This window comes from Acinetobacter sp. ANC 4636, assembly GCF_054454555.1.
In genome coordinates, this window is the sequence record NZ_JBTKVD010000006.1 from 173015 (window position 1) to 230316 (window position 57302).

General features: G+C 41.8%; 48 protein-coding genes, 5 tRNA genes and 1 riboswitch (1 of these 54 cut by a window edge). Of the genes, 33 read left to right on the top strand and 20 right to left on the bottom strand.

Annotated features, from left to right (window positions below):
- Both ACX1N5_RS08675 and queA read right to left on the bottom strand, forming a co-directional pair.
- A protein-coding gene (locus ACX1N5_RS08675) for a hypothetical protein (RefSeq protein ID WP_458801399.1) crosses the window boundary here: on the bottom strand, window positions 1–744 show its 5' portion. 282 nt of this gene lie to the left of the window's left edge; the window shows 744 of its 1026 coding nt (coding positions 1–744); the start codon lies at window positions 742–744; the stop codon falls past the left edge of the window.
- 106 nt (window positions 745–850) lie between these two features.
- Window positions 851–1882 (bottom strand): tRNA preQ1(34) S-adenosylmethionine ribosyltransferase-isomerase QueA, encoded by a 1032-nt coding sequence (gene queA, locus ACX1N5_RS08680; protein WP_458801397.1) that lies wholly within the window; start codon window positions 1880–1882, stop codon window positions 851–853.
- 181 nt (window positions 1883–2063) lie between these two features.
- Between queA and ACX1N5_RS08685 the strand changes: the two genes are divergently transcribed.
- From ACX1N5_RS08685 to ACX1N5_RS08760, 16 genes are all read left to right on the top strand, one after another.
- A tRNA-Leu gene (locus ACX1N5_RS08685) sits at window positions 2064–2150 on the top strand.
- Window positions 2151–2918: 768 nt separating this feature from the next.
- Window positions 2919–4190, top strand: coding sequence for a sensor histidine kinase (locus ACX1N5_RS08690; RefSeq protein ID WP_131381269.1), 1272 nt, complete (start codon window positions 2919–2921; stop codon window positions 4188–4190).
- Window positions 4191–4266: 76 nt separating this feature from the next.
- Entirely contained in the window at window positions 4267–7011 is a 2745-nt protein-coding gene (glnE, locus tag ACX1N5_RS08695) for a bifunctional [glutamate--ammonia ligase]-adenylyl-L-tyrosine phosphorylase/[glutamate--ammonia-ligase] adenylyltransferase (RefSeq protein WP_131381268.1), read from the top strand.
- Window positions 7012–7037: 26 nt separating this feature from the next.
- The gene (locus ACX1N5_RS08700) at window positions 7038–7964 is read left to right on the top strand and encodes a branched-chain amino acid transaminase (protein WP_004749729.1); all 927 of its coding nucleotides are present in this window, start codon (window positions 7038–7040) and stop codon (window positions 7962–7964) included.
- Between the two features lie 66 nt (window positions 7965–8030).
- Entirely contained in the window at window positions 8031–8921 is an 891-nt protein-coding gene (locus tag ACX1N5_RS08705) for an ELM1/GtrOC1 family putative glycosyltransferase (protein WP_458801395.1), read from the top strand.
- Window positions 8922–8966: 45 nt separating this feature from the next.
- Window positions 8967–9740, top strand: coding sequence for a polysaccharide deacetylase family protein (locus ACX1N5_RS08710; protein WP_458801585.1), 774 nt, complete (start codon window positions 8967–8969; stop codon window positions 9738–9740).
- 12 nt (window positions 9741–9752) lie between these two features.
- On the top strand, window positions 9753–10748 hold the full coding sequence (locus ACX1N5_RS08715; protein WP_458801393.1) for a glycosyltransferase: 996 nt from the start codon (window positions 9753–9755) through the stop codon (window positions 10746–10748).
- Entirely contained in the window at window positions 10741–11772 is a 1032-nt protein-coding gene (locus tag ACX1N5_RS08720) for an ELM1/GtrOC1 family putative glycosyltransferase (RefSeq protein WP_458801391.1), read from the top strand. Before ACX1N5_RS08715 ends, ACX1N5_RS08720 begins: the two co-directional genes overlap by 8 nt.
- Window positions 11773–11855: 83 nt before the next feature.
- Window positions 11856–12935, top strand: coding sequence for a dTDP-glucose 4,6-dehydratase (gene rfbB / locus ACX1N5_RS08725; RefSeq protein WP_458801389.1), 1080 nt, complete (start codon window positions 11856–11858; stop codon window positions 12933–12935).
- 10 nt (window positions 12936–12945) lie between these two features.
- Window positions 12946–13854 (top strand): dTDP-4-dehydrorhamnose reductase, encoded by a 909-nt coding sequence (gene rfbD, locus ACX1N5_RS08730; RefSeq protein ID WP_458801387.1) that lies wholly within the window; start codon window positions 12946–12948, stop codon window positions 13852–13854.
- Window positions 13851–14750 (top strand): glucose-1-phosphate thymidylyltransferase RfbA, encoded by a 900-nt coding sequence (rfbA, locus tag ACX1N5_RS08735; protein ID WP_458801385.1) that lies wholly within the window; start codon window positions 13851–13853, stop codon window positions 14748–14750. Before rfbD ends, rfbA begins: the two co-directional genes overlap by 4 nt.
- 24 nt (window positions 14751–14774) lie before the next feature.
- Complete coding sequence (gene rfbC / locus ACX1N5_RS08740; RefSeq protein WP_458801384.1) at window positions 14775–15350, top strand: dTDP-4-dehydrorhamnose 3,5-epimerase; 576 nt, start codon at window positions 14775–14777, stop codon at window positions 15348–15350.
- A 16-nt stretch (window positions 15351–15366) separates the two neighbouring features.
- A complete protein-coding gene (locus tag ACX1N5_RS08745) occupies window positions 15367–16431 on the top strand; it encodes a glycosyltransferase family 4 protein (protein WP_458801382.1) in 1065 nt (354 codons plus the stop codon).
- A 178-nt stretch (window positions 16432–16609) separates the two neighbouring features.
- Complete coding sequence (locus ACX1N5_RS08750; protein WP_458801380.1) at window positions 16610–17347, top strand: hypothetical protein; 738 nt, start codon at window positions 16610–16612, stop codon at window positions 17345–17347.
- A gap of 55 nt (window positions 17348–17402) precedes the next feature.
- Window positions 17403–18251 carry a glycosyltransferase family 2 protein gene (locus ACX1N5_RS08755; RefSeq protein ID WP_458801378.1) on the top strand — a complete coding sequence of 283 codons (849 nt, stop codon included), beginning with the start codon at window positions 17403–17405 and terminating at the stop codon, window positions 18249–18251.
- A 20-nt stretch (window positions 18252–18271) separates the two neighbouring features.
- Window positions 18272–19306, top strand: a complete 1035-nt coding sequence (locus tag ACX1N5_RS08760) for a glycosyltransferase family 2 protein (protein WP_458801376.1) — start codon at window positions 18272–18274, stop codon at window positions 19304–19306.
- 3 nt (window positions 19307–19309) lie between these two features.
- On the opposite strand, the gene ACX1N5_RS08765 is transcribed toward ACX1N5_RS08760, so the two are convergent.
- The 6 genes from ACX1N5_RS08765 to ACX1N5_RS08790 form a co-directional block, all read right to left on the bottom strand.
- Window positions 19310–20152 carry a glycosyltransferase family 25 protein gene (locus ACX1N5_RS08765; protein ID WP_458801374.1) on the bottom strand — a complete coding sequence of 281 codons (843 nt, stop codon included), beginning with the start codon at window positions 20150–20152 and terminating at the stop codon, window positions 19310–19312.
- Window positions 20145–21197, bottom strand: coding sequence for a glycosyltransferase family protein (locus ACX1N5_RS08770; protein WP_458801372.1), 1053 nt, complete (start codon window positions 21195–21197; stop codon window positions 20145–20147). The genes ACX1N5_RS08765 and ACX1N5_RS08770 overlap by 8 nt, the downstream gene beginning before the upstream one ends.
- A gap of 42 nt (window positions 21198–21239) precedes the next feature.
- Window positions 21240–21458, bottom strand: coding sequence for a hypothetical protein (locus ACX1N5_RS08775; protein WP_004749707.1), 219 nt, complete (start codon window positions 21456–21458; stop codon window positions 21240–21242).
- Between the two features lie 147 nt (window positions 21459–21605).
- On the bottom strand, window positions 21606–22490 hold the full coding sequence (locus ACX1N5_RS08780; protein WP_131381240.1) for a lysophospholipid acyltransferase family protein: 885 nt from the start codon (window positions 22488–22490) through the stop codon (window positions 21606–21608).
- 313 nt (window positions 22491–22803) lie between these two features.
- Complete coding sequence (aspS, locus tag ACX1N5_RS08785; RefSeq protein ID WP_458801370.1) at window positions 22804–24591, bottom strand: aspartate--tRNA ligase; 1788 nt, start codon at window positions 24589–24591, stop codon at window positions 22804–22806.
- A 132-nt stretch (window positions 24592–24723) separates the two neighbouring features.
- On the bottom strand, window positions 24724–25485 hold the full coding sequence (locus ACX1N5_RS08790; protein ID WP_458801368.1) for a DUF4184 family protein: 762 nt from the start codon (window positions 25483–25485) through the stop codon (window positions 24724–24726).
- A gap of 133 nt (window positions 25486–25618) precedes the next feature.
- On the opposite strand from ACX1N5_RS08790, the gene znuD reads away from it, so the two are divergent.
- Together znuD and ACX1N5_RS08800 are read left to right on the top strand one after the other, a co-directional pair.
- Window positions 25619–27634: a zinc piracy TonB-dependent receptor ZnuD gene (gene znuD / locus ACX1N5_RS08795; RefSeq protein WP_458801366.1), complete on the top strand. Its 2016-nt coding sequence runs from the start codon at window positions 25619–25621 to the stop codon at window positions 27632–27634.
- Between the two features lie 103 nt (window positions 27635–27737).
- Entirely contained in the window at window positions 27738–29201 is a 1464-nt protein-coding gene (locus ACX1N5_RS08800) for a phospholipase D family protein (protein WP_458801364.1), read from the top strand.
- A 145-nt stretch (window positions 29202–29346) separates the two neighbouring features.
- On the opposite strand, the gene ACX1N5_RS08805 is transcribed toward ACX1N5_RS08800, so the two are convergent.
- The 5 genes from ACX1N5_RS08805 to ACX1N5_RS08825 all read right to left on the bottom strand — a co-directional run bounded on the left by ACX1N5_RS08805 (window position 29347) and on the right by ACX1N5_RS08825 (window position 34837).
- Window positions 29347–29793 (bottom strand): hypothetical protein, encoded by a 447-nt coding sequence (locus ACX1N5_RS08805; RefSeq protein WP_004749700.1) that lies wholly within the window; start codon window positions 29791–29793, stop codon window positions 29347–29349.
- 46 nt (window positions 29794–29839) lie between these two features.
- Window positions 29840–30325 (bottom strand): phosphate-starvation-inducible protein PsiE, encoded by a 486-nt coding sequence (locus ACX1N5_RS08810; RefSeq protein ID WP_004749699.1) that lies wholly within the window; start codon window positions 30323–30325, stop codon window positions 29840–29842.
- Between the two features lie 119 nt (window positions 30326–30444).
- On the bottom strand, window positions 30445–32223 hold the full coding sequence (locus tag ACX1N5_RS08815) for an acyl-CoA dehydrogenase C-terminal domain-containing protein (RefSeq protein WP_458801361.1): 1779 nt from the start codon (window positions 32221–32223) through the stop codon (window positions 30445–30447).
- A gap of 134 nt (window positions 32224–32357) precedes the next feature.
- Window positions 32358–34160: an acyl-CoA dehydrogenase C-terminal domain-containing protein gene (locus ACX1N5_RS08820; RefSeq protein ID WP_458801360.1), complete on the bottom strand. Its 1803-nt coding sequence runs from the start codon at window positions 34158–34160 to the stop codon at window positions 32358–32360.
- 281 nt (window positions 34161–34441) lie between these two features.
- Window positions 34442–34837: a hypothetical protein gene (locus tag ACX1N5_RS08825; protein ID WP_131381228.1), complete on the bottom strand. Its 396-nt coding sequence runs from the start codon at window positions 34835–34837 to the stop codon at window positions 34442–34444.
- 143 nt (window positions 34838–34980) lie between these two features.
- On the opposite strand from ACX1N5_RS08825, the gene baeS reads away from it, so the two are divergent.
- Together baeS and ACX1N5_RS08835 are read left to right on the top strand one after the other, a co-directional pair.
- On the top strand, window positions 34981–36660 hold the full coding sequence (gene baeS, locus ACX1N5_RS08830) for a sensor histidine kinase efflux regulator BaeS (RefSeq protein ID WP_458801358.1): 1680 nt from the start codon (window positions 34981–34983) through the stop codon (window positions 36658–36660).
- Between the two features lie 4 nt (window positions 36661–36664).
- A complete protein-coding gene (locus ACX1N5_RS08835) occupies window positions 36665–37351 on the top strand; it encodes a response regulator (protein WP_004749694.1) in 687 nt (228 codons plus the stop codon).
- A gap of 32 nt (window positions 37352–37383) precedes the next feature.
- Here the strand turns inward: ACX1N5_RS08835 and ACX1N5_RS08840 are convergent, their stop codons facing one another.
- The 5 genes from ACX1N5_RS08840 to ACX1N5_RS08860 form a co-directional block, all read right to left on the bottom strand.
- Window positions 37384–38826 (bottom strand): protein adenylyltransferase SelO, encoded by a 1443-nt coding sequence (locus ACX1N5_RS08840; protein WP_458801356.1) that lies wholly within the window; start codon window positions 38824–38826, stop codon window positions 37384–37386.
- A 112-nt stretch (window positions 38827–38938) separates the two neighbouring features.
- Window positions 38939–40102, bottom strand: coding sequence for an acyl-CoA desaturase (locus ACX1N5_RS08845; protein WP_458801354.1), 1164 nt, complete (start codon window positions 40100–40102; stop codon window positions 38939–38941).
- A 160-nt stretch (window positions 40103–40262) separates the two neighbouring features.
- On the bottom strand, window positions 40263–40988 hold the full coding sequence (locus tag ACX1N5_RS08850; protein ID WP_458801352.1) for a glycerophosphodiester phosphodiesterase: 726 nt from the start codon (window positions 40986–40988) through the stop codon (window positions 40263–40265).
- Between the two features lie 48 nt (window positions 40989–41036).
- A complete protein-coding gene (locus ACX1N5_RS08855) occupies window positions 41037–41609 on the bottom strand; it encodes a cob(I)yrinic acid a,c-diamide adenosyltransferase (protein ID WP_131381218.1) in 573 nt (190 codons plus the stop codon).
- Window positions 41610–41696: 87 nt separating this feature from the next.
- A complete protein-coding gene (locus ACX1N5_RS08860) occupies window positions 41697–43553 on the bottom strand; it encodes a TonB-dependent receptor plug domain-containing protein (protein ID WP_458801350.1) in 1857 nt (618 codons plus the stop codon).
- A gap of 35 nt (window positions 43554–43588) precedes the next feature.
- Window positions 43589–43781: riboswitch (cobalamin riboswitch) on the bottom strand.
- A gap of 134 nt (window positions 43782–43915) precedes the next feature.
- On the opposite strand from ACX1N5_RS08860, the gene ACX1N5_RS08865 reads away from it, so the two are divergent.
- The 6 genes from ACX1N5_RS08865 to ACX1N5_RS08890 all read left to right on the top strand — a co-directional run bounded on the left by ACX1N5_RS08865 (window position 43916) and on the right by ACX1N5_RS08890 (window position 50348).
- Window positions 43916–44566: a phosphoribosylanthranilate isomerase gene (locus ACX1N5_RS08865; protein WP_458801348.1), complete on the top strand. Its 651-nt coding sequence runs from the start codon at window positions 43916–43918 to the stop codon at window positions 44564–44566.
- Window positions 44541–45770, top strand: coding sequence for a tryptophan synthase subunit beta (trpB, locus tag ACX1N5_RS08870; protein WP_458801346.1), 1230 nt, complete (start codon window positions 44541–44543; stop codon window positions 45768–45770). Before ACX1N5_RS08865 ends, trpB begins: the two co-directional genes overlap by 26 nt.
- A 421-nt stretch (window positions 45771–46191) precedes the next feature.
- Window positions 46192–46989 carry a tryptophan synthase subunit alpha gene (gene trpA / locus ACX1N5_RS08875; RefSeq protein ID WP_131381213.1) on the top strand — a complete coding sequence of 266 codons (798 nt, stop codon included), beginning with the start codon at window positions 46192–46194 and terminating at the stop codon, window positions 46987–46989.
- A gap of 2 nt (window positions 46990–46991) precedes the next feature.
- Window positions 46992–47885 (top strand): acetyl-CoA carboxylase, carboxyltransferase subunit beta, encoded by an 894-nt coding sequence (gene accD / locus ACX1N5_RS08880; protein WP_004749682.1) that lies wholly within the window; start codon window positions 46992–46994, stop codon window positions 47883–47885.
- A gap of 1 nt (window position 47886) precedes the next feature.
- The gene (folC, locus tag ACX1N5_RS08885; protein ID WP_458801344.1) at window positions 47887–49161 is read left to right on the top strand and encodes a bifunctional tetrahydrofolate synthase/dihydrofolate synthase; all 1275 of its coding nucleotides are present in this window, start codon (window positions 47887–47889) and stop codon (window positions 49159–49161) included.
- The gene (locus ACX1N5_RS08890; RefSeq protein ID WP_458801342.1) at window positions 49161–50348 is read left to right on the top strand and encodes an SPOR domain-containing protein; all 1188 of its coding nucleotides are present in this window, start codon (window positions 49161–49163) and stop codon (window positions 50346–50348) included. Before folC ends, ACX1N5_RS08890 begins: the two co-directional genes overlap by 1 nt.
- 2 nt (window positions 50349–50350) lie before the next feature.
- Here ACX1N5_RS08890 and ACX1N5_RS08895 read toward each other — a convergent pair whose 3' ends face one another.
- Together ACX1N5_RS08895 and ACX1N5_RS08900 are read right to left on the bottom strand one after the other, a co-directional pair.
- Window positions 50351–50950, bottom strand: coding sequence for a dual specificity protein phosphatase family protein (locus ACX1N5_RS08895; protein WP_458801340.1), 600 nt, complete (start codon window positions 50948–50950; stop codon window positions 50351–50353).
- 122 nt (window positions 50951–51072) lie between these two features.
- On the bottom strand, window positions 51073–51714 hold the full coding sequence (locus ACX1N5_RS08900; RefSeq protein WP_458801338.1) for a peroxiredoxin: 642 nt from the start codon (window positions 51712–51714) through the stop codon (window positions 51073–51075).
- A gap of 282 nt (window positions 51715–51996) precedes the next feature.
- Between ACX1N5_RS08900 and secA the strand changes: the two genes are divergently transcribed.
- The 7 genes from secA to ACX1N5_RS08935 all read left to right on the top strand — a co-directional run bounded on the left by secA (window position 51997) and on the right by ACX1N5_RS08935 (window position 57173).
- Window positions 51997–54726 carry a preprotein translocase subunit SecA gene (secA, locus tag ACX1N5_RS08905; RefSeq protein WP_458801336.1) on the top strand — a complete coding sequence of 910 codons (2730 nt, stop codon included), beginning with the start codon at window positions 51997–51999 and terminating at the stop codon, window positions 54724–54726.
- Window positions 54727–54860: 134 nt separating this feature from the next.
- Window positions 54861–55178: a hypothetical protein gene (locus tag ACX1N5_RS08910; RefSeq protein ID WP_131381201.1), complete on the top strand. Its 318-nt coding sequence runs from the start codon at window positions 54861–54863 to the stop codon at window positions 55176–55178.
- Window positions 55179–55316: 138 nt separating this feature from the next.
- On the top strand, window positions 55317–56537 hold the full coding sequence (gene argJ, locus ACX1N5_RS08915; protein WP_131381199.1) for a bifunctional glutamate N-acetyltransferase/amino-acid acetyltransferase ArgJ: 1221 nt from the start codon (window positions 55317–55319) through the stop codon (window positions 56535–56537).
- 246 nt (window positions 56538–56783) lie between these two features.
- A tRNA-Pro gene (locus ACX1N5_RS08920) sits at window positions 56784–56860 on the top strand.
- Between the two features lie 43 nt (window positions 56861–56903).
- Window positions 56904–56980, top strand: a tRNA-Arg gene (locus tag ACX1N5_RS08925).
- A gap of 37 nt (window positions 56981–57017) precedes the next feature.
- Window positions 57018–57093, top strand: a tRNA-His gene (locus ACX1N5_RS08930).
- A 3-nt stretch (window positions 57094–57096) separates the two neighbouring features.
- Window positions 57097–57173: transfer RNA gene (locus ACX1N5_RS08935), tRNA-Pro, on the top strand.
- The last annotated feature ends 129 nt before the right edge of the window (window positions 57174–57302 follow it).

A 57302-nucleotide genomic window follows, 5' to 3' on the forward strand; every position in this document is an offset into this window, starting at 1 on the left:
GTTGGTCTGAATATCGCTAGTTTCCCATTCCTGGATATAAGGCGGGAAAAAATCATTGCCCGTATTGCTAATCGCTAACCCCAGCACAGGTGCATCAAAGATAAACGTACCCCATTGGCGTTTGTTAATTTTCCGAATCACATTGCGCTCGCCGCGTTGGTTGGTGGTTGCAACCTCAACGATATAATCATACTGAAAAATAATCACAGGGTAGCATTGCCCGTCATGTAACCATGTAGTTGACGCAAAGTAATCTACTCGATTGACTTCGGTTCCTTTGGAAAATAGTGGAAACAGGGCTTTGAGCTGCGCCAGTACTGAAAAGGTTCTGCTCGGGTCAGTAAAGTTGTCAGGGAGTTTTTGAAAGTTTAAATCGTACCGCAGACTGAGCATGCGTTCACGTAAAAACTGAATCACTTCATCAATCGGTTTTTGACTTTCATGAATGAGATAGGCCCAGAAACCTAAGCCAGCACTTGTCAGTAATGTAAAAAAGAATGGAAAATAGTGATGCAGCAAACCGCCTAAAATCAGTACCAGAACACTAGCAATCACCAAAAACATGGGCAATACATTATAAAAGCGTAAATCGCGATCTTCACCCCAAGGGTGTAACGCATCCAGCAGTTCATCAGGCGTTTGAGCTTTCTGTCCAATATCCCACAGGCGCGCCACATTACGCATGACTTGCTGATTTTTCTTGCGCTGAATATGCAGGATTTGCTGGAGGGCATCCATCGGCATGGTGATACAACTCAAATTGAACAGCGCTATTTTAACCATTCTTTATGTTTTTGTAATCTATAAAAAAAGGCTACTTGAAGTAGCCTTTTAGTCTCGTTTAATAGCGTTATGCACGGTCAATCAGCATGGCATCACCATAACTAAAGAATCGGTATTGCTGTTTCACTGCATGTCGGTAGGCATTTAAAATATTCTCTTGATTCGAGAGTGCTGAAACCAACATCAACAATGTTGACTCAGGTAAGTGGAAGTTGGTAATTAAACGATCCACTACACAGAACTGATATCCAGGATAAATAAAGATTTGTGTATCACCTGTCCAGGCGTCAATTTTTCCACCATAGGCTTGAGCTGCACTTTCAAGGGCACGGGTTGCAGTGGTTCCCACCGCAATGACTTTGTTGCCACGAGCTTGCGTTTCACGAATCAGATCGACGGTGTGCTGAGGTACATCGCACCATTCGCTGTGCATAATATGGTTTTCAATATTGTCAGTACGTACAGGCAGGAACGTACCTGCACCCACATGTAGAGTCACGAAACTTTTCTGTATGCCTTTTTGTTCTAGCTCAGCCAAAAGCTGCTGATCAAAGTGCAGGCTTGCAGTGGGTGCAGCAACACTGGCGAGTTTATTGGGGTCATGAAACACGGTTTGATAACGCTCAGTATCAATTGCCTCGGCTTCACGGTTAAAGTACGGTGGAATCGGTAACTGACCATAACGATCGAGTACGGTGAGGATCGGCTGCGAAAATTCCACAATAAATAAGTTTTCATGACGTCCTTGAACCGTCACTTTGACTTCATCTTCACCGATAAACAGCTCTGCACCAGCTTTAGGGGAGTTGCTGGCTTTAATGTGGCAGTGCGCAACAAATTGATCTTGCATGCGCTCAACCAACACCTCAACCGCTCCGCCAGTAGCGCGTTTGCCTTTCAGGCGGGCTTTCATGACTTTGGTGTCATTTAGAATCATTAAATCGCCAGGATTGAACAGTTCTAAAATATCGGTAAAACAGTGATCTTGATATTTTCCGTCGGCATGTAAATGCAATAAACGTGATGAAGTACGTGACTGAAGCGGGTAACGGGCAATCAGATGATCTGGGAGTTCAAAGTTAAAGTCAGAGAGTTGCATAGCCAAAATCTGGGAAAAAGATTGTAGCTATTATAAACTTTTTTCGTTTTATGGTCGATTTTGCTGAAAAAAACACCAAAGTATCAATTGTTTGTTTTAAAAGTGAGCAATGGTGTAGAAATGGCGTTGACACATTTTAAAAATAAGATAATATACACAGCGTAAACCAGCCATACTTAATCCCGAGGTGGTGAAATTGGTAGACGCGGTGGACTCAAAATCCACTGTTCGAGAGAACGTGTCGGTTCGAGTCCGACCCTCGGGACCATAAATCTGGTACCAAGATTTAAAAAAACCGAAGCCAAACGCTTCGGTTTTTTTTGTTTATAAAAAATATAAATTTATATTATTCCCAATAGAAAAGTATTTAATCGTTGATTGGATTTTTACCTTTAAATTCATTTTTTTGCTAATCAAAATAAAAACACCCAGAGCAGATTTTTGCTGCCTAAAAAGACAATCGTGAAGCAAGCTAATCTTTGTGATTCCCTACATTGGATCTACTTATCTTTATAAGGAACAGCTAAAACTGCTCTTGCTCAGTTTTTGTGCTAAAGACAATCTGTTTGATCATCGGGTGAGGTGGCTTTGGCAGCCGATACATTCATTGAGAGTTTTTATGGATAAGCAGAAAGGTTTTGATTCAATTTTATGTCATGTTTTCTTAATCTGGCAGGCTTATTGTTGCTCCAAATTGATGGTTATTTTTTTCATGCATACGGTTTTTCTGGAATTTTTGAGTGAAATGTGTTGCGAATTTTCATCACAATAATTTGCAATTGACTTTCTTTTAAAATTCTAAAATTAGTGATCTAGTTGGCAAAAAAAATGAGCATAGATAATTTTGAAAAAATTAAAAAACCTTATGATTTATATAGCTATGATCGGAAGGTATTGGTTACAAAAAAGATAAAATGATTTAATGTTTGTTTTAGAAAAATGACTTTAGTGTGTTATTTTGTTAATTGGGAACGGGGTTTTCATTAAGGTAATACTTGAAAACAATGCCAGTACGGATGGATATGTGAGGCGAGGCATGCAGCCAAAATTGTTAGAACTCAACCAAGCCGATCAAATGAGTGATTGTAAGCTGTCCTTATTGTTGGGGGTTACTAGCTCGCGCAATCAGATCGACATTTTTTTGAAAATGGCGCGCCGTTTACTCAATGTAGAATTTGCTGCTTGGGCATTTCATCATGAACCTTACACTTGGTTTGTTACCCAACAGGGCTTTCAAGCTTACCCTGCAAATCCTGAATTGGCGGCTCAACTGCAAGCCTGCTATACCAAAGATGCTGTTGTCATTTCCCCAAAACATCCAAACTATTCAAAATTTTCAGAACACTTAAAACATCATTTTTTTGACCATCAGCGGTTGCTTGCATTAAATCTGGTGGTGAATCAAAACAGTATTGGTCAACTGGTATTTTTTGATCAGGCAGCAGATGAATTCCATCCTGAGGACATTGAGCAGATTGAAGTGTTATTGGAAGCTATGCTGGGCTATATCGAGCTGAAATTTGAACACACCGAACTTAAAGAAGCCTATGAGCAGCTTTCAGCACTGAATTATAGCCGTACCAAGTTTTTTCAAATTATTGCACATGATTTGCGGGCCCCTTTTCATGGCTTACTGGGCTTTTCCGATGTTTTAGCCGAAGAACTCGATACTCTAGATCATGCCAGTATTCAAAATATTGCCAGTTATTTGAATGACACGGCCAAATCCACTTACAATCTGCTTGAAAACCTGCTCGACTGGGCGATGGCCGAGGGCGGGCATTTTGTTTATCATCCAATTAATTTTAAGCTCAAACAATGCAGTCATATTGTCACGGATGTGCTGAGCAGCCTCGCTTTGAAAAAGACAATCCGCTTAGTAGATCAGGTTCCTGATGATATTCGAGTGTTTGCTGACATTAATATGTTGACCTCGGTGCTACAGAATTTAACTTCAAATGCTTTGAAATTTTCACCTGTTGATGGCACGGGCCAAGTCACGATTAGCGCTTGTGTGCATGGGGAACAGATTCAACTGTCTGTAACCGATACAGGTTTGGGTATGACTGAGCAGCAGTTGCAGCATGTATTTGAGCCACGCATTAAAACCTCGCTAAAAGGTACGGCAGGTGAGCGTGGAACGGGCTTGGGTCTGGTGCTGTGTAAACGCTTTGTTGACTTAAATCATGGTGAAATTCGGGTCATTTCCAAAGAAGGTCAGGGCACAACTTTTACGGTGATCTTGCCGAAAGCCCAAGATGAACATAGTGCATTAGCATTACACCAAGATCAGTTGGCTACGCACTAAAAAAGCTCACTTTTATTTTCCAAAAGTTTATTTCTCCTGCTATAACTAGCTTAGCTATAGGGGAAATATGCTGATCATGAACCACGATCAATTACAAAAAACACTTCACGCCAGTCAATACGCAGAACAAGTCTTGGCACAGTATGCTGAGCAATTACAGCAAGATGACCAAGATCATCCTTTTCATCAGACTTTATCAACCACAGAAATTTTTGCTTATGTTGAGCAAACGCTTGCAGGTATCGATGATGAAATTCAATGGATGCGTCAGTTAAGAATTTTACGTGCCCGCCTGATGTTTCGCTGGATCTGGCAAGACGCTAACCAACAGACCACCGTGCCACAACTTACTCGTGAACTTTCCGATTTTGCCGATGCCTGTATTTGTGCAGCCAAAGCCTTTGCGTTGCCAGCGTTATTGGCAAAATATGGCGAACCGATGGGTTATGACGGTCAGGTACAGGATCTGATCGTGATCGGCATGGGCAAGCTCGGTGCGCAAGAACTGAATTTATCGAGTGATATTGACCTGATTTTTGCCTTCGATGAGCAAGGTGAAACCAATGGGCGCAAATGTATTGAAATACAGCAGTTCTGTATTTTATGGGGGCAAAAGTTGATTTATCTGCTGGATCACATAACCGCAGAAGGTTTTGTGTTTCGGGTAGATATGCGCCTGCGTCCGTGGGGAGATGGTTCGGCACTCGCCATTAGTCATGTCGCTTTAGAAAAATACCTGATTCAGCATGGACGTGAGTGGGAACGCTATGCGTGGATTAAGGCGCGAGTCATTACGGGCGAAAAAGGCGATAGCCTGATGGCAATGACCCGTCCTTTTGTGTTCCGTCGTTATGTCGACTATAGCGCCTTTGAAGCCATGCGTGAAATGAAACAGATGATTGAACGTGAGGTGGCACGCCGCAATATTCACGATGACATCAAGCTGGGCGCAGGCGGTATTCGTGAAATTGAATTTATTGTGCAGGTGTTTCAGCTGATTCACGGTGGTTCAAAACTGGAATTGCAAGACCGTACTTGTTTGACCAGCCTTGAGCATATTGGTGCAGTGGGTTTACTTGAGCCACGTATTGTCAGTGACCTTGAAGATGCCTATCTGTTTTTGCGTCGGGTGGAACATGCGATTCAGGCACTCAATGATCAGCAAACCCAAGCGCTGCCTGTTGAGCCTGTACTGCGTCAGCGTATGGTCGAAACTTTGGGTTATGCCACATGGGATGAGTTCCTCGATGTGCTAAACCAGAAACGTGACAAGGTCAGCTTGCAATTTAAAAACCTGATTCGGGAAAATGAATTTGATCAGCATGATGCAGATAGTACTGAACTCGAGCAACAGTTACTTGCTGTACTGGATGATGATGCACAAAACCTGATTCATGAATTCTGGCACGGACATGCCATTAAAAAATTACCTGCCAAAGCGGTTGAACGTTTAAAAGCTTTTTGGCCGCCACTGATTGCTGCAATTTTACAAGCTGAGCAGCCACAAGTGGCATTGCTGCGTCTGATGCCGCTGATTGAGTCGGTGATGCGCCGTACCGTGTATTTGGTGATGCTGATTGAAAATAAAGGGGCGTTGCAGCGCTTGGTGAAAATGTCAGAAGTCAGTCCGTGGATTTGTGAGGAACTTACGCATTATCCTGTGTTACTCGATGAATTCTTGTCGATGGATTTCGAACTGCCACGTCGTGCTGATTTAGAAGCTTCTATGCGTTATCAGTTATTGCGGATTGAACTGGATCAGGTGGAAGACCTGATGCGTGTGTTACGTTTATTTAAGAAAAGCCATGTATTGGCAGTTGCTGCCAGCGATGTCCTTGCTGAAAGCCCACTGATGAAAGTCTCCGATGCCCTGACCGATATTGCTGAAGTCTGTGTCGAAGCCACCTTGCATCTGGCTTATGAGATGGTGGCGCAAAAGCATGGTTATCCTGTCACGCAAGATGGTCAACGCTGCTCAATCGATCAAAAAGGCTTTATTGTGATTGGATATGGCAAGCTCGGCGGCATTGAACTAGGCTATGGTTCAGATCTGGATCTGGTGTTTATTCATTATCTGGATGAACAGGCCGATACCGATGGACGTAAATCGATTAGCGGTTTTGAATTTGCTTTGCGTGTTGCACAGAAATTTATGTCGCTGATGACCACGCAAACCCTTGACGGTCGTGCCTATGAAATTGATACACGCTTGCGTCCTTCGGGCGAGGCTGGAGTGCTGGTGACCAGCCTGAAAGCTTATGAGCAATATCAAATGAAAAGTGCATGGCTTTGGGAGCATCAGGCACTGGTTCGCGCGCGTTCAATTGCGGGAGATTTGGGCTTAAGACAGCAATTTGAGCAGCTTCGCTGTGAAATTCTGACGCAAAAACGTGATGAAAGTGAAGTTCAGGCTGAAGTCTTAAAAATGCGCCAGAAAATGAAAGACCATTTAGGCTCAAGCAAAGAGCAAAAAAAAGATGGGATTTTTCATTTAAAACAGGATGCAGGTGGTATCGTTGACATTGAATTTATGGCACAGTATATGGTGTTGGCATGGAGTGGGACGAAGCCCGATCTCGCCCATTTCTCCGACAATGTCCGAATCCTTGAAGATGCTGCGCGGTTAGATTGCTTACCCAGCCAAGATGCGCAGGCTTTGATTCAAGCTTATCTCAGTGAACGAGCCGAGAGCCACCGTCTAGCACTTGCAAACAAAAACATGCAAGTTCAAGCTGCACAATGGCGCGACACCCGCGAGATCGTTTGCAAGTTATGGCAGAGATTAATTGATCCAAGCGCACAAGCCTTGGACAGTGAATAATGATGTGAAAATTTGGAGTGTGTGCCGTGAATTTGGCTGATCGTGATGGTTTTATTTGGCAAGATGGAAAATTAGTAGATTGGCGTGATGCAAAAATTCACGTCTTAACCCATACACTACACTACAGTATGGGCGTGTTTGAAGGTGTCCGTGCCTATGAAACACCAAAAGGAACTGCGATTTTCCGTTTAAAAGAACACACCAAACGTTTGCTTAACTCTGCAAAAATTTATCAAATGAAAGTTCCATTTGATCAGGCAACGTTAGAGCAAGCGCAAATCGATGTAGTACGTGAAAATAAATTGGCTTCTTGCTATTTACGTCCGCTTATTTGGATTGGTTCAGAAAAACTTGGTATTGCCGCAACTGACAATACGATTCATGCCGCAGTTGCAGCATGGGGCTGGGGTGCATACCTTGGTGAAGAAGCGATGGCGAAAGGTATTCGCGTAAAAACCTCTTCATTTACGCACCACCATCCAAACGTGACCATGTGTAAGGCAAAAGCATCTGGTAACTATACTTTATCTATCCTTGCACATCAGGAAGTGGCTCATTCAGGCTACGACGAAGCAATGTTGATGGATCCACAAGGTTACGTGTGCCAAGGTTCTGGCGAAAACGTGTTCTTGGTGAAAGATGGTCAATTGCATACTCCTGATATTGCAGGCGGTGCGCTTGATGGTATTACCCGTCAAACGATTATTACCATTGCCAAAGACTTAGGTATTGAAGTGATTGAACGTCGTATTACCCGTGATGAATTCTACATCGCTGATGAAGCATTCTTTACAGGTACTGCTGCTGAAGTGACTCCGATTCGTGAATACGATGACCGTCAAATTGGTGAAGGTTGCCGTGGTCCAATCACCACGTTGATTCAACAGACTTACTTTGATGCCGTTCAAGGTAAAAATCCGAAATACGAACACTGGTTAACTTACGTAAAATAAGTCGAATCAGTTAAGATAAGGGCGAAACTTCGGTTTCGCTTTTTTTATGCGAGTGGAAAAATCAGTATGCATGTGGTGTATATCAGTGACGGTAAGGCAGGACATCGTTCCCAAGCTTTGGGATTGTATCAGGCGATGCAGCGCCAACATGCGAACAGCTCTTTTCAGGAAATCTCGATTGCTGATTTGCCGATTTTGAGTTTGATGGGTGCTATTTTTTCTCGGCAGTGTGCACAGGTTGAGCAAACCCCGACCTTTATTTTTGGCGTCGGGAGCCATACCCATTTGCGCGTGTGGCTCATGGGTAAAGTTTACCCACATGCTAAAACCGTGATTCTGATGAAGCCGAGTTTGCCATTGGAATGTTTTGATTATGCCGTGATTCCTGAGCATGATGCTGTGCCTGCATCGGACAAAGTCATCGTGACCCAAGGTGCGTTAAATCCGATCGTGAATCAGCAACGTCATCAAGCCAACCGAATTTTGATTGCTTTGGGTGGTTCCTCCAAACGTCATGGATGGAATACTGAAAAGGTGCTGACAGCAATTCGGCAAATTTCTGAACAGCAGTCAACAGTGACTATCATTCTCACCACATCACGCCGTACTCCGAGTGATTTTCTAACTCAATTACAACAACAACCTTATGCGGCTCAGCTACAGATTTTCCCTGTAGAACAAACGCCACAAGGCTGGATTTTTGAAGAAATGCAAAAAGCCGAAGCGGTTTGGGTGACTGAAGATAGTGTATCGATGCTGTTTGAAGCCCTGACTGCAGGTTGCCGTGTTGGGCTGATTGAGATTGATCGGCTCAAGCAAGACCGTATTACGCAAGCTGTTGATGGGCTGCTACAAAAACAATTGGTCTCCTCGACAACCCATTTACAACAACTGCCTGCTGCGAGTGCTTTTAAAGAAGCAGAGCGTGTGGCAACATATTTACTTCAATCTTGTTAGGTTAACCATGTGATTTATTTGGCTCTGATTGTGCTGCTTGCGGTGATGGCATTTAGTTATAAATATGCGTGGTGGAAACCTGCAATTGATTGGAAACGTCCGCGTGTCTTGATGTATCACATGGTGCGTGAGCATATTGATGGCGCAAAATTCAATAAACTGCGTGTGACTCCTGCCGAATTTGAAAAGCAAGTGGCGTGGATGAAAGCACAGGGTTTTCATTTTGTCACCATGCAGGAACTTCAGCAGAACTGGGGCAAACATCCTGAAAAAACCGTGGCGATTACCTTTGATGATGGCTATCTGGATAACTTGGAAAATGCCTATCCGATTTTAGAAAAATATCAGGCCAAAGCCACGATTTATGTGGTGGTTGACCGTCATGACCGCGACTGGTCGACCTATAAAAAAGCCCATCATAACAGTGGCGAACTGGCACTTGAGCCAAAACTGAGTGATGAACAAGTCCAATTTTTGGCGAAGAGTGGTTTGGTTGAAATTGGTTCACATACTATGACCCATGCCAACTTGGATAAGTTGACAGATGAAGAATGTTTGCAAGAACTGGTGCAATCGAAACAACAGCTCGAACAGATGATTGGGCAACCTGTGACCAGTTTTGCTTATCCTTTCGGGATTTATAGCCAGCGTGATGTTGAACTGGCAAAACAGGCAGGTTATTGCAATGCCGTGACCACTAAAGAAGGCATTGATACTGCACAGCCTGATTTTATGCAGTTACAGCGTATCAAGATTAGTGGTAAAGATTCGATATTTGCAGTGAAATGTCGCCTGAAACTGGGTCAGCGCGGGCTATAAGAGAGAATAATAATGCATATTTGTATGGTCATGGCAGGTGACGAAGAGGGTGGCTTGGAAAAGCATGTAGTTGAACTGGCAAATGGTTTGGCACAAGCAGGACAAAAGGTGACACTCATCGCTCATGAGAAGTACGCAGAGCGTGTCAGTGGCGTTGAATTTAAAGCCTTGGATTTAAGCAAGAGCCGTAAAAACCCGATTTTGCTGTGGCAATTGTATCAAGTCATCAAAGCCACTCATGCCGATATCTTGCATGTGCAAGCCAACAAAGCCGTATCCATGATTGCACCAATGCTGAAATGGCTCAAAATTCCAAGTGTAGCGACACTACATAACCTAAAACGTAATGTTCAGGCATTTGAAAAATATGATCGAATTATTGCAGTGAGTCGACGGGTCGCCAATCAGTTTAGTCAGCAAGACCGTGTGCGTGTGGTATTAAATGGGATTCAGCCGCCTGTACTTCAGACAGCACAAAAACAGCCTCATCAACCTTTACAAGCGATCGCGGTTGCACGTCTCGTGCCAGCCAAAGGTTTTGATTTACTGGTTGAAGCATGGCAAGGAATTGATGCTAAACTCTGGATTGTGGGTGAGGGGCCAGATCGAGCGTTGCTACAAGAAAAAATTCAGCAGTATGCTTTAGCGGATCGTATTGAATTGCTTGGACATCGCAATGATATTACCACGTTGATGCAGCAGGCAGATTTTTTGGTGATCTCATCGCGTAATGAAGGTGGCCCTTATACGCTGGCTGAAGCGCTTTTGGTGCATTGCCCTGTGATTTCAACGGATGTTGGTATGGTTGCAGAAATTTTACCGCCTGAGTTGATGTGCCCTGCGGATGATGTCATTGCTTTACATGATTTAATTCAACGGCATGTGCAGCATTTTGAGCAACTGACTGAGCGTTCAGAACCGATTTATCAATCTGCTCAGCAACAGTTAACGCTAGAAGCTGTATTACACAATACCTTACAAGTTTATCAGGAACTCAGCCATGCCTAATTTGAATCAAACAAAAAAAATTGTTTGGGTGGTGAGTGATGGTGTGCCAGGGCATTTTAATCAGTCTAAAGGTGTACTGTTTGCTCTGGAACGCGATTTTGAATTAGAGGTGCATTGGATTGAACTGACCTTAAAGCATAAGTTTTATCGCAGACCTTTAACCTGGTTACTCAACTATAAAATTCCTAAAGCAGAAAAAATTGATCAGTTTTATCAGGGAGATGCTTTGCCAAATGCACGCCCAGATATTGTGGTTGGTGCAGGTGGAAATAGTGCCTATGCCATCGTGTGGTTGTCCAAGGTATTTGGTGCAAAAAATATTTTCTGTGGTTCACTGCGTCAACTTAAAGCTGAATTGTTTGATGCAATTTTGGTGCTCGAACCAGATTTGCCAAAACCATTTATTAGCTTACCTGTGTCGCCGATGCCTTTAAGCCAGACAACTTTGGAACAGCATGGCAAGCGATGGCACTCCGAGCATCCACATGTCGAGCAGCAAGTATGGACGATGCTGATCGGTGGAGATGGCGCAGGAGCACAATATCAGGAACAAGATTGGATTCAACTGGCAAAACAGATGAACTTGCTGGCACGTCAGCATCGGATTAAATGGTTACTCAGCACCTCACGCCGTACAGGGCAACAGGCTGAAAGAATTTTGCAGCAATACCTGAACTTTGAGTGTATTGCGGATGTAGTGTGGTGGGCGGAACAGCCACGTTCGGTTTTGCATCAGTTTTTGGCGGTTTCGACACGCGTATTTTGTAGTGCTGATTCCATGTCTATGCTGATGGAAAGTGTTTCTGCCATGCGTCCTGTGGTTGCTTATTTGCCTGAGCGTTGGCAGCCCGATGAACAATTTCACAATGTACTTGAGCGCTTGAGTCAACAACAGCTTTTGCAAGTCATTTCAATTGCACAGCTCAATACTACGTTTAAAGTAGAACAGCAGCATACCTTAACGCTTGAGCCGAGTGAAATGTTGGCACAACAATTACATAAACAGCTATTTGCTTGCAGTTAAGTCAGAATCCCCCGTGATTTCTTAACTGTTGTGTATAGAGAATTGGTTATACTAAGCAGAATTTTTAGTATTACGATTTTAAGATGAAAATTTTAATCACAGGTGGTGCAGGCTTTATTGGCTCGGCTGTCATTCGCCATATTATTCAAAATACCCAAGATGAAGTTTTAAATGTCGATAAATTGACTTATGCAGGGAATTTAGAGTCTTTATCAAGTATTGCTCAAAGTTCTCGCTATCAATTTTCACAAACTGATATTTGTGACCGTGCTGCGCTAGATCAACTATTTTCAGATTTTCAGCCTGATGCAGTTATGCATTTGGCAGCCGAGTCACATGTGGATCGTTCAATTACAGGCTCAGCCGCATTTATTGAAACCAATATTTTAGGGACATATCAGCTACTTGAAGCCGCTCGCCAATATTGGAACGGCTTAGTTACTGAGAAAAAGCAGGCTTTTCGCTTTCATCACATTTCCACTGATGAAGTGTATGGTGATCTGGAAGGCACTGATGATTTATTTCATGAAACGACACCATATGCCCCAAGTTCGCCTTATTCAGCGAGTAAAGCCAGTTCAGATCATTTAGTTCGTGCATGGCATCGTACTTATGGTTTACCTGTACTGATTACCAACTGCTCCAATAACTATGGTCCATATCATTTTCCTGAAAAACTGATTCCACTCATTATTCTGAATGCCTTGAATGGTCGTGCATTGCCTGTTTATGGCAATGGTCAGCAGATTCGTGACTGGTTGTATGTAGAAGATCATGCACGGGCACTGTATCAGGTCGTGACTCAGGCACAAGTAGGTGAAACCTATAACATTGGTGGGCATAACGAACAAAAGAATATCGATGTGGTTAAAGCCGTTTGTCAGCTTTTAGAAGAACTTGCACCGAACAAACCCGCAGGCGTTACTCATTATCAAGATTTGATCACTTATGTGACTGATCGCCCTGGGCATGATTTACGTTATGCGATTGATGCCAGCAAGATTCAGCAAGACTTAGGGTGGGTGCCACAAGAAAGTTTTGAAACAGGATTACGCAAAACGGTCGAGTGGTATTTGAATAATCAGGAATGGGTTGCGCACGTACAAAGTGGTGAATATAAAAACTGGTTAACACAGCAGTATCATACTGAATCAGCTCAGTAAGGAATGACGAATGAAAATTCTTTTATTGGGTAAAAATGGTCAGGTGGGTTGGGAACTACAACGTGCTTTGCAGCCTCTAGGGGAGGTGATTGCCGTAGATCGCCATACCAATGCGCAAGGCTTGTGTGGTGATATCACCAATTTTGATGTGATCACTCAACTTATTCAGCAGGTTCAGCCGAACATTGTAGTCAATGCTACGGCATATACGGCTGTCGATAAGGCTGAATCAGAAGCTGAACAAGCCAACCTCATTAATCATTTGGCAGTTAAACATTTGGCTGAACAGTGCCAAGCAGTGGACGCCTTGTTAGTTCATTATTCCACGGACTATGTGTTTTCAGGGGAAGGTACACAAGCATGGCAGGAGCAAGATGTAACTGCACCACAAAATGTCTATGGTCAAAGCAAGCGTGCAGGCGAAGTGGCACTTGAGCAAAGTGCTGTACAATTTTTGAATTTCCGTACTTCTTGGGTCTATGGCACGCATGGTCAGAACTTTGTAAAAACCATGCTACGCTTAGCGCAAGCTAAAGAAGAACTCAGCATTATTGCTGATCAGATTGGTGCACCTACAGGTGCAGCTTTAATTTCTGATGTGACTGCACAGGCAATTCGCTATTACAGTTTACAAGCGGCTGAACAACAGCAACAATTGTGTGGGCATTATCATCTCGCGGCTTCGGGTGAAATCTCTTGGTACGAATATGCACAATATATATTTGATGTAGCTCGACACAAAGGTCTGGTTTTGAAGTTGCAACAGGTACATCCGATTGTAACCACAGCTTACCCAACACCAGCAAAACGACCTTTAAACTCACGTTTAAATACCCAAAAATTACAACAACAATTTCATCTGCATTTGCCGCATTGGCAGCAAGGTGTGGAACAAGTCTTAGGAGAAATCATCGTATGAGTCAAATAAAACGTAAAGGCATTATTCTTGCTGGTGGTTCGGGTACCCGTTTATATCCAATTACGATGGGGACATCAAAGCAACTGTTGCCAATTTACGATAAACCGATGATTTATTATCCGTTATCTGTGCTGATGTTGGCGGGTATCTCTGAAATTTTGATTATTTCAACACCTGAAGATTTGCCAAATTTTGAAAAATTACTGGGTACAGGCGAAGCACTTGGGATCAAGTTGTCTTATAAGGTTCAGCCATCACCTGATGGTTTAGCACAAGCTTTTATTTTGGGTGAAGAGTTTATTGGTCAGGATAATGTCTGTTTGATTTTAGGCGACAATATTTTCTATGGTCAAAGTTTTAGCCAACAACTCAAACGCGCATCAGCACAGACTTCAGGTGCCACAGTTTTTGGTTACTATGTCAATGACCCTGAGCGTTTTGGTGTTGTTGAATTTGACTCAACAGGTAAAGCGATTAGCATCGAAGAGAAGCCAACACAGCCAAAATCAAACTATGCTGTGACAGGCCTGTATTTCTATGACAATAGCGTGGTCGAAGTTGCTAAAAATATTCAACCATCGGCACGCGGTGAACTGGAAATTACTGATGTAAATAATGTGTATTTACAGCAAAATCAACTAAATGTTGAGTTGTTGGGACGTGGTTTTGCATGGCTAGATACGGGTACACACGACTCATTGCTGGAAGCGAGCCAATTTGTACAAACAGTTGAGCACCGTCAGGGACTTAAAGTGGCATGCTTGGAAGAAATTGCATTTAACAACGGCTGGATCGGCTCTGATCAGTTGTTGGCGCGTGCTAATTTCTTTAAAAAGACGGGTTATGGTCAGTATTTGCTAAAATTGCATCAAGAACACCAAGCAAAACAAGCCTAAAGTAGCCAGATTGAGTGACATAGCATGAATATTATTGAAACCAAGATTAAAGATTTGTTGATTTTTGAGCCTCGTGTATTTGCTGATGAGCGCGGCTGGTTTATGGAAAGTTTTAATCAGAAAAACTTTGAACAGGCTTTGGCAGAGCGAGGCCTTACGATTCCAAACTTTGTTCAAGATAATCATTCGATGTCACAAAAAGGCGTGTTGCGTGGTTTGCATTATCAGCTTAACCCTCATGCACAAGGTAAACTGGTACGTGTGGTGCAAGGTCGTGCATGGGATGTTGCGGTCGATATTCGTCAAGATTCAGCAACATTTGGGCAATGGGTTGGTGTGGAGTTGACAGGTGAAAATCATCGTCAGTTTTGGATTCCTGCGGGCTTTGCCCATGGTTTTATTGCCTTAGAAGACAATACGCAGTTTTTATATAAAACAACTGATTATTATGCGAAAGAGTGTGAGCGTAGTTTAGTCTGGAATGATACTAAGCTTGCAATTGATTGGCCAATAGAAGCAGATATGCAGCTTAAATTGACTGCAAAAGATTTAGAAGCTGCAACATTTGCACAGGCACTTACTGCGCAGGCATTGTTTTAATTTATAGGTATTTGTTATGAAAGTTCTTAATGCAGTCTATGGCGATGCAACAGGTGGTCGCTGGCAGGCAATGCTGGATATTGCTAATACCTTAAAAAGCTTTGGGCATGAAGTGGTTTTGCTGCGTGGTACTGAAAATCAGCATCTCAAAAGTGGTGAATGGCCAATCACAGTGATTCCGAACAAAGGTTTTTACAGTATCACTGCGGCATTAAAAATTCGTAAGTTCATAGAGCAGCAGCAACCAGATGTGATTATTGCCCATAGTGGTAAAGCTGTCTGGTTATTTAAAAATGCCATGTTGGGAATGTTGAAAAAGATTCCAGTAATTGCAGTCAACCACAGTCATAACGTCAAACGTACCTTACGTGCCGATGCATTTATTCATATCACGCCATATGTACAAGAGCTGGTACAAAAGCGCCAAACGCCTGAAGAGCGTGCTGCAAAACCACAGCAAGTGATTTCTAATTTAACTTATTTACCCAAAGTTGTGGCTGAGCCACGCCCAATTCGTGTTCCACCAAGTATTGTGATGTTAACGCGTATGGTGCCCAATAAAGGCGTTCATGTGCTGATAGACGCTTTAGCGATTTTACGTAAAAAGGGTGTGGATTTTACTGCAGTGCTGGCAGGTCAAGGTGAAATGCTCACGACCTATAAGCATCAGGCTGAACAATTACAGTTACTGGATAAAGTCAGTTTCCCAGGCTGGATTGGCGGTGAAGACAAAATTGCACTATTACAAAATGCCGATATTGTGGCGTTGCCATCAATTACTGAAATTCAGGGTATTGGTATTTTAGATGCCTTTGCATGGGGTAAAACTCTGATCACTACGGATGATATCGGGATTCGTCAAACAGCAAAGCATGGCGTAAATGCTTGGTGTGCCAAAGCTGATGATGCACAAAGTCTTGCAGATGGTATTGAATATTTGATTCAACATCCAGATGAAGCTTTAAAATTTGCTCAGCAAGGCAAAAAAGAGGCATTAGAAAAATACTGTTTTGAGCAGATTGCTAAAGCACATAATCAATTTGTAGAGCATGTTGTTGCGTATTATCGTGCAAGCAATTAGATATCAATCTATTTAAGTGAGATAAAAGCCAATATTGATTTTGGCTTTTATTTTTTGTGAAGGTGTGCCAAATGGAGCAAGTTATGTAAGAACTTTGTATAAATAAATAAATATTTCTAATATCTTCAACAAATGTTTCTATAATACGGCAAGATTATAATATGTGAGAGTTTCCTGAATGGAACTATTAAACTTAGATGAAGTTGAATTTCATTCTTTTCATTGGGATAATTTCGATCGGGATATTTTGGCTGCACATAAAAAAGTGATGCAACATTTGGGGTTAAACGTAAAATATACCGAAGAAAATATGCCACATGGTGAATGGCTAGATCGAGTCATTGGTCAGTCTACAGCGAAAGTGGTGGCGATTATTGAACCTGATTTAATTCCGCTAAATCGTGAAATTGTTGAGAAATCTGCTCAGTATGTTTATCAGCATGATACTTTTCTCGGCTGTGCTCAAGCATCGAACCATATTCATCCTGCAATGCATATATTTGCTTCACCAGCGTTCTTTTTCATAACACCATCATGTTACCAAACGCTTGGTAAACCTTCATTTATGCAAAACAAACAAGCTGATGTTGCTGAACAACTGGCTTATATTGCAGAGAAAAAAGGCATTCGTTATAGAACCTTATACCCAACTTGCTTTGAGCGCGAACCACGTGAAGGCATTTGGTTATTAGGTAACTATGGCTATTATGGAATTGGAACAGTCTTTGCGAACAGTGTCTATCACTTATTTCAAAGCCGCCATGCTGATAATGTAAAACTATTTTTACAGCGTTGTGATGATGTGTTAAATAATCGCTTCTCAACGGAAGGTTTTATTTCATCTACATCATTTAATGATATCGGGTGTGTTGTGAAGAAGCCAAAAATTAAACAGTGGTATAAAAAAATTTTTTAAGATAATGAAAAGCAGTTCTCTATAAGAACTGCTTATTGTTAGGTAAGTATACATAATGGCACAGCTTAAAATCGCGCTTGTTGTGATTGTTTATGGTAAGACGTTAGAAAAGTCTTTAACTATTCATGATTTACTGAAATTTAAATACCCCTTGTCTCAGCTTTTGATTGTCAATAATGGCCCAGAAGCTATTTCAGAAAATGATCTATGTATACAGGAATTAAGTCAGATTCATCAGCAAGTTACATTGCAGAACCAATTGCAAAATAAACCGCTTAGCTGGATTTATAACGATTTTATTCAAGATTATGATGCTGATTATTATGTATTATTTGATGATGATACTGAAATTAATCAGCAATATCAGGATATTTTATTTAATTTAAAAGATGTTGATTTAGAGCTGCCTGAAATCCGTGCACGTTGTGATTTGAAACCACGCTTTCCTATGGTAAATTCTAAATTATTAAACCAACGTGGTGATATTATTCAGCCTAATTTAATCTATTCAGTAGGTTCTGGATTGGTTATTTCTAATCGTATTAAAGAGTTTTTTAAGGAAAAAAATATCGAAATTTTTGATTCACATTTTGCATTTTATGGTGTAGATACGACTTTTTTTACACGACTGAACCAGTTTATTCAGCAAGGCTATCAATTTAAATTTTCCTCAAACACATATTTGAATCATTCTTTATCATTAACTGAAGAAGAATTAACACCATGGCGTAGAGATGAATTTATTTATGAAAATGTCTTAACTTTAAAATATTATAGTTCAAGTACATGGAGCAGAAATCTAAAGCTTTTCAAATTAATTTATCGAAAGTTAACTAAATTCTCATTACATGAGGTTAAATTGGTTCTTAAAACATTTGTAAGTGGTAAGCATCCGAGATGTTAATTTTATGAAAAGGTAGTGAAATGATTGGGGATAAAATAGCTATAGGATTTTCTATGGTTAAAAATGAAGAAGATATTATTGAAAATTTTATTAGATGGAATATGAAATTTTTAGATTCTTTATATATCATAGATAATAATTCTACTGATGGAACAGTAGATATTATTAATCACTTAATATCTGAAGGTTTTAATATTACGTTGTGGGTAGATGATACTTTAGCCCATTTGCAATCAGAAATAACTACAAAATCCTATCATCAAATATCTAAAATAAATAAAAAATTTGATTTGTTTTTTGCACTTGATGCAGATGAATTTTTAGTTGTTAATAGTACAAATTTTTTAAATTGTTTAAAACCAGCTCAAGTTTTTAACTTGGAGAGATATGATTATGTTATGACACAAGAAAATTTAGAGGATGATATTTTTATTTCGATGAATAGAAGATTTAAATTAAAAAATAAAGATGGGGATAAGATATTTTTTTCTCATGATAAGGACGGATATTTAGATTATTCTATTAGTCAAGGAAATCATAGATTATCATCTAAAATAAATAAAGATATTAAAAAAAATAATAGTGATATTTGGCTTGCTCATTTTCCTTATAGGGGAGTTCATCACTATCTAAATAAAATTATTATAGGTAGTCAAGCAATGTTAGTGAGAAATAAGGATTTTTTATATGAAAAAAATCCTTATGCAATACATTGGAGAGAAGAATATAATTATATTAAAGAGAATAATGCATTAATATCTTTTGAGAAATATATCTGTAGAGTTTATTCAGTTAAAAGTTCTTTAGATTTATATGAGTTAACAGTATTAGATCAATTAAATTTGGATAGTGATATTAAATACTTTAATTTGAGGAAAAATAGAGATCCTTTATTTAACGTAATTGCAAATTTTGAAAATCTATCTAAACTTTTTTGGATGGAAAAAGAAAGATCATTAGTGGGTTTAGTTATTCTGAAACTGAGTACTATGATAAATAAAATTAAGTCGAGAAAGCAAAAAATCTATCGTAGTATTTATAAAAGATTACACTAGTTTTTATAATTTTTTAACTAGATTGTTGATATATTCTACAAGGGTCTTCTTTTTTCTAAAAGAAAGAATAAGAGCTATTCGTGTTTGAATATCTTGCCATATTTTATAAGCATTTTTAGTAAATCGGTTTTCCTTATATTGGGCAAGAAATGCTTGGCGATTTTGATCGACAGCTTCAATAGTGCTGTCATTTTCGCCACCTTGTTCAAAGAAATAATAATATGGAATTTCAGATTGTTCTGAGAGTAAATATTTCCAGTCATCGGCAACCGTAGTTTTTGCCAGCATTTTTCTGACCAGTTTTCCTGCTTCATTCGGAGTAATACTATAGGCACATGCCATCGTATATTGATAACGAGAACCAAGCATATTGAAATAAGTCTGATCTGCTGAGACATAGCCTAAAATGCGGGTACGGGCTTTTTTAGAATGCCCACTCAGAAAAATAAACTCGGCAGGATTGTTCAGTATGCTATGTAATTGTGCTGTATGTTGGTGATGTGCAGCGAGATAAACATCATCCTCAATAATCACTACACGATCATAAGCTGCATAGCGTTGCTCTGAAATGCGTTGCCACAAAAATAAGTGACTGAGCATACAACCGATTTCGCCTGTGCTCATTGGGCGTTTACACTGACCCGCTTGTTCACGTGCAATATTGATCAGTGCAAGTGTTTCAGCAGTCAAGTCTTTACCATAAATCGCATCAAAAAACTCAAGTTCAATTTCAATATCAGAAACTGCTTGGCGTAATTTGATAAATTCAAGCTCTATCGCTTTGCGACGTTCTAAGCTTTGTTTGAGAGAAATACAAATAAATAGAACTTTCGCGGACTTAGACATGAGTGATACGTTGCCCTTTAGCATAGATTTCAGCTTGCCAAGGAGAATTTAATGGCTGCTGATCAATCAAATTTAACCATTGTTGCAGAATATACTTGGCTTCAAAAATTGAATGTGCAAGTGCATAACCACGTTGTGCAATTTCAACAGCTTTTTCAGGATGCTGCTGATAGTATTTTAATTTCTCAAGTAAATCAGAAGTATCTTGAAAATATACCACGCTATCTTCAGGAAATAATTCTGCCAGACCTGGTGTTTGGGCGGTAAAGACTAAACATCCCATTCCTGTAAGCTGAGCAAGACGGTCACTACTATACATATAAATATCATTATACTTTGAGTAGTTAATGCCCATTAAACTGTTGCGGACAGAAGCTTGATATTCATGCCCAAATAAAGACGGTTGTCCTAAACATGCACCAAGCTTAAATTTGAACTCAGGAAGTTGCTCGGTTAAATGGCTAATAAATTGCTCACGTTCAGGATATTTGCTATTTGAACCGCAGAAAATACAGTCATAGTCAAATTTGAGCCAGTCTTCACGCGCATATTCAATCGAATGTAAACTCAGGTTTGGCGTAAATGCAAATACAGGATGATCACAGACTTCAGATAAATTTTGTAAGTGCTGTCCAGCCGTTGTAACAAAGACATGATCGACTTCACTATGCATTTCTTTGAAATGGTCAAGACGGTGCGGTTCGTTGATTGGATCAACAAACCACATGGCAACTTTGGCTTGGTGAATCGCTTTAAGTTGCTTGAGTAATTCTTTTGGTAAATGGATATGCCCAATTAAAATCAGGTCAAAGTGAACATTTTGACAAAGTTCAATCAGTTGCTGATGGGTCTTTTTATGAGATAGAGATGTTGTATTAAAAATATTACTTTTTCTGACCATGTATTTATAGTCAAAGGCATGTACATAGTGCCCAAGCTCAATTAAACCATGTTGAATCTTGGCATCGGTGTTGTAAAACATTGAGCCATTATTGTCAGTTTTGAAATTTGCAATATGCAAGATTTTTAAAGATGAATGGCGCAATGTTACTGTTCCATAATAAGAAGATGAACAAGAATCTAGGTTTTACTGATTATCTGCATTACCCTTCAGCACCATATAAATAAGTGCACAGAAAATGAGTAGGGCAGCAGATAAGCTGCTGAAACAGAAGTATAAAACACGTTGGCTTGTGGTGATGTTCATAAGCTGATTATGAATAATATAGTTCATAATGCCCCATTGGGCTAAAGAAAACACAATCACCACCAAGGAACGACGGCGGACTTCTGGACGCATAGCCATGGTTTTCACCTGATATAAAAAAAGCACTTTATTATGCCACTGTTAAGAATTGAGCTCAAATGAATAAAAATAATTGACTGAAGGCAATACAGATTCATATAAATTTCTAGCCGAGTTTTCTCAATCACCAGATCTACGCACTAAAATTTAAGTTATTGATTGCTTGCGATAAATATTAATATTGCCGTAACAATTTCTGAAACGCTTGTACGACCAGATGTATTGTTCGGGAGCGGTATTAACCATCTCTTGCATGGTGAGATTCAAACTATCGACAGACTGCTGTAAATCTTTCGAGAGAATGGTTTGCGGTAATTCGGTGCAATGCACATCAAAGCTCGACAGTTCACTATTCCGGATACAGCTTAAACCGATCACATTACATTGAGTCTGAGCCGCCATTTTAGATACCAAGGTTGCTGACAATGTATTTTGTTGAAAAAACAGAGAATAAATTCCACCAGATGGTTTTGGTAAATGATCGGGTAAAACCACGGTGAGACCGCCCTGTTTAAGATGTTTAAAAATCTGGCGTATGCCTACTTTATCTGTTGGCACTAAGGTCGCATTAAATTTTTGGCGTGCATCCAAAATATAGCGATTCATTCCCTTGGTTTTGCTGGGTTTATACATAATCATCGGTTGTGTATATATGTTTAGCCATGCGTTTAAGAGTTCCCAACAACCAAAATGAGGAATAACTACAATGACGCCTTTTTTATTGGCTAAAGCCTTTTCTAACAGATCGGCACCATGAACATTCTTGAGTAAGTCAAGGCTATATTGAGGTGGCATTCCCCAGCATTTCACAAATTCGATATATGTCAGACATTGGCTTTGGATACTCAGGCGAATGCGTTCTTGTAGAACAGTCTGCTCAAGTTCTGGATAAGCCAACTCCAGATTAATCGTGGTAATCCGTTTGATGGAGGAGTTGGTGTGGAAGAGGATATAAGCAGCCCAAGTCGCGATTTTTTGTAAAAATGGCAGTGGAAAAATTGCAATAAATTTGAGTAATAAATAAATAGCCATATTTTGATTCAAGAATCTTTTTAAAAGATATGGTGAGAGAAAATTTTGCAAAGAAACTTAAAAATCTAAGAGAGATAAAATCAAAAAGAGATGAGCATCTTAAAAACAAAATAAATTGATCAATAGAATAATTAGAGCAGAAACCGTTGCAGCAGAATATAGACTATCGCCGCGTACTGTAAGCGTGATTGGGGAAAAATTCAAAAGGAAATTTGAAACCCGATTGTTAAAAGTGGCATTTTTTAAGAAGAATTTCTATGTATTCAAAGAAAAAACCCTGCACGAGGCAGGGTTTTTTTAGCGAAGTCAAAGATTAAGCTTCTTTCGCTTCAGCTTTTGGTTTTTCACGTAAACGAATACCTAAATCACGCAATTGATTCGCTTCAACTGGTGCAGGGGCTTGAGTCAATGGACATTCAGCAGTTTTAGTTTTCGGGAATGCAATCACATCACGAATTGAAGAAGCGCCAGTCATGAGCATAACAAGACGGTCTAAACCAAATGCCAAACCACCGTGCGGAGGTGCACCATATTTCAACGCATTTAACAAGAAGCTGAATTTTTCTTCGGCTTCTTCTTCGCTAATACCCAACGCTTCAAAAATGGCTTTTTGCATTTCTAAAGTATAGATACGAAGTGAACCACCACCGATTTCAGTACCGTTCAAGACCATGTCATACGCTACAGACAATGCTTCGCCGGGGTTGTTTTTAACCTCTTCAACGGAAGATTTTGGTAGCGTGAATGGATGGTGAACAGACGTCCATTTGCCATCGTCAGTTTCTTCGAACATTGGGAAATCAATAACCCAAAGTGGCGCCCACTCGCAAGTTGCAAGTTTAAGGTCATGACCAATTTTCACACGAAGTGCGCCCATTGCGTCATTTACAACTTTGGCTTTGTCTGCACCGAAGAATACGATGTCGCCATTTTCAGCACCAACACGTTTCAACAAATCAAGCACGATTGGCTCGATGAATTTCACGATTGGAGATTGAAGGCCTTCGATACCTTTTTCAAGTTCGTTGACTTTGATATAAGCCAAGCCTTTTGCACCGTAGATGCTTACGAATTTGGTGTATTCATCGATAGCACTACGTGGAAGTGAACCTGCGCTTGGAACGCGTAAAGCCACAATACGACCTTTAGGATCTTTAGCAGGACCTGCGAAAACCTTGAATTCAACGTCTTGCATCAAGTCTGCAACGTCAACCAGTTTCAACGGAATACGCATATCTGGTTTGTCAGATGCATAGTCACGCATTGCATCGGCATAGGTCATACGTTCAAATTTGTCGAATTGAACATTCAACAATTCTTTAAACATTTTAACTGTTAAGCCTTCCATCAAATCCATGATGTCATCGTCACTCATGAACGATGTTTCAACGTCGATTTGGGTAAATTCAGGCTGACGGTCTGCACGCAAGTCTTCGTCACGGAAACATTTTGCGATTTGGTAATAACGGTCAATACCACCGACCATCAACAACTGTTTGAACAATTGTGGTGACTGTGGAAGCGCATAAAAGCTACCATTTGAAACACGGCTTGGAACGAGATAGTCGCGCGCACCTTCTGGGGTTGCACGTGTCAAGATCGGTGTTTCAACGTCTAGGAAACCGTGATCTTCAAAGTAGTTACGGATCAGGTTAGTGACTTTAGAACGGAAACGTAAACGATCTAGCATTTCAGGACGACGGATGTCCAAGAAACGGTATTTCAAACGAATTTCTTCAGAAATGTTGGTGTTTTCGTCATTCAGTGGGAATGGAGGTGTTTCAGAAGCAGCAAGAACTTCAATCTCTTTACCCAAAACTTCGATTTGACCGCTCACCATATTGGCATTTTCTGTGCCTGCATAACGGCGGCGGACACGACCTGTAATTTTTAATACAAATTCAGAACGTGCTTTATCTGCTGTTGCGAAAGCTTCAGGAGTATCTGGGTCAATAACCACTTGCACAAGACCATCACGGTCACGCATATCAAGGAAGATCACACCACCGTGATCGCGACGACGGTGTACCCAACCGCAGAGGGTCACGGTTTGGTCAATTTGGGCTTCGGTTAAAGAACCGCAGTAATGAGTTCGCATCATGTTTTTTAAATCCAAACTATATTGGCAATAGGAGCGTATACGTAAACAGCGTACCGCGAATCAATCAGCGATTATGCCCTTTTAGGTCATGTTGCTCAAGGTTTAGTGCGAAAAAACCATCGCCAAGACATGTTAATGTGGTGGTAACGATCTCTTAGCAGGTTGAATTTGTGAATATTTCCATAAAAACAAGCCACAACCAATGCTAAAACACAGCAGCCAACCTTGTACAAAGGCTTTAAAACTCCGTCCGATCAGTTCATCGTTATTTTCCCCAAACTCAAAATGATGCGATAGATAAACACTCAGCATGCCAATGCCACAGAGTAATGCGCAAGCATATAAACGTTGTAAAAATTGTCGTTGAGCGAACGATGGTAATCTGGAGTTTTGCCGATATTTGGCGATATAACGCTTTGACCAAATCCATAGCCAAGGCAAAGCAAACAAAGATGTACTGATTTGTAAGATGTAATGCAGTGGGTAACTGTGTTGTTTAAAAATTTCAACTGGCTGCTGTAAAAAATCGCGTGCAAACCATGTGCGGACGTCTAGATGGGTGAAGCTGTCCCAAAAGAAATGGCTGATTGTTCCCAGTAAAATAGCACAAATGGTTGTTATGAAAAATTTGAGGCTGTATTGAGGACGTGGTGCGATGAGCCCCAAACCTGTAAAAATCACAGGGCGGTACAAACCATACCATAAGCCCGAAAAGAATAGACCAATAAGTAGATCAGGGAAAATCAAGCCTTGCCATAAATGACTGATCATCACGTTCTGTTGGGTAAATAGGCGAAACAGGTCTGGGGTCATACAACCAATGCCTGTTGCAGCAAGTGGAAACTGCCGCTGACTGAGTCGATAGATCGCAGGTGCAAACAACATGTGCGACACAGTAAATGCCATAATAATAATTTAGGAATAGAAAAGTAAAATTTTAACGGAATTCCAGATAAAGCACGAATGAGTCTTGTAAATAAAGAGATACGTTATAATATAACAACAAATTTAGCACTGGATGCCTACAATGCCTTTTAAGAAACATGTGTTTGCTCTTTCCATTTTATCGCTGGCGATTCAACACGTCATGGCACAAGATGCACCTGTGGAAGAAAGTGATTTACCTACTATTCAGGTTCATGTCACTAAAAAACCAAAAGTAAATTCAACTGCTGGTGATGTTGTTGTCGATCAGAAAACCTTGATTGAAGGCGCAACTACGATTGGTAATGCTTTAAATGGTCAGGCGGGGGTTTATTCGGCACAGTACACAGGCGGGGTGAGTCGCCCTGTGATTCGTGGACAAGATGGGGCACGTGTCAAAATTACCCAAAATGGTGGCGATGCGCTGGATGTTTCTTCAGTGTCACCTGACCATGCAGTGACGGTAGATCCGAATTCGGCACAGGAAATTCAGATTCTTAAAGGCCCTGAAGCTTTGTTGTATGCTGCGGGATCTGTCGGTGGTTTGATCAATGTGGTGGATGACAAGATTCCAGCGAAAATGCCTGAAGGAGGCTATAGCGGTCGTGCAGGCGTGCGCTATAACTCAGGCAGTGATGAACTGCTGTATTCTGGCAATGCCACGATTGGATTAGGCGATCAGTTTGCGCTGCGTTTGGGTGGCTTAAAACGCGATGCCAATAACTATATCTTGCCAAAAGATCTGCAAAGCGAAGATCGTCGTCAGGACAGCACTTTTGCAGATTCCAAAGACTACAATGTGGGCCTGTCGTGGATTTATGATCGTGGATATACAGGAATTTCCTTTAGCCAGCGTCATGACCAATATGGTATTCCTGCCGATAACGAACTTTATAGTACCTGTGAGCGCAGCGGCAACAGTTTAGTCGGTTGCGGTACAGCAGTGGCTGGTGGGGATGATGCACAAGGCTGGATTAACTTAAAGGAAAAACGCTACGACATTAAAACTGAGTTGAAAGATCCATTTGCAGGTTTTAACAAATTGTCGGCTCAAGCCAACTATACCGATTATCAACATACTGAAATGGCGGGTGATACTCCAGACACTCGCTTTAGCAGTAAAGGGACAGATGCGCGGATTACCTTGAGCAACAACCCGTGGGCGGGCTGGACAGGGCAAATTGGAACACAGTTTACCCAGCAAAAACTCAGTATCAATGGTGATGAATCGTTGATGAATCCGAACACCACCAAAAAATACAGCCTATTTGCGTTACAACAAAAGCGGCTCAATAATCTGAATTTTGAAGTGTCATCGCGGATTGACCAGCAAAATATCAATATTGATTCCACCCAAAAAGACTACAGTGGTACAGCTTATTCGCTTGCAGGTTCAACCAGTTGGGAGTTTATTCCAAACTATAAGCTGTCACTGACTGCATCGCATCAAGAACGTCTACCCGTTGCTCAGGAGTTATATTCTGATGGCAAGCACATGGCGACCAATACCTATGAATTGGGCAATGACAATTTAAATAAAGAGAAATCCAATAATCTTGAATTGGGGCTGCACTTTAACAATGACCGTTTGAAATATAACGTTAGCGTGTTCCAGAACTGGTTTGATAACTTTATTTATGCCAAAACGCTCGATCAATATCAGGATTTTCGTTTGATTCAATATAGTCAGGCACAAGCGCGTTTTTATGGTGTTGATGCGGACTTGAGTTATCAGCTTTCACCTGTCTGGAATGCAGGTCTGTTTGGTGACTATGTGCGTGGCAAACTCGATAATCAAGGCAATGCACCACGTATTCCGGGGGGGCGTTTAGGGACACGTTTTAAAGCAGACTTTGGTGATGGCTACTCAGCAACAGCAGAGTATTATCATGTGTTTAATCAGGATGATATTGCCAATTATGAAACTGCCACCAAAGGCTACAACATGTTAAATCTGGGTTTGGCATATACAGGACAAGTCAACCCGAAAACAGGCTATCGTTTATATGCTCAAGCCAACAACTTGCTGGATTCCAAAGTCTATCAGCATGAATCGTTCCTTGCCAATGTGCCACAAGTGGGGCGTAACTTTACCGTTGGTGTAGATTTTAACTTCTAAGATGCAGCCGAATTCGTGACAGGAGTGCTTCCCATCACGAAATTACTCTTGAAAAAATCTGAGAGAGAACCTAGCCTGACGCTATTGGGTTAGGTTTATTTTTATGCGCATATTTCACAGAATTAATGATAAGTTACAATGGTCTCCCCGCCATTATGCAGGGCTGCTCGCTGGTATTTTCTTTATTGGCTATGCTTCTTCTGCAGTGTACCATACGGTCAAACCGTTGCCACGCGGGATTGACTATACGGGCGCATTGCAGCATGCCGATGTGCAGTTTTTTGCCGACGAAACTTATGTTGATGCAACAGGAAAAGTACAACAAGATCAGCGTATTTTTAATCAAATGCTGAGTTTGGTTGAGCAGGCTAAGACCACAATTGTCATTGATATGTTTTTGTTTAATGACGAAATGGGCGAACATGCCCAGTCTCAACGACATTTGACACAAGAGCTCACACAAGCGCTGATTAGAAAGCGCATTCAATCTCCAAATATCGAAATTAAAGTCATTACCGACCCGATCAACTCGGTGTATGGTGGGCTTGCACCTGAACACTATCGCAAGTTGCGTCAGGCAGGTGTTGATGTGATTGAAACCAATCTAACACCGCTACGAACACCGAATCCTATATGGTCTGGTTTCTGGTATCTGTGCTGTCAGAGTGCAGGCAATAATCCGCAAGCAGGCTGGTTACCGAATCCATTTGGACAAGGCAAGGTGACGCTGCGCAGTTATTTTAACTTGCTGAATTTTAAAGCTAATCATCGTAAAACGATTGTAGTCGATACCGATCAGGGCTGGAAAGGTTTGGTGACCTCGGCCAATCCGCATGATGGGAGTTCACATCATGACAATGTCGCTTTACTGGTATCAGGCCCCGTGGCTGTCGATATTTTAAACTCAGAGCAACCCGTAGCAGAAATGTCACAAGGGGACATGGGTGTCGTGATTATTGGGCAGCAAGAAGGTGCAAAAAATCTGCCACAGGTTCAGGTGCTCACCGAAGCTGCGATTTATCGGGCAGCACTGAACATGATCAATACCGCAAAACCACAAGATCATATTGATCTGGCGATGTTCTACTTGTCAGAACGCAAAATTATTGATGCTTTGAAACAAGCCAAACGCCGTGGCGTACAGATTCGTGTGTTACTCGATCCGAATAAAGATGCTTTTGGTTTAAAGAAAAACGGAATTCCAAACCGTGAAGTTGCAGCAGAATTGCATGATGCGGGGATTCAGATTCGTTGGAATGACACGCATGGTGAGCAGGCTCACACTAAAATGCTGTTAAAGCACAATGCGACGCAATCTGAGTTGCTACTTGGTTCAGCCAATTTTACCGCACGCAATTTGAAAAACTACAATCTGGAAACTGATTTGCGTGTGATTGGTGCGACACAGACCCCTGTGTTTGTTGACGCACAGCGCTATTTTAATACGGCTTGGGAAAACCTGAATGGTCGCCAAATTAGTGTGGATTACAGCAAGTATGCAGATAGCTCGAAACTGAAATATGCCTTATATCGTTTTATGGAATGGTCAGGGTTGTCGACATTCTAAAGTTTAGGCTTCATTCATCAAGCTCTTGTATTTATGCCTATAGCAGAAAAATAAACAGGCTGTAACGCATGATGCAAGATGCAAGATGCAAACTAAAATAAAAAAAGAGAGGTATATAACCTCTCTTTTTTTGTATTTTAAATCATTAACTTTGAGGTGGAATGAGTTGGTCGAGTGCCTTGTCATCCAGTGATTCGATTTCGCTTAAATCTGTTTTGATTTTCCACTGACTTTCATCATCAACAGGGTTGGGTAAGCGTGCTTCGAGCCAGTCACAAACCACGTCAGGTGAAAAGTCAGCATGGTTGCACTGAATCACCCAAGCCAGAAAGTCTTTGGCTTCACCATTCATATACGGTGGTGGCGATACTGGCAGAAACTGGGTTGGTAGACGCTCATTGGTGGATAAGTAATTCAAAACATGTCCAAGTTCCTGTACGGTTTGCCAAGCTAAAGGATGCTCAAGATCAATAAAAAACTTAAACCACCATGCATGTTGTCCATCATCACCATGCCCCACAATACGGCTGGTTTGCACACTTGGAACTTTGGCAAAAAATTGCTCTAGACGTTCAAAATTTAAATTAGACACTTTCCTCAGCTCTCTTTTTTCATTTGATCAATATATCTGACAATTATTATGCCAGTTCATCATCCTGAGGCTGTAGTTTTTTGCTGACAGTTTCATTTTTTTCTCTAATTGCTGATGGATAATGCCAAGAAGCATAACGCACAATCAAAATCGCTACTGCCAGAATCAGGATTGAGCTTGTCACAATCAGCAAGTCTAGAGAGGCTTTATGGTCGTGCTGAATTACGGAAATCAGCAGGCGGGTCAGGGCGGTAATTGCAACATAAATCAGAAAACGAACAGGCATGTGGTTGGTTTTAAAATAAATCCCGACCATTGCTCCAAGTTCTAAATAGATAAATAATAGTAAAATATCATCAATACTGGCGTAGTTTTTTTCAGTAAAAATACCAATAGTGGTGTGCACGGCTGACCATGCGATCATACAGCCAATAATAAACAAGGCCAGATAATGAAAACTTTCAACAGCCAAATGACCAATACGATCTAAGAATGGTTGAACTTGATCGATCTTATCTTTGGGAGTGGGCATGAGATGACACCTTTATTCGATCTATTGTTAGATTAAGTTATCATCATGCAAAATTCATGACAAATCATAAAATAAAAAAATGCCTGATGAATCAGGCATTTTTTTAGAATGGAAGCAAATTATTGCTCAGTGAAGTAAGCAGGGTCAAATTGCATCATCACGCTTGAGCCAGCATTAATCTTGGCAAAACGGCTGTTGAGCTCAGGTAAAACTTTTTCAATATAATATTGGGCAAGACGCAGTTTGTTGGCATAAAACTCGCCTTGTTTTTGCTGTGCCACATGCGCAATTTTGGCAAACATATAGGCAAAGCTGAGTAGACCCACCACATGCAAATAATCAACCGCAACGGCATTGGCAAAGTCTGGGTCTTCTTGGGCTTGTTCAATCACACGTTGGGTGATGGCTTCAACTTCAAGACATGCATCGAGAGTCAAGTCTTTAATAAAATTAAGCTCGATATCGAGGTCATGTACAAAATTACGGATTTCTTCAATGTATTCATATAAGAATTCGCCTTTGTTTTTAATGACCTTACGACCGATTAAATCTTGGGACTGAATACCATTGGTTCCCTCATAAATCTGGGCAATCCGCAGATCACGCACACATTGTTCCATGCCCCATTCAGCGATATAACCATGTCCACCAAAACACATTTGCGCATCGAGTACGGCATTAAAAGCCGTATCGGTTAAATACGCTTTAGCAATTGGGGTGAGCAGGGCAACACGGTTATTGGCTTTGCGAACAGCTTCGGCATCGGTTGAGAACTTGGTAATGTCGAGTTGTTGTCCCACATAGACCGCAAAGGCACGTGAGGCTTCGTTGTTGGCGCGGGCATTGAGTAACATGCGGCGTACATCACCATGTACCAAAATACTGTCCGCAGGTTTGTCAGGACTTTTCACGCCTGTAGCGCTGCGACCTTGCAGTCGGTCTGTCGCGTATTGCGCGGCATTTTGGTAGGCAAACTCGGAAGCACCTAAACCCTGAATCCCCATCGACAAACGTTCATAGTTCATCATCACGAACATCGCCGCCAAGCCCTCATTTTCTTTGCCGACCAAAAAGCCTTTGGCAGCATCGAAGTTCATGACGCAGGTGGCTGAAGCTTTGATTCCCATTTTATGTTCGATTGAACCTGGAGTGACATGATTACGCTCGCCCAAAGAGCCATCTGGGTTGACCAGATATTTCGGCACAATAAACAATGAAATTCCGCGTGAGCCCGCAGACGCATTTGGGGTTTTGGCCAACACAAGGTGAATGATGTTTTTCGTGAGGTCGTGGTCACCACCTGTAATGAAAATCTTGGTGCCTGTGATGTTGTAGCTACCATCGGCATTGGGTTCAGCTTTGGTTTTAATGATTCCCAAATCCGTGCCTGCGTGTGGTTCTGTCAAACACATGGTGCCTGACCATTCACCCGAGTAGATTTTTGGCAAATAGGTTTCTTTTTGCTCTTGTGAAGCATAGTTGACCAGTGCCATACCTGCACCTACAGAGAGTAGTGGATACAGCATAAAGGCAGGATTGGTCGCAAAAATCATTTCATCTGAAAGTACAGTCAGCATTTTTGGCATGCTTTGACCGCCCCATTCTTCATCGGCACTTAAACCAATCCAGCCACCTTCGGCATATTGTTGAAATGCGGCTTGAAAACCTTCTGGCGTAGACACTTTGCCATCAGCATAGCGAGCGCCGTGTTCATCACCACTACGGTTGAGTGGCAGGGTGATATTTTTGGCAAATTTCGCCATTTCTTCTAAAATTGCCTCGGCAGTTGCAGCATCTAAATGTGCCAGCTTTTCATTGCTTTGCCAAAACTGTTCTGCATCAAAGACCTCATTTAAAATAAACCGCATATCGGCAAGTGGGGCATTATAGATTGGCATTGTTGTTCACCTGTTTTTTGTGTTTGTTTTAACTCTAGCAATTTTTATAGTGATGGATTGTGTATCGCCACCAGAATATCGTTGCAAGACATTTCATAAAAAAGGCTGCACAGTGGCAGCCTTTTTTCTGTGCATTAGAATGCAAAGTGTTCGGCATCCAGACTCATCAGAGGTTCTAAGCCGCCTGCAATCACGGCAATATGTCCATGTACGCGTGGTAAGACTTTCTTGAAGTAGAATTGTGCCGTGGTGATTTTGGCTTTGTAAAATTCAACTTCGCTTGCGCCTTGAACCAGTTGTTGCTGAGCAACCACCGCCATGCGTGCCCATAAGTAAGCCAAGGTCACATAGCCTGCAAAGAACAGGTAGTCAACAGCCGCCGCACCAACTTCTTCAGGGTTTTGGCTGGCACGTTCACCAATACGGTTGGTGAGTTGTCCCCATTCTTTATTCAGGCTTGCAAGCGTACCAATCAGCTCTTGCAATTCAGTGTTGTTTGCTTGCTCTTGGGTAAAGTCATAAATGATTTTGGTGAAATCGCGTAGCAATGCACCTTTGGTTTGCAGCACTTTACGACCAAGCAAATCCAGTGCCTGAATTTCGGTTGTACCTTCATACAAACAGGCAATACGGGTATCGCGCACGATTTGTTCCATACCATGTTCGGCAATAAAACCATGCCCACCAAATACCTGAACGCCTTTGTTGGCCGCTTCATAGCCTGTTTCGGTCAAGAAAGCTTTGGCAATCGGTGTGAGCAAAGACAAGATATTATCAGCAAATTCACGTTCTTCACTCGTTGCAGCACGTTCCACCAAATCGGCATATTGAGACAGTAAGTAAACAAGGGCACGACCACCTTCGGCAAAGGCTTTTTGGGTCAAGAGCATGTTACGTACCGCAGGATGCACAATAATTGGGTCGGCTTCTTTTTCAGGCTGTTTTGCCCCAGAAAGCGCGCGCATTGCTAGGCGTTCTTTGGCATACACCAGTGCCCCTTGGAATGATGACTCAGAAGCCGCCAACCCTTGCACCGCGGTGCCAATACGTGCTGTATTCATAAAGGTGAACATACAGTTTAGACCACGGTTTTCAGGGCCAATCAGGTAGCCTGTGGCTTTATCAAAGTTCAAGACACAGGTGGCATTGCCATGAATACCCATTTTATGTTCGATTGAACCACAACGGACATTGTTGCGTTCACCTAGAGATCCGTCAGCATTGACATGGAATTTCGGCACAATAAACAGAGAAATCCCTTTGGTCCCTTTCGGTGCATTCGGTAAGCGTGCCAGTACGATATGCACGATATTTTCAGCCATATCGTGTTCACCTGCGGAGATAAAGATTTTTTCTCCTGAAATCGCATAACTGCCATCTACATTAGGTTCGGCTTTACTGCGAATAATCCCGAGGTCTGAACCTGCATGTGATTCGGTCAGGCACATGGTACCTGTCCATTCACCTGAAACCAGTTTCGGTAAATAGGTATTTTTTTGTTCGTCTGAACCGTGGTCTTCAATGGTACGTACAGCACCATGTGACAGACCAGGATACATGCCCCATGCCCAGTTGGAACTCCCCACCATTTCTGAAATTACAGTGGCTAGCGAGTTTGGCAAACCCTGACCGCCGTATTGTTCTTCTGCTGAAAGGGAAGGAAAGCCCAGTTCAATATATTTTTGATAGGCTTCTTTAAACCCTGTTGGGGTTGTGACGACACCGTCATGCCATGTACAGCCTTCACGATCGCCAATTTGGTTGAGTGGAGACAGTTCATTTTCACAAAAATCTGCGGCAGCCTCTAAATATTGATCAATCAATTCACGGCTAACCGTATCTTGAAATGCAGGCAATTTGGCATAGTGCTGCTCGGCATGTAGCAACTCATGCAAGACAAATTGCATATCACGTAAAGGCGCTTTGTATTGTGGCATGATCATATCCTCTTGTACTGGCAAACCCCAGTTTTATGTCTTTAAAATGTGCCTTTCCCAGCACTTTGTATGGATTACATCGTGCAACAAGTTGCAGTGTTCGACAAGAGCGGAATCGTGGAATCTGTGTGACTATAAAGTCAAATTAAATTGAATTTACTGTAATAAAATATTGAATAATATTGATTTTATATAATAATTTGATGTGCGTTTAGCCAATCGGCTGAGTGACAAACAAAAACGGCAGACCATAGTGATCTGCCATTTTTGTTTGTGGTGATTTATTTTGTCGCAGGTGCAGGCATGGGCATATTTGCCGGATACATTGAATGATCTTTATTCATATTTGCTGGATACATTGGATGGTCTTTATTCATATCAGGTTTAAAGCGTAGTTCGCATGTACCTGTAATGGTTTTATCTTCAAGTTTGACCTGAACTTTAGCACCAACAGTTTGGTTGTTACATGCTTGTTTAAATTGTTCAAGTGCTGCTTGATGTTTGGCCATTTCCTGTTCCGACATATGATGTTGCCAGTGATGGCGATGATGTGGTTCTTGTGAACCTGCTTGCATACCAGCAGGATCATGGTGTTGCATCATGGATTGACAAGCGGTTAGCGTTCCCATGCTGAGCAACGTAGCACTTACTAAAGCAACTTTGGCGAATCGATTCATTTTATTGTCCTTTTTTTGTATACGAAAGTTAAAAAACTTTACTGTGTTAACTTTAACCAACCAACATGAAGGAACAATGGAGAGTTTTTTATCCACATGTTAGTTACAATGGAAAAATTCAGGCTGTTGATAGAGTTGAATTTTTGAAAAACCTGCGTGTTCCCATTGCCTTACGCTTATTCTTAACTGTGTTGTTGACCACCGTTATTATTACGACGGTGAGCTTGGGTGTGTTTCAATGGACCATGAAGGAAAACTTCACCAAGTATGTTGCTGATGTTGAAATGCAAAAACTGGATCATCTCATTGAAAACTTGGCTGGGGTATACAGTATTTATCATGACTGGGGCAATGCCATCCAGGCGCAGATTTTACAAATAGAAGGCAAGCCTAACCCTGATGATTATGATCATCTTTCACGAGTTTGGTTGCGCCGTCAATATGATATTGCGTTTCAGCAGCGCTATTTTAAAGAAAATACCATTTTAAATGTCCCGACTGGAGTTGAGCAGCAAACAGCCGTCAAAAAAGAAGGATTGTCTGTAAGCGAAATTCGATTATTACAAGAAAACCTGCCCTCTGAATATCAACCTTTTGAAGGCCTGAGCTTTCCTTTAAAAAATGGTGCTCTTTGGAATCGTAAGCCGCCACAGGACAACCATAAGCCTAAAGTGGGCGAATCTTTGCTCGCTAGTGCGCCACCTGAAGGCAAAAAACGTTTTATTCCGATGCCCGATAAATTGGGGTTAAGTTCGCGTTTATCTTTGTATGATGCGAAAAAGCATTTTATCGTCGGTGAGCAAAATACAGGTGCGGTTTCATTTCGCCCGATTACTGTCAATAATCAGGTCGTTGGATATTTGGGCTTAAAACCTGTTCTTGATCAGGAAGATGCACTTAGCCTCAATTTCTTTAGTACCCAAAAGCAGGTTTTACTGCTGATTTATGCAGTCACGGTATTTGCCAGTTTACTCCTTGCCCTGTTACTTGCGACTTATTTTAAGAAACCGATTCACCAACTGTTGCGTGTTGCCCGTGAGTTAACAAAAGGGCACTATGAATCCAAAATGCAGGTCAAACGTAATGATGAACTGGGTGATTTGTCCAATCAAATGAATCAGCTTGCCGAGATTTTGCATCAACATGAATTATCGCGACGTCAGTGGGTTGCCGATACCTCCCATGAACTTAAAACTCCGCTTGCGGTGTTGCAGGCACAGATTGAAGCCATGCAAGATGGTATCCGTAAACCTACCCCTGAACATTTTGCTTCAATGATGAGTCAGGTGAGTAGCCTCAAGAAACTGACTCAAGATCTGGCAGACTTGGCACAGGTTGAAGCACAACAGTTGACCTGTTATTTTGCTGAGGTTGATCCGTGGCAGGTCGTGGTGCAGGAGGTGATTAATTTCGCCCCTAAATTTGAACAGGCTCAATTACAAGTCGAAGTGGATGGTACAGGTGCGTTATTGTCTTTAGATGTCGATCGCTTTAAACAGATTGTGGTGAATTTGCTCGGCAATAGCATCCGTTATACTGAACAAGGCGGCAAGATTCGTATTCATAGCGCACAAAATGAACAGACATGGACGTTATTTATCGATGATAGTCCATTAGGTTTAACCGATGAACAGTTGCAACGTTTGGGTGAGCGTTTTTATCGTGTTGATGATTCGCGTACCCGTAGTACGGGTGGCACAGGTTTAGGTTTGGCACTTTCAGTCAAAATTGCGACAGCTTTAGGGGGCAAGCTCAGTTTTGATCACTCACCTTTGGGTGGTTTGCGTTGCCAGTTAACTTTCCCAAAAATTCCTAGGACATAAGTTTATGAAACATATTATTTTAGTTGAAGATGAAGTTGAATTAGCGGGGCTGGTTCGTGACTACTTGGAAGCGGCGGGCTATGAAGTCAGTATGTTTCATGATGGACAAGAAGCCTATAACAGCTTTTTACAACGCAAACCGAGCCTGATGATTCTGGATTTGATGGTGCCACGTATGGATGGCTTGACCATCTGCCGTAAAGTCCGCGAACAGTCTAACTTGCCGATTATTATGGTGACTGCACGGACTGAAGAAATTGATCGGGTACTGGGCTTAAATATGGGTGCAGATGATTATGTCTGTAAGCCATTTAGCCCAAAAGAATTGGTTGCACGCGTACAAGCCGTGTTACGCCGTTTAGAGCGTAAAGCCGAACCTGAAGACAATGATCTGTTTCGTATCGACAAGTCTCAGCAACGCATTTGGTATAAACAAAAAGCCTTGAATTTGACCCCAACCGAATTCCGCTTGTTAGAACTATTTTTAGAGCATGTTGGACAAGTCTATTCACGGATTCAACTGCTCGATCATATTAACCCTGACAGTTTTGACGTGGCTGACCGTGTAATTGACAGCCATATTAAAAACCTGCGCCGCAAGATTTCTGAAGTCGCAGAAGATGATAATCGCCATGAATGGGTACAGGCTGTGTATGGTGTCGGGTATCGTTTTGAATATCCGAATGATTAAGTAAATAAAAAGGAGCGATAACGCTCCTTTTTTTAAGATGAACAACTCACCATTACATCGGGTACGTCGCTTGGTAAAGGCGCAAGATCGGCAGGGCGTTCACGTTCGGGTTGATAGGTAAAAGGCTGTGCCAATAATTCAAACAAACGCTCCACTTCGCTAAAGTCATCGCGCTGTGCGGCTTCAATCGCTGTCTGTGCCATATGATTGCGTAAAATATAACGCGGGTTGACCAAACGCATGGTTGCATCAAGCTGTTCAGTGTCTTGGTTTTCGCGAATGGCCTGATATTGTTGCAGGAAATGCTCAAACTGACGGGTATCGAGACAATCATCTTGAATGGCACGATATTGTTTGTCTTGTAAACGCAAAAAGCTTTGCGTGTAATCCAGTTGCTCACTTTGCATGATTTTTAAAAATGCCATGCCACAATCAAAGCTGTCTTTATGAAAGTCGGGCAGCCCCATTTTTGCAGCCAAACCTTGCTGATAAAACGCCAGAAATTTCGGTTCAAACTGTTCCAAGGCTTTGATCAAGTCCTGCTTAAACTGCTCACGATCTTCAGCTTTGGCAAGTGGCACAAGGTTGTTGATCCAGACCCATAAATTCCAGTGTCCAATGCTTGGCTGATTTTGATAGCTATAGCGTCCCTGATGGTCAGAATGATTGTTGATCCAGTTGGGGCGAAAGCGCTCCATAAAGCCGTAAGGCCCAAAATCCAGAGTTGAACCTGTAATGTTTAAATTATCGGTATTCATCACACCATGTGCAAAACCCACCAGTTGCCATTGGGCGATCATTTTGGCTGTACGCTCAATCACCTGATCGACAAAAGCAAGAATTGGCTGTTCCGCAGTCAGACATTCAGGGAAATACCATTCGATGGCTTTTTGAGTAAATTCTGTCAGTAGTTCAGGCGCGTACTGATTAATCCATTCGAAATGCCCAAAGCGAATATGACAGTCGGCTGTACGTAGCAACATTGCGCCTTGTTCAAGTTGTTCGCGCTGCACAGCATGTTGAGAGGTGGTAAATCCAATCGCATTGCTTGATGCAATACCTAAAGCATTCAGCGCGTGTCCTGCCAAGTATTCACGAATCACGGAACGCAACACTGCGCGACCATCCCCCATACGCGAATAAGGGGTTTTGCCAGCCCCTTTTAAGTGTAGGTCAATGGTTTTACCTTGCCGATCTAGAATTTGTCCAATCAGTAAACCACGGCCATCACCGAGTTGTCCTGCCCATTGTCCAAACTGATGCCCTGCATAAGCCATTGCCAGTGGTGGAAACTCAGCAAAGGTTTTTTGCCCGCTACAAATCGCAACCCAATCCTGTTGTTCTTCAGGTGACCATTGTAATTCAGTGGCTAAAGCTGCATTGAAGTGTCCCGCACGTGCGCCTTGCAATGGTTTAGGTGCTTGCTGATGATAAAGCTTGGCATTTAAAGAAGGGTACAGGGAATTAAAAATCATATAGTCGGCAGGTTTTGCAAATGTTCAGAAAGACTATAACAAAACTTCGCTTTGGAATGACAAAATAAAAAAGAGATGCACTGGCATCTCTTTTTTTAATCGCGATATAAGATTAAGTTGAAATCTTACGCAGACTTTTTACTAATACTTCCAGACGATCACGGTGGTGCTGTAAACGCTGTTCAATCAGTTGGAAATCCAGCTTTAATTTGTGATCAAACTTCTGAAATTTTTCAGTAACTGCTGCTTTTTTATGTTGTAACTCAAGCTCTTTGAGTTTTGCCATATCATTTAGCGTGTGGGTAAATGCTTCGTATTCTTGGGCAATATGTTGCTTCATACTACGCATGTCTTCATTAATGTCATGTCCATAGACCGCGAGGTCTTGTTCAGCATATTTAAATTTCATTGCCAATTCTGCTTTTTTAATATTAAAGCTTGGAATACGGCGCAGATTTTTTGCCAAACCGACTTTTGAACACGACCAGATTAGCCATTTGGTTGGGTCATATTGCCACCATTTCACACCATTACGGTAGTCATACTGAAAGATATGGTGGTAGTTATGATAGCCTTCACCCCAAGTCGCAATCGCTAACCAGAAGTTGTCACGTGCGGTATTTTCGTCAGTATATGGACGTTTACCAAACATGTGGCACAGTGAGTTAATAAAGAAAGTTACGTGGTGACTCAGGATCAGGCGGAGTAAACCACCTAATAAAATTACACCCCATAAGTCGTCAACTGCCCAGCCAATTGTACCCAAGATCACCACATGTACGGCAATCACCAAAGGCACATAGTATTTGTCTTGGAACATCACGACTTTATCATTAAGCAAATCAGGCGCATTTTTATAGTTTGCTGTAGCCGCAGGATAATCACGAATCATCCAGCCTAAGTGGGCATACCAGAAACCTTTTTCAATCGAATACGGATCTTGTTCAATATCATCAACATGGCGATGATGAGTACGGTGTCCAGAAGCCCAGTACAAAATACTGTTTTGCACAGCAAACGTACCACCGAGCATCAGGATAATTTTTAGTGGGAGAGCCGCTTCATAGGCACGGTGTGCCCATAAGCGGTGATAGCCCGCTGTAATACTTAAACTACTCAGCGCGAGTAGAAAAAATAGGCTTACCCACGCACTGACAGAAAAATCGTGGTAATAAGCATATAGCGGTATGGCAATCAGGGCAGCAATGGGAGTCCCCAACAACGTAATGGTTGCTGTCCAGTTAATCGGTGCTTTTGCTTGGGGCAGGGGAGTCATATGCAGCGACGCTCCTAAGAGTAAATAGGGTCAACCTTCAAAAATTTAATACTGATGGCTGTTCAGAGACATCTTTATAGAATAGATGCTTTAGCAATATTATACACTTGTATTTTAAAAGCTAAAGATAAACTTTCGATCAATATCTTCTGTCTAAATATTACTCTAAAATTCCCAGCTGATGTTGCATTGTTTTTGGAAAATCGGTGATTAACCCATCAATGCCTTGATCTAGTAAGTTTTTTGCTCTTGATACATCATTGACTGTCCAGACACTCACTGCCAGTTTTGCTAGTTTTGATAATTCAATCATATCAGGCGTTGCGAGTTTATCTTTCCAGCCAATGCGCGCACAACCATATTTTATTGCTTTTTCAATAGCTTGGGTTTTAATGTTGTCTTCAATCAGTAGACCGCGTTGAAACTGGCTTTGGCTGCGCTGTAATGTCTGTAAGATTTTTTCATCGAAGCTGGTAATGGTTGCTGATCGTTCAAAACCTTTTAATTGTTGTTGTAATGTCCCAATAAGACGTTCGGCCTGAGCTTGATCGGCAACAGCTTTAATTTCAACTTCAATATGCTGAAAGTCCTGCAATAAATCGAGAACCTGTGATAGACACGGGGTTGGTTCGTGATTTTCCCAGTTTTTCCATTTGGAGCGGTGATCATGGTGAGCCAGATCATGTCGCTGGCTTTGGTAAACAGAACCCACTTTTCCTGACGTCCGAAAAAAATTGTCATCATGTATGACAATAAGCGTGTCATCTGGAAGTTGGCGGACATCGAACTCGACTGCCTTAATGCCCAGCTGTTTTAAATAAGCAAAACCACCAAGGGTATTTTCAGGTGCTTCACCACGTGCACCACGATGACCAATAATTTGCATTCATGTGCCAAATCAAATTGATAATGAATTTATTCTACGCTGAAAATGCTATTTTTGTCTTTGCCAGTACATTTCTTTGCCATGTTCTTCAAGTTGTAAACTACGAGATGCAACAAATAACCAGTCAGACAGGCGGTTAAGTAGCAGGAGTGAGGTTTTCTGAATATTTTGATCACGCTTTTGCAGGCTGATAAGACTACGTTCAGCACGGCGACACACAGCGCGTGCCTGATGTGCATAACTGCATGATAATGAGCCTGCTGGTAAAATAAACTCTTTGAGCATTGGCAGATATTTATTCATGGCTTCAATATCTGTTTCCAAAAATAGCAAGGCAGATTCTTGAACCATAGAAAAGTTGGGAATGCAGACTTCGCCACCCAGATCAAATAACCAGTGTTGGATGAGGCTTAAGCTTTTATCCCAGCGCTGTTTTTCATCTGCCTGAATATTGCTGTTGACAACTTGTGCACGTAATACACCGATGACGCTATTGAGTTCATCAATATCTCCGAGCGTTTGGATACGTAAATCATCTTTTTCAACACGTGTCCCATCGCCAAGCCCTGTAGTGCCATCATCGCCAGTGCGGGTTGAAATTTTACTTAAGCGGTGACCCATAAGTAGTTCCTTTAAATGATAAAAAAGGATAATGCCTTTAAAAACATTATCCATAAAAATGCGCTGATAAAATACTTTTTTAAAAGTTTAGAAGCTTAATGTTACCCCGACAGTGGCTAAACGACCACCGTTGATGTACCACGTATCGCCATAGTAGTTGGCTTCTTTGTAGTGAACATCACCAACATTCTGAATATTGGTAAATAACTTAATATTGTCGTTCACATTCCAGTAAGCATGTAAGTCCACAGTGCTGTAGCCTGGGGTGCTTGCTGAGTTTGCCGATTCAGAAATTTTAGAATGCGATTTAGTGACCAGTGACGCACTTAAACCATAACGGGTATTTTTCAATCCTACAGTTGTGGTAAATGTTTGGCGTGGGCGGCGAATCAGATCATAACCGGTATCGTCATTAATCGCTTTCACATAAGCATATTCAGATTGAATATAGTATTGACCTTTGCTCCATTTAAAGCCAGCTTCACCACCTGTCATCTTGGCACGGTTGACATTGGCATAGGTCGAGTCTGGCCAGCCATAAACCCATTCAATCAGATTTTTAACCTTGGTTTGATAGGCAGATAAATAGCCTTGAATACCAAATGGCAACTGTTGGTCTAAACCGATTTCATAAGTGACGCTTTCTTCAGGCTTTAAGTTCGGGTTGCCATAGTAGTTGCCATAAAGTGCACTTTCATAGACATAATACAGTTCGTTCCCTGTAGGGGCTTTAAATGCAGAACCAACATTGGCATAAACACTGGTCGTTGGGGTGATTTGACCACGAATGGCAAATTGTCCAACAGTATGTGTGCCGTACTGTTTATCATCCTCTAAACGTACACCTGCCTGAGTGCTAATGCCATGATCTTGATATTGGTGCTGAATGTAGTAGCCATTTGAGTCAAGCGTCTTTTTACCATTCACAACCGATGAACCCTGAACGGTTGCATCTTTAGTGGTTGCACCAATAAGTAAATTCTCATGCTCAGTAAATTTCCAGTTCAGGTTCACATCACCTTCATCTCTAAAAGTGTTGTAGTAACCTGTATCTGTTTTTGTAGTTAACTGATCTTCAAAATGTGAATAGCGAACATTCAAAGTCAAGCTTGGTGAAAGTTCTACACGGCCTTTAGCATTAATAAGGCGATTTAAAAAGTCTTGGTTACCGCCATAGTAATAACTATTACCCTTGTTTTCATCAATGCTGACACTGCCACCTAAGTTCGTATCTTCATAACCGACTTTTGCGCTATAGCCTTTTTGGTCGTAGCTTGATTTTTCAGAAGTGGTATTTAAAACAGGCGTGCCATCACTTTCCATGCGTTGTCCACGAACTTGCGCGTAGAAACCTTGGTCAAGTTTAAGGTTGGCACCGACAATCGATTTATAGGTGTTATTTTCACCGTACTCGGTCGTGATAAATGCACCAGATTTTTTTGGTGGAGCACTAATAATTTGAATTACGCCACCAATCGCATCGGAACCATACTGAACTGATGCAGGGCCTTTAAGGACTTCAATGCGCTCAGCGTCAGTTAAGTCTAAATATGGAATGCTGGCATTGCCATCTAGGGCAGTGTTAATGACGGCACCATCTTTCATTAAAAGGGTATGATCTGAATTAGTCCCGCGAGTAAACACTGATGTAATCTGACCGATACCCCCAGATTGCACTACATTTAAGGCAGCATCTTGTTTTAAAAGCTGACCTAGATCTGCAACTGGCGATTGTTGAATGGTTTTTTGGTCAATCACATCAATTCGGGCTGGAACGTTCTTGATTGGCTCTGCGGTGCGAGATGCGGTTACAACAATTGTATCTAAAGGTGCGACATCTTGGTCGTTGTTTGCGGTTTGGTTATCTGCTGCATGAGCTGCTGCTAAAAAACCTGTTGCAAGTGCAATCGCACCAGCTAACGCAGTGGGCTTAAAAAGAAACATGGTTTGCTCCATACATTCACTCCCCGTGAATGATTTATCGAAGTAAACAACAAGCAGGTCTTCGGACTTCCAATATAGTTATAGATATAACCGGCATATTCGTCTTCCCATTTAAAAAAACAGTGACGTGAGTGAATGACTCAAACAATATGCGTTTCATTGTTACCGCTGCGGGGGCAGTGTTGGGTTTTCACCAACTTCCCTAAAACTTGTTGCTATAAATTGCGCCAAAGTATACGAGCTTTACATGAGTGAAACAATCAACAGACACAGATTGTGTTGAAAGCTGAAATTGTCTCTAGATTTTATGGTCTGTTTTCCGTTTTAATCGGCAGTATGCTTTTTATTAAACCAGATGATCTATGCGAACCAGAGCAAAAATTTGTGGAATTACCCGAGTAGAGGATATTCACAGTGTGGTACAGGCAGGTGCAGATGCGATTGGCCTAGTGTTTTATCCACCCAGCCCACGTTCTGTCACTGTAGAGCAAGCCCAGCAATTGCTGGCCCATGTTCCGCCTTATGTACAAACAGTCGGATTATTTGTAAATGCCAGTGCCGAAGAAATCTTGGCTGTGCTGCAAAATGTTGCATTAGATGTTTTACAGTTACATGGTGATGAAAGCCCTGAAACCTGCCAGCAAATTGCACAACTGACCAAACGCCGTTGGTATAAAGCGATTCAGGTGAAACCTGATTTAGACCTAATAAACGAAATTCAACGCTACCAACAAGCGGGCGCAAGTGCTATCTTACTTGATGCTTGGCATCCTGACTTAAAGGGTGGGACAGGTTTACAATTTGATTGGTCGCAATTCCCGAAACTCGATATTCCACTGATTTTGGCTGGGGGCTTGAATCCTGACAATATTGCCGAGGCAATCGCATTGACACAACCTTTTGCGGTTGATGTGAGCGGTGGTGTAGAAGCCCAAAAAGGGATTAAAGATCAACGATTAATCAAAAAATTTATGCAAGGAGTCCATTGTGGATCAGCAAAACGAAGTGATTGACTATACACAATATCCAGATGCTAAAGGACACTTTGGCATTCATGGCGGACGATTCGTGTCAGAAACATTAATGGCTGCATTACAAGATTTAGAAAATCTGTATAACAGAATGAAAAATGATCCAGCGTTTTTGGCAGAATTTGACCGTGATTTGGCTTATTACGTTGGCCGCCCAAGTCCACTTTATCATGCTGAACGATGGTCTAAACATTTAGGTGGTGCGCAAATTTACCTAAAACGTGAAGACCTTAACCATACAGGCTCGCACAAAGTAAATAATACGATTGGTCAGGCATTGCTGGCTAAACTCTCAGGTAAAAAACGCATTATTGCCGAAACAGGTGCAGGTCAGCACGGCGTGGCAACTGCGACCATTGCAGCACGTTTGGGGCTAGAGTGCGTAGTTTACATGGGTGCTGAAGATGTAAAACGCCAAGCCATGAACGTATATCGTATGCGTCTACTCGGTGCAAAAGTTGTTCCTGTTGAAAGTGGTTCAAAAACACTCAAAGATGCATTAAATGAAGCGATGCGTGACTGGGTGAGTAATGTTGATACCACGTATTATGTGATTGGTACAGTTGCAGGACCACATCCGTATCCGCAATTGGTACGTGATTTTCAATCCATCATTGGGCGCGAAGCACGCCAGCAGATTTTAGCGCAAGCAGGTCGTTTACCTGATGCACTTGTTGCCTGTGTAGGTGGTGGTTCAAATGCTATGGGCTTGTTCTATCCATTCCTGAACGACTACGATGTCAAAATGTATGGCGTTGAAGCTGCGGGTCATGGTATTGAAACAGGCAAACACTCCGCACCTTTAAATGCTGGACACGTTGGCGTACTGCATGGTAACCGTACTTACCTGATGAGTGATGCTCAAGGCCAGATTATTGAAACCCATAGTATTTCTGCGGGGCTTGATTACCCTGGTGTTGGGCCAGAGCACAGCTTCCTAAAAGATATGAAGCGTGTACAGTATGTCCCAATCAACGATGAAGAAGCATTGCAAGGTTTTCGTGACCTGACCCAGATTGAAGGCATTATTCCTGCGCTTGAAAGTGCACATGCTATGGCTTATGTCACCAAACTTGCACCAACCATGTCAAAAGATCAGATTATTATCGCAACCGTGTCAGGCCGTGGTGATAAAGATTTGCTGACAGTTGCACGTATAGATGGTATTCCATTGGTTGAACTATAAAACAAGATTTCAATCAAAAGAAAGGCGGACTGATTACAGTCCGCCTTTTGTTTTTGAGGTATTTTTATAAAAAAGCAGAATACTGATGATGAATAGGTCGAATAAATTTTAAGCGTGTGCAAACATTTTGCCATGTGAGTAAAGCTTAGACATTTATTTAATTTATTGTTTTATATATTTTTATTAATTATAAATTCCGTGTGAAGTCAAAAAAGCAATTCAGAATATGCCTAAAAATTAGGAAGGTTTGATCATTGAGAAAAACTATCAAATATTGATTAATGTAGCTTGCGGATTGTTTCATAAATGTTGAATCAAATCAGGCAGCTTTTGGCGCTGTGCAATGTATAAAAAATAGCGTTACAATGCGGTGTCATGTAAACACAGCACACACTATTTTCATGCAAGGAAAGTAAAATCTATGTCTCGTCTAGCCACACGTTTTGAACAGCTTCAATCTAAACAACAAAAAGCTTTGGTTTCTTATGTTATGGCGGGCGACCCTCATCCAGAGGTTACAGTACCATTATTGCATCGCATGGTTGATGCAGGTGTCGATGTGATCGAATTGGGCTTGCCTTTTTCTGATCCAATGGCAGATGGCCCTGTAATTGCACTTGCTGCAGAGCGAGCGCTTGCTGGTGGAACAAATACCCTAGATGCTTTGGCTATGGTCAAAGAATTTCGCCAAAAAGATCAAGAAACACCAGTCGTTTTGATGGGCTATTTAAACCCTATCGAAGTTATTGGTTATGAGAATTTTGTTGAAAAAGCCCATGAAAGTGGTGTCGATGGTATTTTGTTGGTGGACTTGCCGCCAGAAGAATCTGACCAGTTTAATCAGGTGTTAAGCCAATACAACATGAATCAGATTTTCCTGTTAGCACCAACGTCAACTGATGAACGTATTCAACATGTCATAAAACAAGCCAGTGGTTTTATTTATTATGTGTCACTGAAAGGTGTAACAGGCGCAGCAACTTTAGATACGTCTGAAGCAGCAAAACGTATCGAAAAAATTAAAGCACAAACCAGCATTCCTGTTGGGGTTGGTTTTGGGATTAACGATGCACAAACTGCAAAAGCTATGGCAGCAGTTGCTGATGCCGTGATTGTCGGTAGTGCTCTCGTTAAGCCTTTTGCAACGTTGCCACCGGAACAAGCCGCAGAACAAACGGTTAATAAAGTCAAGGAGCTTCGAGCTGCGCTCGATGAGTGAATATGAATCAAGAAGTTAAACCAAGTAAAGTTCTGAACCCATCGACACCTTGGACTGATCGCCCAGTTCCTGGAATCCATGTACCAGATGCCCAAGAAACATTAAAGGCAAGTTTTACTGAACCGACAGTTGAATGTCCAGAGTGCCGTTCATTGATCACACTAACAGCAATGAGCTTTAATGCCTATGTTTGCCCACAGTGTGATGAACATTTGCGTATGCGTGCGCGTGAGCGTTTAACATGGTTCTTCGATCAGGTAGATACCGAGCTTGGTCAGGAATTTATTGCTAAAGATCCATTGAATTTTGTAGATAGCAAGCCATATCCTGCACGTATGCAAGAAGCGCAAAAGAAAACTGGCGAGTCTGAAGCATTGGTGGTTTTACAAGGTACTTTAAAAGGCGTAGCAATGACAGCTTGTGCTTTTGAATTCGACTTTATGGGCGGTTCAATGGGTACAGTGGTCGGTGATCGTTTTGTACAGGCAGCTGAAAGCGCGATTGCGAAAAAACAACCGTTCATCTGTTTTGCTGCTTCAGGCGGTGCACGTATGCAAGAAGGCATGTTGTCTTTGATGCAAATGGCGCGTACTTCTGCTGCAATTGAAAAAGTGAAAGCAGCAGGCTTGCCTTATATCGTGGTGCTTACTCACCCTGTATATGGTGGTGTGACTGCATCATTGGCAATGTTGGGTGATGTTCATATTGCTGAACCGAAAGCCATGATTGGTTTTGCAGGTAAACGAGTTATTGAACAAACTGTACGTGAAAAACTCGAAGAACCGTTCCAACGTGCTGAATACTTGCTTGATCATGGTGTAGTCGATCAAATTGTTCATCGTCATGCATTACGTGATACTGTATATCGAATCGTAAGTAAGCTGATGAATATCTAAATTGAACACAATAGCACCACAAGCTACGGATAGTCTTTACACATGGCTCAACTATTGGGGTCATGTGCATGTAACAGGAATTGATTTGGGCTTAGAGCGCGTCATTCCTGTTGCGCAAAAATTAAAAGTGACTCAAACTTCTGCCAAAGTCATTACTGTTGCAGGAACCAATGGTAAAGGTTCAACTACGACCACCATCGCTGCTATTTTACAGCAGGCAGGTTATAAGGTGGCACTTTACCAGTCTCCACATATCTACCGTTTTAATGAACGCGTCAAAATTTCAGGCTTGGAAGCCACCGATCAAGAGTTGGTTGATGCTTTTGTACAAGTTGATCAAGCCCGCCGTGAATGTGGTTTAAGCCTATCATTTTTTGAAGCCACAACGCTTGCAGCATTTCTGATTTTTCAGCAAAAACAATGCGATGTCTGGGTTCTGGAAATTGGGCTTGGCGGGCGTTTAGATGTGGTCAATGTCATTGAACCTGATGTTGCCGTGATTACCAATATTGGTTTGGATCATGTCGATTGGCTCGGTGATACCATTGAAAAAATTGCCTTTGAAAAAGCAGGTATTATTCGTCCAAACATTCCGGTGATTTTTGCGGGGCAGCAACAGCTTCCACAAGCGATTCAGAATAAAGTGCAGGAATGTCAGGCACAGTTGCATGTGCTCAATCGCGATTATTTTTATCAGGAAAATGATTCAGAAACGTGGTTATTTGCGACACCTGCATCGACTTTACGATTACCTAAAGGACATTTGGCACTCGATAATATTTCAACCGCGGTTGCTGCTGTTTTTGTAAGTGGTTTGGAAATTTCTGATCAGGCAATTCGTGCAGGAATTCAAACCGCAAAGATTGCTGGGCGTTTTGAAGTTCGTCAAATTCAAAATAAAACGGTGATTTTTGATGCAGGGCATAACCCGCATGGTGTTGAATTTTTGTTAAAGCAATTGCAGAAATTTATGCAATACAATAAACAGTATTCTGAAGTTGTTACAGTTTTTTCGATGCTTGCCGATAAAGATATAGATTCTGTCGTTGAACTACTCAGCCCTGTGGTGTCTAAATGGCATATTGCGGAGTTGACTGTACCTCGTGCGGCAAGACTTGAGAAAATCCAACAAGCTTTACACAACACAGCGACACAACATTTTGCAAATGTGAAAGAGGCTTTTCAATCTGCTCTGGATCATGTAGAAGATCAACAACTGATTTTAGTTTGTGGTTCGTTTCATACCTTAGAAGCGGTTTGGGAGTACATTGAATAATGTCAATGAATAACAAACAACGTTGGATGGGAGGCGTTGTTTTATTGGGAGGTGGTGTGTTACTTGCCGCACTGCTGGTCAAAGGCACACAAGAATTAAAGCATAAGCAAGCTACTCCCTCAGCTCAGATGACAACAGCACAGCAACAAAAAACAACGCAAAAAGCTGGCAATATGCAGGCTTTGCAGCCATTAACTGTGGATGTTGAAACCGAAAAACGCTTACTTGAAGAACAGAAGCGCTCACGTGAGCGTGCGGTAGCTGAACAAGAAGCGCGTACTCAGCAATATCTACAACAACAGCAGCAGGCTGAGGCAGACGCTGCACGTAAAGCAGCTGAAGAATATGCCGAAATTAATAAACGCCGTACAGGGCAGGGCGATTCTGACAATATTCCACCTGAGGTTAAGCCTGACAGTAAAAATAAAGCGACAGATCAACAACATCAGATTAAGCCTGACAGTAAAAGTAAAGCCACAGATCAACAACATCAGGTAGATTCTACTGCAAAAAAGAAGCTCGCTGATGATGAAGCAGCCAAGCATCAAGCGGCTGTAGATGCCAAGAAAAAGGCAGATGCAGAAGTGAAAAGACAGGCTGATTTGGAGGCGAAAAAGCAGGCTGAACGAGAGGCTAGGAAAAAGGCAGAAGCAGATGAACAAAAGAAAGCAGATGAAGAAGCTCATCGTCGGGCAGTAGCCAAGAAGAAAGCTGAATTAGAAGCACAGAAAAAAGCGGATGCGGAAGAAAGGCGCCAAGCGGATGCAGAAGAAAAGCGTAAAGCCGATGCTGCAGAAGCAAAACATAAAAAGGCACTAGAAGCCAAACATAAAGCTGCTTTAGATGCGAAGAAAAAAGCAGATGATGATCAAGATACGGAGATTAAGAAAAAAGACAAAAAAGCTGATGCTGACAAAGCACGGGATTTGCTCGAAGGTAAGAAAAAGTGGATGGTACAGGTATCACTTGCAGCAAATCAGGCGAATGCAGATGCTACGGTTTCCAAGCTACGTGCTAAAGGTTATAAAGTGGTGACTAGTCCAACCTCGAAAGGTATTCGGGTAATGGTAGGCCCTGCGAAAGATCGTGAAACTGCAGATACAGCACGTCGAAAAATCCAAGCTGACAGTAGCTTAGGCATGAAATCAGCATGGATTATTGACTGGGTACCACTCGATCAGCGTTAATTTTATTGGGTTGGATGTGCCAGTTGCTGATGCATCCAGTCAATATTTTCAGTTTTAAATAACCCATCAATATTCATCCAGATAGGGTGAAAGCCATAACCTCCATGTTTCATCTCATTGATTGCATCATGACTTGACCAGTTCTCCAGTAAAATTCGAGACATGGCAACCATCGTACCTGTACGGTCTGAGCCATGATAACAATGAATTAATACCCGTTTATGCTGTGCCTTTGCTGTCTGTAAAATCTGCATGACCTTGACAATATCTTGTCGTTGAATATCCCAGGTATTGATTGGGATATGAAATAACTGAACAGGAGTATGTTGCAGTAACTGACTATCTTCATTATGAACCCGCAGATTAATGACAATATCAATCTGTTGCTGTTGTAAATAGGGAAGTAGTTCGGATGAAGGCTGTTCACTACGGTATAGCCATGAGTTAACACGATAAAAATTGTAGTGTTTATCTACAGCAATTCCCCAGTTTGGAGGGCGCTGAGCATCGGGTAAAGCACTGCTTTGCATACAGCCTTGTAAAAATAGACCAGTTGTTATGGCGATAATAAACCAGCGATAAGATCGAACCTGCATGATCATGAACATTCGTCGTAGAATTGCTTTAAATTAATGACAATTTGGGTCTGTTACAGCAGGTTTTGTGTAAAAAAAAGCCTATTAAAAAATAGGCTTGGAGAAATTTTTAGACAGTTTTTAAACATTTATTTTAGGTTAGGTTGTGGTGTTAAACGTAAATACGGTTTTACGGCAGTATAGCCTTTTGGAAAACGCTGTTTTAACTCACCTTCATCTTTTAAGCTCGGTACAATCACGACATCATCACCATGTTGCCAGTTGGCAGGAGTGGCGACTTTATAGTGGTCGGTTAATTGTAGCGAATCAATGACACGTAAAATTTCGTTGAAATTACGCCCTGTTGATGCGGGATAAGTAATGATTAAACGGACTTTTTTATTCGGGTCAATAATCACTAAAGAACGAACTGTCGTGGTTTCACTGGCATTTGGATGTAAGAAACCATATAGCTCCGACACTTTACGGTCTTTATCTGCCAAAATTGGAAAGTTAACAGTTGTCGCTTGAGTTTCGTTAATGTCCTTAATCCAGCCCTGATGTGACTCAACATCATCGACAGACAAGGCAATCGCTTTGACATCACGTTTTGCAAACTCATCTTGCAGTTTCGCTGTATAACCGAGCTCGGTGGTACATACAGGTGTATAGTCCGCAGGGTGTGAAAATAAAATGCCCCAATGCTGACCTAAATATTCATATAAATCGATTGGCCCTTCACTGGATTGTTGCTGAAAATTCGGGGCAGTATCGCCAAGACGTAAACTCATGTGAAACCTCAAAACTTTTTATGGGTTGATGGGTTTCACTATGAACCAGTTCTTTTGCATAGAAAATACAGCTTTCTTATGTTGATATGAATAAAAAAGATAAGTGAGAAGTTTTTAGATCAAATTTTCTAGTGGTAATTGATGTGATTTAAAGTGGATAAGTTGAAAAAAAATGCGGCTTTTTACGTAAAAAACTTGTACTTCAAAAATCTAACTCCATAATAACGTCTAATTAGAAATTCATTTTTCATTTTTGACTAGCAAAATTTAGAGAGCTTATCCATGTTGGCAGGTCTGATCGGAGGTATCTTCGGTACAAAAAATGAGCGCGAACTGAAACGCATGCGTAAAATTGTCGAGAAAATCAATGCGCTCGAACCGACGATAGCCGCTCTTAGCGATGCAGAGTTGTCTGCAAAAACTCAAGAATTTAAAGATCGTTATCAAACTGGGGTAAGTTTAGACGACCTGTTGCCTGAAGCATTTGCGGTCTGCCGCGAAGCGGGTAAACGGATTATGGGTATGCGCCACTATGATGTGCAGCTCATCGGTGGTATTACCTTGCATGAAGGTAAGATTGCCGAAATGCGTACAGGTGAAGGTAAAACCCTGATGGCGACCTTGGCATGTTATTTAAATGCCTTAACAGGTCAGGGTGTGCATGTCATTACCGTGAACGATTACTTGGCACAGCGTGACGCAGAGTTAAACCGCCCATTGTTTGAATTCTTGGGTTTGACGGTTGGCACAATTTACTCAATGCAAGCGCCAGATGAAAAAGCACTTGCCTACAAAGCAGACATTACCTACGGAACCAACAACGAATTTGGTTTTGACTATTTGCGTGACAACATGGTGTTTTCTCTAGCTGAGAAAAAACAGCGTGGTTTAGTGTATACGATTATCGATGAAGTCGACTCCATCTTGATTGATGAAGCGCGTACACCGCTGATCATTTCAGGGCAAAGTGAAGATTCTTCTCAGCTTTATGCTGCCATTAATGAAATTGCTCCAAAACTGCATCCACAAAAAGAAGAAAAAGTGGCTGATGGCGGGCATTTTTGGATCGATGAAAAACAGCGTTCAGTTGAAATGACCGAAGTCGGTTATGAAGCTGTAGAGCGTGAACTGATTCAGATGGGTTTATTGCAAGAAGGCGAGAGTCTGTATTCTGCGGCTAATTTGAATTTAGTTCACCATGTATCTGCGGCTATTCGTGCCCACTTCTTGTTTCAGCGCGACGTACACTACATTATTCACAATGGTGAAGTGGTCATTGTCGATGAGCATACAGGTCGTACCATGCCTGGTCGCCGCTGGTCTGAAGGTTTGCATCAAGCCGTAGAAGCTAAAGAAGGCTTGGAAATCCAGCCAGAAAACCAGACACTTGCTACCACAACATTCCAGAACTATTTCCGTTTATACAAGAAACTTTCTGGTATGACGGGGACTGCCGATACAGAAGCGGCAGAAATGAAAGAAATTTATGGTCTAGATGTAGTTCTGATTCCAACGCATCGTCCAATGGTTCGTCAAGACCATAATGACCTGATTTACCTCAATCGTAATGGCAAATACAGCGCGATTGTGGCTGAGATCAAACGCATTCAGGAAACCCGAGCACCGATTCTGGTGGGTACGGCAACCATTGAAGCCAGCGAAATCCTGTCACAAAAATTGACTGCGGCAGGCATCAAACATGAAGTGCTGAATGCAAAACAGCATGAGCGTGAAGCAGATATTATTGCCCAAGCAGGTAGCCCAGATTCAGTGACTATTGCCACTAACATGGCAGGTCGTGGTACTGACATTTTGCTTGGTGGTAACTGGAAAGCTAAACTTGCAAAAATTGAAAACTCGACTGCGGAAGATGAAGCGCGCCTAAAAGCCGAATGGCAACGTGATCACGAGATTGTCCTAAATGCAGGCGGTTTGCATATTATCGGTTCAGAGCGCCATGAGTCTCGTCGTATCGATAACCAGTTGCGTGGTCGTGCAGGACGTCAGGGTGACCCAGGTGTTTCACGTTTCTATTTATCTTTAGAAGATGATTTGATGCGTATTTTTGCGGGTGATCGTGTGGTTGGCATGATGCGTGCGATGGGCTTAAAAGAAGATGAAGCCATTGAACATAAAATGGTCAGTCGTTCAATTGAAAATGCCCAGCGTAAAGTTGAAGCACGTAACTTTGACATCCGTAAAAACTTGCTGAAATACGATGATGTTAACAATGAACAACGTAAAATCATTTACTCACAACGTGATGCAGTTTTAGCAGAAAATACCCTGCAAGAATATGTTGAAGAAATGCACCATGATGTGATGAAGGGCTTAATTGCCAACTTTATTCCACCTGAATCTATCCACGATCAATGGGATATTGAAGGTTTGGAAAAAGCACTCAGCACGGATCTGGGCATCGAGTTGCCAATTCAACAATGGCTAGATGAAGAACGCCGCCTCGACGAAGAAGGTTTGGTTGAGCGTATTGCTGATGAAGTGGTTGCACGTTATCGTGCGCGTCGTGAGCAGATGGGTGCAGATTCAGCAGCGATGCTGGAACGTCATTTTGTCTTAAACGCACTCGATCGCCACTGGAAAGATCACTTGGCTGCAATGGATTATTTGCGTCAGGGGATTCATTTACGTGGTTATGCGCAGAAAAACCCTGAGCAGGAATACAAAAAAGAAGCCTTCAACCTGTTTGTGAATATGCTAGGTGCTATCAAATCTGACGTTGTGACAGACTTGTCATTGGTGCATGTTCCAACACCTGAAGAGCTTGCAGAAATGGAAGCGCGTCAGCAACAGCAGGCAGATTCGATGCGTTTGTCATTTGAACATGACAATGTTGATGGTCTGACAGGTGCAACATTGATGGACGGTAGCGAGGAAGATGCAGAAACCAATATTAGTTTGGACAAAAATAGCATTATTCCACCAGCGAGCCGAAATGCGCCATGCCCATGTGGTTCAGGTCTAAAATATAAGCAATGTCACGGTAAAATCTAAGCCTGACAGTAGTTTTACAAAAGCAGAACAAGATGTTCTGCTTTTTTATTGCAAGGTCATAGGCTCAGTCACTAAATTCCAGTACACTTTTAGGCAAAATTCACTGTGTAAAACCTTAAAGTATTGGTGTGACCATGAAAAAAATTAAACAGGTAATATGGCTGTCTCTATGTCTTGCTCCAGGCTTAAGCTTTGCTGCGGATACACAATCGGTTATTACAACTGCACAAACTATTGTACAAGGTAATACGACTATGGTGATTAGCCCTCGTACTGGAATCCGTTACGCATTGGGTGATACACAAGGGCGCCTGATTCAAATTCAGACAACAGCGATTGCACCTGCAAACACCGCAACAGTAAAGCGCATAGTGGCAACAAATCCAGCATTATCTGTAGAAAGCCAGCAAAAAGCAGAGCAGTCCTTGCTCAGCATGGAACAATCTAGATAGCCAATTTGTTAAATACGATAGAAAAAACCAGCCAATATGGTTGGTTTTTTCATGGGGTTTGTTTCACAGAGGCTCGATTTTTACTGACATATCTAATAAGCTAGAGCTTTATTTCACTTCTAAAAATGGATTATTAAAATGGCTGTTGGTGACGTTACAATGCCACTTATGCATGTGGTAAAAGGTGTAAAAATTGGCTCTACAGAAGCGCATGTACGTTACCCAAACCGACGAGATCTGGTGATCTTCGAGTTTGCTGAAGGCTCACACGTTGCAGGCGTGTTTACTCAAAATGCTTTTTGTGCAGCACCAGTGCGCATTTCAAAAGCCCATTTGCTAGAAAAAAATGCCCGTTATTTAGTCATCAATACAGGCAATGCCAATGCGGGTACAGGCACATTGGGTCTACAGAATGCTCAAAAAATTTGTGAGGCATTAGCCAATGTTGCTGGTGTAGCGACTCAAGAAATTTTACCCTTCTCAACAGGTGTGATTGGCGAGCAATTACCTGTCGATCGAATTATTGCAGGTTTAAAACCTGCATTTGATAGTTTGCAAGCTGACGCTTGGGCTGATGCTGCTAAAGGTATCATGACTACAGATACCACACCAAAAGGTGCTTCTGAACAGTTTGAGTTAGATGGTGTAACTTACACCATGACAGGTATCAGTAAAGGTGCGGGTATGATTCGCCCAAATATGGCAACCATGTTATCTTTTGTGGCAACTGATGCACCTGTTGCGCGTGATCTTGTACAAAAGCTTTTAAAAGATGCCGCTAATCAGTCTTTTAACCGAATTACCATTGATGGCGATACTTCAACCAATGACTCTTGCATCTTTGTGGCAACAGGTCAGGCGGGTGGTCAGGAAATCCAGTCAGCAGATGATGTCCGTTATGCAATCGTTGCAGAAGTTTTGACTCGTGTCATGAAGCGCTTGGCTCAACTCATCGTGCGCGATGGTGAAGGCGCAACCAAATTTATTACTGTAACGGTTGAAGGTGGTCAAAACACCGATGAATGCTGTGAAGTTGCCTATAGCATTGCACATTCACCATTGGTTAAAACCGCAATTTTTGCATCAGATCCAAACTGGGGGCGTATTTTGTGTGCAATTGGCTATGCCAAAATTCAGGATTTGGATGTGGAAAAAGTTCAGGTCTGGCTGGATGAAGTTCAACTTTGCAAAGATGGTGGTGCAGCCGCAGACTATACTGAAGAAGCAGGCGCACGCGTAATGCAACAATCTGAAATGACCATTCGTGTCGATTTGGGGCGTGGTACAGCAAAAGATACCGTGTATACCTGTGATCTTTCTTATGATTACGTGAAAATCAATGCCGATTATCGTTCATAATTTAAGATTTTAATTTTTTAAAGCCTCATCATTTAGATGGGGCTTTATTTTTTTATGAGATAGATGCTTGAAAATAAGAGAAAAATGTTTAAAAAAAACACAACAATGATAAAAATGCTGAATAAATAGGCTTTTGAGTGAAGAAAAGCAAGTTTTTTTGATTTCAGGTATTGACCAAAACAGGACTCACGCCTAGAATGCACACCGTACCGCACGATGTGCGATACAGCGAAAGCTGAGATGAATCGGAGCATAGCACAGCCTGGTAGTGCACCTGGTTTGGGACCAGGGGGTCGTAGGTTCGAATCCTACTGCTCCGACCAATTCCTCAAGGCAGTCATCGCATGATGTTTTGTCATCGATTAAGCGCCTGTAGCTCAGTTGGATAGAGCATCCGCCTTCTAAGCGGATGGTCACAGGTTCGAATCCTGTCAGGCGCGCCATTTTTGGTAGTCTGGTAAATAGAACCAAAACACTGTGGTGGATGTAGCTCAGTTGGTAGAGCCCCGGATTGTGATTCCGGTTGTCGTGGGTTCGAGCCCCATCATTCACCCCAATTCGGAGCATAGCACAGCCTGGTAGTGCACCTGGTTTGGGACCAGGGGGTCGTAGGTTCGAATCCTACTGCTCCGACCAATTATTAAAGAATCCGCTTAAATGCGGTTTTTTTATGCCTAAAATTTCTTGCATTTCTATTTTATATACTATTCGCTATTCGCTATTCGCTATTCGCTATTCGCTATTCGCTATTCGCTATTCGCTATT

Coding starts and splice junctions, on each gene's coding strand:
- queA (WP_458801397.1), bottom strand. CDS start 1,882: ATGCAACTCTCTGACTTTAACTTTGAACTCCCAGATCATCTGATTGCC.
- ACX1N5_RS08690 (WP_131381269.1), top strand. CDS start 2,919: ATGCAGCCAAAATTGTTAGAACTCAACCAAGCCGATCAAATGAGTGAT.
- glnE (WP_131381268.1), top strand. CDS start 4,267: ATGAACCACGATCAATTACAAAAAACACTTCACGCCAGTCAATACGCA.
- ACX1N5_RS08705 (WP_458801395.1), top strand. CDS start 8,031: ATGCATGTGGTGTATATCAGTGACGGTAAGGCAGGACATCGTTCCCAA.
- ACX1N5_RS08710 (WP_458801585.1), top strand. CDS start 8,967: ATGGCATTTAGTTATAAATATGCGTGGTGGAAACCTGCAATTGATTGG.
- ACX1N5_RS08715 (WP_458801393.1), top strand. CDS start 9,753: ATGCATATTTGTATGGTCATGGCAGGTGACGAAGAGGGTGGCTTGGAA.
- ACX1N5_RS08720 (WP_458801391.1), top strand. CDS start 10,741: ATGCCTAATTTGAATCAAACAAAAAAAATTGTTTGGGTGGTGAGTGAT.
- rfbB (WP_458801389.1), top strand. CDS start 11,856: ATGAAAATTTTAATCACAGGTGGTGCAGGCTTTATTGGCTCGGCTGTC.
- rfbD (WP_458801387.1), top strand. CDS start 12,946: ATGAAAATTCTTTTATTGGGTAAAAATGGTCAGGTGGGTTGGGAACTA.
- rfbA (WP_458801385.1), top strand. CDS start 13,851: ATGAGTCAAATAAAACGTAAAGGCATTATTCTTGCTGGTGGTTCGGGT.
- rfbC (WP_458801384.1), top strand. CDS start 14,775: ATGAATATTATTGAAACCAAGATTAAAGATTTGTTGATTTTTGAGCCT.
- ACX1N5_RS08745 (WP_458801382.1), top strand. CDS start 15,367: ATGAAAGTTCTTAATGCAGTCTATGGCGATGCAACAGGTGGTCGCTGG.
- ACX1N5_RS08750 (WP_458801380.1), top strand. CDS start 16,610: ATGGAACTATTAAACTTAGATGAAGTTGAATTTCATTCTTTTCATTGG.
- ACX1N5_RS08755 (WP_458801378.1), top strand. CDS start 17,403: ATGGCACAGCTTAAAATCGCGCTTGTTGTGATTGTTTATGGTAAGACG.
- ACX1N5_RS08760 (WP_458801376.1), top strand. CDS start 18,272: ATGATTGGGGATAAAATAGCTATAGGATTTTCTATGGTTAAAAATGAA.
- ACX1N5_RS08765 (WP_458801374.1), bottom strand. CDS start 20,152: ATGTCTAAGTCCGCGAAAGTTCTATTTATTTGTATTTCTCTCAAACAA.
- ACX1N5_RS08775 (WP_004749707.1), bottom strand. CDS start 21,458: ATGGCTATGCGTCCAGAAGTCCGCCGTCGTTCCTTGGTGGTGATTGTG.
- ACX1N5_RS08780 (WP_131381240.1), bottom strand. CDS start 22,490: ATGGCTATTTATTTATTACTCAAATTTATTGCAATTTTTCCACTGCCA.
- aspS (WP_458801370.1), bottom strand. CDS start 24,591: ATGATGCGAACTCATTACTGCGGTTCTTTAACCGAAGCCCAAATTGAC.
- znuD (WP_458801366.1), top strand. CDS start 25,619: ATGCCTTTTAAGAAACATGTGTTTGCTCTTTCCATTTTATCGCTGGCG.
- ACX1N5_RS08800 (WP_458801364.1), top strand. CDS start 27,738: ATGCGCATATTTCACAGAATTAATGATAAGTTACAATGGTCTCCCCGC.
- ACX1N5_RS08810 (WP_004749699.1), bottom strand. CDS start 30,325: ATGCCCACTCCCAAAGATAAGATCGATCAAGTTCAACCATTCTTAGAT.
- ACX1N5_RS08815 (WP_458801361.1), bottom strand. CDS start 32,223: ATGCCAATCTATAATGCCCCACTTGCCGATATGCGGTTTATTTTAAAT.
- ACX1N5_RS08820 (WP_458801360.1), bottom strand. CDS start 34,160: ATGCCACAATACAAAGCGCCTTTACGTGATATGCAATTTGTCTTGCAT.
- ACX1N5_RS08825 (WP_131381228.1), bottom strand. CDS start 34,837: ATGAATCGATTCGCCAAAGTTGCTTTAGTAAGTGCTACGTTGCTCAGC.
- ACX1N5_RS08835 (WP_004749694.1), top strand. CDS start 36,665: ATGAAACATATTATTTTAGTTGAAGATGAAGTTGAATTAGCGGGGCTG.
- ACX1N5_RS08840 (WP_458801356.1), bottom strand. CDS start 38,826: ATGATTTTTAATTCCCTGTACCCTTCTTTAAATGCCAAGCTTTATCAT.
- ACX1N5_RS08845 (WP_458801354.1), bottom strand. CDS start 40,102: ATGACTCCCCTGCCCCAAGCAAAAGCACCGATTAACTGGACAGCAACC.
- ACX1N5_RS08850 (WP_458801352.1), bottom strand. CDS start 40,988: ATGCAAATTATTGGTCATCGTGGTGCACGTGGTGAAGCACCTGAAAAT.
- ACX1N5_RS08855 (WP_131381218.1), bottom strand. CDS start 41,609: ATGGGTCACCGCTTAAGTAAAATTTCAACCCGCACTGGCGATGATGGC.
- ACX1N5_RS08860 (WP_458801350.1), bottom strand. CDS start 43,553: ATGTTTCTTTTTAAGCCCACTGCGTTAGCTGGTGCGATTGCACTTGCA.
- ACX1N5_RS08865 (WP_458801348.1), top strand. CDS start 43,916: ATGCGAACCAGAGCAAAAATTTGTGGAATTACCCGAGTAGAGGATATT.
- trpA (WP_131381213.1), top strand. CDS start 46,192: ATGTCTCGTCTAGCCACACGTTTTGAACAGCTTCAATCTAAACAACAA.
- accD (WP_004749682.1), top strand. CDS start 46,992: ATGAATCAAGAAGTTAAACCAAGTAAAGTTCTGAACCCATCGACACCT.
- ACX1N5_RS08890 (WP_458801342.1), top strand. CDS start 49,161: ATGTCAATGAATAACAAACAACGTTGGATGGGAGGCGTTGTTTTATTG.
- ACX1N5_RS08895 (WP_458801340.1), bottom strand. CDS start 50,950: ATGATCATGCAGGTTCGATCTTATCGCTGGTTTATTATCGCCATAACA.
- ACX1N5_RS08900 (WP_458801338.1), bottom strand. CDS start 51,714: ATGAGTTTACGTCTTGGCGATACTGCCCCGAATTTTCAGCAACAATCC.
- secA (WP_458801336.1), top strand. CDS start 51,997: ATGTTGGCAGGTCTGATCGGAGGTATCTTCGGTACAAAAAATGAGCGC.
- ACX1N5_RS08910 (WP_131381201.1), top strand. CDS start 54,861: ATGAAAAAAATTAAACAGGTAATATGGCTGTCTCTATGTCTTGCTCCA.
- argJ (WP_131381199.1), top strand. CDS start 55,317: ATGGCTGTTGGTGACGTTACAATGCCACTTATGCATGTGGTAAAAGGT.